The sequence below is a fragment of the Streptomyces sp. NPDC097619 genome, from assembly GCF_040302735.1.
Taxonomy (GTDB): Bacteria; Actinomycetota; Actinomycetes; order Streptomycetales; family Streptomycetaceae; genus Streptomyces.
The window spans coordinates 1-45480 of record NZ_JBEOSD010000056.1 but is presented as its reverse complement, the minus strand read 5'-3'; the positions used below and the strand labels follow the sequence as shown (position 1 = coordinate 45480).

Annotated in this window: 34 protein-coding genes; 12 read left to right on the top strand and 22 right to left on the bottom strand. The window is 74.1% G+C overall.

The window, feature by feature from the left end:
* Positions 1–71: 71 nt before the first annotated feature.
* The 3 genes from ABTZ17_RS17460 to ABTZ17_RS17450 all read right to left on the bottom strand — a co-directional run bounded on the left by ABTZ17_RS17460 (position 72) and on the right by ABTZ17_RS17450 (position 5842).
* Positions 72–932, bottom strand: coding sequence for an esterase/lipase family protein (locus ABTZ17_RS17460; protein WP_352196501.1), 861 nt, complete (start codon positions 930–932; stop codon positions 72–74).
* 243 nt (positions 933–1175) lie between these two features.
* Positions 1176–2138 (bottom strand): DNA polymerase Y family protein, encoded by a 963-nt coding sequence (locus tag ABTZ17_RS17455; RefSeq protein ID WP_352196504.1) that lies wholly within the window; start codon positions 2136–2138, stop codon positions 1176–1178.
* Between the two features lie 233 nt (positions 2139–2371).
* The gene (locus tag ABTZ17_RS17450; protein WP_352196500.1) at positions 2372–5842 is read right to left on the bottom strand and encodes a DNA polymerase III subunit alpha; all 3471 of its coding nucleotides are present in this window, start codon (positions 5840–5842) and stop codon (positions 2372–2374) included.
* Between the two features lie 476 nt (positions 5843–6318).
* On the opposite strand from ABTZ17_RS17450, the gene ABTZ17_RS17445 reads away from it, so the two are divergent.
* Together ABTZ17_RS17445 and ABTZ17_RS17440 are read left to right on the top strand one after the other, a co-directional pair.
* A complete protein-coding gene (locus ABTZ17_RS17445; RefSeq protein ID WP_352196499.1) occupies positions 6319–7494 on the top strand; it encodes an ABC-2 transporter permease in 1176 nt (391 codons plus the stop codon).
* Positions 7491–8153, top strand: a complete 663-nt coding sequence (locus ABTZ17_RS17440; RefSeq protein ID WP_352196498.1) for an acetate uptake transporter — start codon at positions 7491–7493, stop codon at positions 8151–8153. The genes ABTZ17_RS17445 and ABTZ17_RS17440 overlap by 4 nt, the downstream gene beginning before the upstream one ends.
* A 150-nt stretch (positions 8154–8303) precedes the next feature.
* Here the strand turns inward: ABTZ17_RS17440 and adhE are convergent, their stop codons facing one another.
* Complete coding sequence (gene adhE, locus ABTZ17_RS17435) at positions 8304–10940, bottom strand: bifunctional acetaldehyde-CoA/alcohol dehydrogenase (protein ID WP_352196497.1); 2637 nt, start codon at positions 10938–10940, stop codon at positions 8304–8306.
* 290 nt (positions 10941–11230) lie between these two features.
* Here adhE and ABTZ17_RS17430 point away from each other — a divergent pair, with 290 nt between their 5' ends.
* The gene (locus ABTZ17_RS17430) at positions 11231–12133 is read left to right on the top strand and encodes an alpha/beta fold hydrolase (RefSeq protein WP_352196496.1); all 903 of its coding nucleotides are present in this window, start codon (positions 11231–11233) and stop codon (positions 12131–12133) included.
* Positions 12134–12260: 127 nt separating this feature from the next.
* On the opposite strand, the gene fxsT is transcribed toward ABTZ17_RS17430, so the two are convergent.
* The 3 genes from fxsT to fxsBH form a co-directional block, all read right to left on the bottom strand.
* Entirely contained in the window at positions 12261–16202 is a 3942-nt protein-coding gene (gene fxsT / locus ABTZ17_RS17425) for an FxSxx-COOH system tetratricopeptide repeat protein (protein ID WP_352196495.1), read from the bottom strand.
* Positions 16186–17586 carry a TIR-like protein FxsC gene (locus ABTZ17_RS17420; protein ID WP_502994719.1) on the bottom strand — a complete coding sequence of 467 codons (1401 nt, stop codon included), beginning with the start codon at positions 17584–17586 and terminating at the stop codon, positions 16186–16188. Before ABTZ17_RS17420 ends, fxsT begins: the two co-directional genes overlap by 17 nt.
* Before the next feature lie 221 nt (positions 17587–17807).
* Positions 17808–20072, bottom strand: coding sequence for a radical SAM/SPASM protein FxsBH, inactivated beta-hydroxylase extension form (gene fxsBH, locus ABTZ17_RS17415; protein ID WP_352196494.1), 2265 nt, complete (start codon positions 20070–20072; stop codon positions 17808–17810).
* A 490-nt stretch (positions 20073–20562) separates the two neighbouring features.
* Between fxsBH and ABTZ17_RS17410 the strand changes: the two genes are divergently transcribed.
* The gene (locus tag ABTZ17_RS17410) at positions 20563–21519 is read left to right on the top strand and encodes a DUF4231 domain-containing protein (protein WP_352196493.1); all 957 of its coding nucleotides are present in this window, start codon (positions 20563–20565) and stop codon (positions 21517–21519) included.
* 39 nt (positions 21520–21558) lie between these two features.
* On the opposite strand, the gene ABTZ17_RS17405 is transcribed toward ABTZ17_RS17410, so the two are convergent.
* The 3 genes from ABTZ17_RS17405 to ABTZ17_RS17395 all read right to left on the bottom strand — a co-directional run bounded on the left by ABTZ17_RS17405 (position 21559) and on the right by ABTZ17_RS17395 (position 24904).
* Complete coding sequence (locus tag ABTZ17_RS17405) at positions 21559–22038, bottom strand: hypothetical protein (RefSeq protein WP_352196492.1); 480 nt, start codon at positions 22036–22038, stop codon at positions 21559–21561.
* Positions 22039–22157: 119 nt separating this feature from the next.
* Positions 22158–23042, bottom strand: a complete 885-nt coding sequence (locus ABTZ17_RS17400) for a S1 family peptidase (protein WP_502994718.1) — start codon at positions 23040–23042, stop codon at positions 22158–22160.
* Between the two features lie 557 nt (positions 23043–23599).
* A complete protein-coding gene (locus ABTZ17_RS17395) occupies positions 23600–24904 on the bottom strand; it encodes a DUF5685 family protein (protein WP_352196490.1) in 1305 nt (434 codons plus the stop codon).
* 279 nt (positions 24905–25183) lie between these two features.
* Between ABTZ17_RS17395 and ABTZ17_RS17390 the strand changes: the two genes are divergently transcribed.
* Positions 25184–25621 (top strand): cell division protein SepF, encoded by a 438-nt coding sequence (locus ABTZ17_RS17390; protein WP_352196489.1) that lies wholly within the window; start codon positions 25184–25186, stop codon positions 25619–25621.
* A gap of 64 nt (positions 25622–25685) precedes the next feature.
* On the opposite strand, the gene ABTZ17_RS17385 is transcribed toward ABTZ17_RS17390, so the two are convergent.
* Positions 25686–26882, bottom strand: a complete 1197-nt coding sequence (locus ABTZ17_RS17385; RefSeq protein WP_352196488.1) for an acyl-CoA dehydrogenase family protein — start codon at positions 26880–26882, stop codon at positions 25686–25688.
* Between the two features lie 67 nt (positions 26883–26949).
* Positions 26950–28683, bottom strand: a complete 1734-nt coding sequence (locus ABTZ17_RS17380; protein ID WP_352196487.1) for an MFS transporter — start codon at positions 28681–28683, stop codon at positions 26950–26952.
* A gap of 260 nt (positions 28684–28943) precedes the next feature.
* Between ABTZ17_RS17380 and ABTZ17_RS17375 the strand changes: the two genes are divergently transcribed.
* Both ABTZ17_RS17375 and ABTZ17_RS17370 read left to right on the top strand, forming a co-directional pair.
* The gene (locus ABTZ17_RS17375) at positions 28944–30065 is read left to right on the top strand and encodes a putative hexosyltransferase (RefSeq protein WP_502994717.1); all 1122 of its coding nucleotides are present in this window, start codon (positions 28944–28946) and stop codon (positions 30063–30065) included.
* Positions 30066–30291: 226 nt separating this feature from the next.
* Entirely contained in the window at positions 30292–31335 is a 1044-nt protein-coding gene (locus ABTZ17_RS17370; protein WP_352196485.1) for a phosphatase PAP2 family protein, read from the top strand.
* An 820-nt stretch (positions 31336–32155) separates the two neighbouring features.
* Here ABTZ17_RS17370 and ABTZ17_RS17365 read toward each other — a convergent pair.
* Complete coding sequence (locus tag ABTZ17_RS17365) at positions 32156–33145, bottom strand: helix-turn-helix transcriptional regulator (protein WP_352196484.1); 990 nt, start codon at positions 33143–33145, stop codon at positions 32156–32158.
* A gap of 286 nt (positions 33146–33431) precedes the next feature.
* Entirely contained in the window at positions 33432–34340 is a 909-nt protein-coding gene (locus ABTZ17_RS17360) for a LysM peptidoglycan-binding domain-containing protein (protein ID WP_352196483.1), read from the bottom strand.
* Positions 34341–34575: 235 nt separating this feature from the next.
* On the opposite strand from ABTZ17_RS17360, the gene ABTZ17_RS17355 reads away from it, so the two are divergent.
* A complete protein-coding gene (locus ABTZ17_RS17355; RefSeq protein WP_502994716.1) occupies positions 34576–35385 on the top strand; it encodes a DUF8842 C-terminal domain-containing protein in 810 nt (269 codons plus the stop codon).
* Positions 35386–35523: 138 nt separating this feature from the next.
* Entirely contained in the window at positions 35524–36189 is a 666-nt protein-coding gene (locus ABTZ17_RS36935; protein ID WP_502994715.1) for a hypothetical protein, read from the top strand.
* Between the two features lie 297 nt (positions 36190–36486).
* Here the strand turns inward: ABTZ17_RS36935 and der are convergent, their stop codons facing one another.
* The 5 genes from der to ABTZ17_RS17325 all read right to left on the bottom strand — a co-directional run bounded on the left by der (position 36487) and on the right by ABTZ17_RS17325 (position 41367).
* Positions 36487–37938, bottom strand: coding sequence for a ribosome biogenesis GTPase Der (gene der, locus ABTZ17_RS17345; protein WP_352196482.1), 1452 nt, complete (start codon positions 37936–37938; stop codon positions 36487–36489).
* Positions 37939–38009: 71 nt separating this feature from the next.
* Positions 38010–38708, bottom strand: a complete 699-nt coding sequence (locus tag ABTZ17_RS17340; RefSeq protein ID WP_352196481.1) for a lysophospholipid acyltransferase family protein — start codon at positions 38706–38708, stop codon at positions 38010–38012.
* Positions 38654–39349, bottom strand: a complete 696-nt coding sequence (gene cmk, locus ABTZ17_RS17335; protein WP_352196480.1) for a (d)CMP kinase — start codon at positions 39347–39349, stop codon at positions 38654–38656. The genes ABTZ17_RS17340 and cmk overlap by 55 nt, the downstream gene beginning before the upstream one ends.
* Before the next feature lie 220 nt (positions 39350–39569).
* Positions 39570–40658, bottom strand: coding sequence for a prephenate dehydrogenase (locus ABTZ17_RS17330; protein ID WP_352196479.1), 1089 nt, complete (start codon positions 40656–40658; stop codon positions 39570–39572).
* A 265-nt stretch (positions 40659–40923) separates the two neighbouring features.
* A complete protein-coding gene (locus tag ABTZ17_RS17325) occupies positions 40924–41367 on the bottom strand; it encodes a YidB family protein (RefSeq protein ID WP_352196478.1) in 444 nt (147 codons plus the stop codon).
* Positions 41368–41526: 159 nt separating this feature from the next.
* On the opposite strand from ABTZ17_RS17325, the gene ABTZ17_RS17320 reads away from it, so the two are divergent.
* The gene (locus ABTZ17_RS17320; RefSeq protein ID WP_352196477.1) at positions 41527–41874 is read left to right on the top strand and encodes a DUF952 domain-containing protein; all 348 of its coding nucleotides are present in this window, start codon (positions 41527–41529) and stop codon (positions 41872–41874) included.
* Between the two features lie 40 nt (positions 41875–41914).
* On the opposite strand, the gene ABTZ17_RS17315 is transcribed toward ABTZ17_RS17320, so the two are convergent.
* Positions 41915–42286: a hypothetical protein gene (locus ABTZ17_RS17315; RefSeq protein WP_352196476.1), complete on the bottom strand. Its 372-nt coding sequence runs from the start codon at positions 42284–42286 to the stop codon at positions 41915–41917.
* A gap of 13 nt (positions 42287–42299) precedes the next feature.
* On the opposite strand from ABTZ17_RS17315, the gene ABTZ17_RS17310 reads away from it, so the two are divergent.
* Entirely contained in the window at positions 42300–42518 is a 219-nt protein-coding gene (locus ABTZ17_RS17310; RefSeq protein ID WP_352196475.1) for a QcrA and Rieske domain-containing protein, read from the top strand.
* Between the two features lie 159 nt (positions 42519–42677).
* Positions 42678–43403, top strand: a complete 726-nt coding sequence (locus ABTZ17_RS17305) for a nucleotidyltransferase domain-containing protein (protein WP_352196474.1) — start codon at positions 42678–42680, stop codon at positions 43401–43403.
* Between the two features lie 130 nt (positions 43404–43533).
* On the opposite strand, the gene ABTZ17_RS17300 is transcribed toward ABTZ17_RS17305, so the two are convergent.
* Positions 43534–44625, bottom strand: coding sequence for an ADP-ribosylglycohydrolase family protein (locus ABTZ17_RS17300; protein ID WP_352196473.1), 1092 nt, complete (start codon positions 44623–44625; stop codon positions 43534–43536).
* Positions 44622–45344 (bottom strand): NUDIX hydrolase, encoded by a 723-nt coding sequence (locus tag ABTZ17_RS17295; RefSeq protein WP_352196472.1) that lies wholly within the window; start codon positions 45342–45344, stop codon positions 44622–44624. The genes ABTZ17_RS17300 and ABTZ17_RS17295 overlap by 4 nt, the downstream gene beginning before the upstream one ends.
* Between the last annotated feature and the right edge of the window lie 136 nt (positions 45345–45480).

Below are 45480 nucleotides of genomic sequence, written 5' to 3'. Positions count from 1 at the left end.
GACGGCGGCCGACGGGCCGGTCGACCGGCTCACGGGCCCGGTTCCCTTCGGGGGGACCGGGCCCGTCCCGTTCAGGGGGTGTCGAAGACCGAGGCGCAGGTGGTCCGTTCGGCGTTCGCCGGGTCGAGGGCGTTCTCGGCCGCGTGGAAGGCGATGCGGTCGGTGAGGCCGATGGCCACGTGCTCGGAGAGGTCCAGCGGGCAGAGGTCCTGGAGCAGGACGTTGCGGACGTTCGGCCCGGTCAGGTAGCCGCTGCGGTAGGGGGTGACGACCTCGTCGTACTGGGTGGCGATGACGGTGTAGGCCACCCCGGGGACGGTGTCGCCGCCCGCGTTGAGCCGGTTGAGGAAGTCGGAGCCGGCGATCTGGTCGGCGAGGCCGGGGGTGGCCGTGGTGAGGAGGTCCTGGGCGCCGGGGAAGTACGGGAGCAGCTTGGTGAGGCCGAGCAGGGTGGTGCCGTGGTTGTCGGGGGCGAGGCCGACGAGTGCGTTGACCTTGGCGGCGCCGCCGAGGAACTTCAGGTACCAGCGGGGCATCATGCCGCCCTGGGAGTGGCCGACCATGTCGACCTCGGCGGAGCCGGTGGCGGCGAGGACCCGGTCCACGAAGGTGCCGAGCTGCTGGGCGGACTTCTCGATGGGTCCGAGCCCGTTGAAGAAGGGCACGCCGGGGAGCTGGCCGTAGTCCAGGGAGTAGACGCAGTAGCCGCGGTTGACCAGGTAGGGGGCGAAGCCGAGCCAGTTGTCCACGGAGTTGCCGAAGGTGCCGTGGACGAGGACCACGGGGCGGGGGTGGGCGGCGGAGGGCTTGCAGGACCAGTTGTTCCAGCCGCGGCTGGGGGCGTCGGCGGCCTGGGCCGGTACCGGGACGAGGACGGCCGCGGCGAGGGCGAGGACGGCGAGGGGCCGGAGGAGTCGTCTCCAGGGCAGCATCGGATGGTCTCCTTGCGGGGGAAAGGAACGCGATGGGGGATTCGCCCGTGATCCGGATCACAAGGTGAGCTGCACCGCCAAATTACGGGCGAGTAGCATCCGGTGGGAAGTTACGCGTCGGTAAAAACTGGCGCGTCGTCATCTCCGGCGCGACGCCGGCACATGCGTGCGTCCGCCCGTACGTCGGTACGGTCGGGGGTCGCGCGCGCGGCGGACGGCCGGGCGGGGTGGTGCGGAGGGCGGTCAGGCCGCGAGGGTGCCCCGCAGGACGGCTCCGGGGCCGAACTTCGCCCGGACCAGGTCGGTCACCGCCTCGATGCGCCGGGCCCTGTCGTCCTCCGGGTCGAGGCTGAGCTGCCGGGCCGCGCGGGCGGCGGGGCCGATGCCCTCCGCGCGCAGCCCCAGGACCCGGACCCGGGCGCGCTGCAGGCCGAGGGATTCGTACACGGTCCGGGCGGTGGCGGTGAGGGCCACGGAGTGGGCGGTGGGTTCGGCGAGGGTGCGGGTGCGGGTGACGGTCGTCCGGTCGGCGCACCGGACGGTCAGGGTGAGGCTCCGGCAGACCTGCTCCCGGGAGCGGAGCCGGGCGCCGAGCTCCTCGGTGAGGGAGAGCAGGGCGCGCCGGTGCCGGTCGGGGTCGGTCTCGTCGTGGCCGAAGGGGCGTTCGGCGGCGAGGGAGCGGTCGGGGGCGCCGGGCAGGACCGGGGTGCGGTCGATGCCGTGGGCGCGTTCGTGGAGTTCGCGGCCGGCGCGGGCGCCGAGGATCCGTTGGAGGACGGGCAGGGGCGCGGCGGCGATCCGGTCCACGGTGTCCAGGCCGTACCCGGCGAGGGTGCGGGCGGTACGGGGGCCGACCCCGTCGAGGGCGGCGGCCGGTTTCCCGGCGAGGAACTCCCTGACGGCTGCGGGGTGTCCGGGGACGAGCAGGGTACGGCCGGGCTCCGCCCCGCGGGCGGCCAGCCGGGCCAGCAGGGGGTTGGGGGCGGCGCCGACGGCGCACTCCACCCCGTATCGGGCCAGGGCGCGGACCCGCAGGAGGGCGGCCAGTCGCACCGGGTCGCAGTCGAAGTAGCGCAGGGCGCCCCGGACGTCGGCGAGGGCGCCCTCCGGGGGCAGGGCCTGCACCACGGGGGTCAGTCCGGTGAGCAGGTCGAGGACCCCGTGGTGGGCGGCGGTGTCCAGGGGCGCGCCGTCGATCCGCCGCATCCGGACGCACAGCACGGAGGCGGCCGCCGCCCCGGCGTCGCGCACCACGTCGGGGCGGCCCGTGCCCAGGCGGCCCGTGTCGGGACGGCTCACGTCCGGGCGGCCCGTGTCGGGACGGCCCGCGTCCGGGCGCTTCGTGCCCGCGGCCGTCGCGCGCCCGGCCATCCCGCGCTCGCCGGTCATCCCGCGCTCGCCGGCGATCCCGTGTTCCCCGGTCGTCCCCTGTTCCCCTCTCATCCCGCGCTCCCCGGGCTGGCGTGCCAGAGGCGGCGTCCGCCGGTGGCGGGGTCCTCGCCGGCGGGGCGGAGGTCCGCCCAGGGGTTCATCTCGTATCCGGTGGGCATGCGGATCCGCCGCCCCTCCCCCGCTTCGGGGCCGGACCCGGGGTCCGCCACCGGGGCCGGTTCGGCCAGTCGGGCCGCGACCGCCTCCAGGCCTCCCGCGGCCCGCAGCCGGGTCAGTTCGGCCAGGTCCCAGGCGGCGGCGCCGACCACGGTCAGGCTCTGCGGTCCGCGCCGCTGCACCACTCCGCGGACCAGCAGCAGGAAGGAGTGGAACACGGTGTGGGCGCACGCCTCGTGGCTGTCGTCGAAGAAGGCGAGGTCGACGAGGCCGCTGCCGTCGTCGAGGGTGGTGAAGATGACCCGGCGACCGGAGCGGACCGGCGGGGTCTGGGTGGCCGCCTTGGCCCCGGCGACCAGGACGGTCTGCCCGTGGTCGGCGGTGCGCAGCTGTCGGGCCGGGAGGACGCCGAGTTCGGTGAGGAACTCCTGGTGGTCGTCCATGAGGTGCCGGGAGGTGTCCATGCCGAGGACGCCGAGTTCGGCGCTGAGCCGCTCGGCGTCGTCGAGCGGGGGCAGGCCGAGGGGGGCGGTGCCGTGGCCGCCGCCGAGGGGGAGCTGGTCGCCGTGGGCGGCGCGGCCGCGGCGGGACCGGTGGAGTTCGGTGAGATGGAGGAGGAGGTCGCGGCGGTTGGCGCCGAAGGGGTCCAGGGCGCCGACCCGGGCGAGGCGTTCGGCCACCGGGAGGCCGGGGCGGGCCCGGTCCCAGAAGTCGAGGAGGGAGGCGTAGGGCCGGCCTTCGGCGATGCGGGCGGCCTCGGCGGCGCTGATGCCGTGGACCTCGGAGAGGGCGAGGCGCAGTCCCCAGGTGGTCGGGGGGCCGGGCACCGGTTCGACGCGGTGGGTGACGGCGGACCGGTTCACGTCCAGCGGCAGCACCGGGACCCCGCGCCGTCGGGCGTCGGCGAGCAGCAGGCGCTTGGGGTACATGCCCGGGTCGTGGGTGAGCAGCCCGGCGTAGAAGGCGGCCGGGTGGTGGGTCTTGAGCCAGGCGGACTGGTAGGTGGGCACGGCGAAGGCCACGGCGTGGGCCTTGCAGAAGCCGTAGGAGCCGAAGGCTTCGACGATCTCCCAGGTGCGGGCGGTGACCTCGGGCGGGTAGCCGCGGGCGGCGGTGCGTTCCGTGAACCAGGCGTGGATGCGGCCCTGGGAGCCGGGGTCGGAGAGGCCGCGGCGGACCCGGTCGGCCTCGTCCCGGCCGCAGCCGGTCATGATGTCGAGGATCTCGATGATCTGCTCGTGGAAGACCACCACCCCGTAGGTCTCGCGGAGCGGTCCCTCCAGGTCGGGGTGGGGGTAGCGGACGGGGGCGCGGCCGTGCCGGGCCTCGACGAAGGGCCGCACCATGTCGGCGGCGACGGGGCCGGGGCGGAACAGGGAGATGTCCACGACCAGGTCGTGGAAGGTCTCCGGGCGCAGTCGGCCGATGAGGTCGCGCTGGCCGGGGGATTCGATCTGGAAGCAGCCGAGGGTCTCGGCGGAGCGGATGAGGCGGTAGGTGGCCTCGTCGCCCGGGGGGACCTGGGTGGGGTCGTCGAGGTCGAGGCGTCGCCCGGTGGCCCGTTCGACCTCGCTGACGGCGTGGGCCATCGCGGACTGCATGCGGACGCCGAGGACGTCGAGTTTGAGCAGGCCGAGGTCCTCCACGTCGTCCTTGTCGAACTGGGACATGGGCAGGCCCTCGCCGCTGGTGGGGACGACGGGGGTGCGGGCGAGGAGGGAGGCGTCGGAGAGGAGGACCCCGCAGGGGTGCATGGCGGTGCCCCGGGGCAGCGCGTCGAGGGCTTCGACCAACTCCCAGAGTCGGCCGTGCCGTTCGGCGCGGACCCCGCGCAGTTCGGGGAGTTCGGCGAGGGCGGCGCGGGCGTCGCGGGCCCGGATGTGCGGGAAGGACTTGGCGAGCCGGTCGATCTCGGCGGGGTCCAGGGAGAGGGCGGCGCCCACGTCGCGGATGGCGTGCCGGACCCGGTAGGTCTCGGGCATGGCCACGGTCGCGACGCGTTCGGGTCCGAAGCGGGCGAGGATCGCGCGGTAGACCTCCAGGCGGCGGGCGGACTCCACGTCGATGTCGATGTCGGGGAGCACGGCGCGGCGCCGGGAGAGGAACCGCTCCATCAGCAGGCCCTGTTCCACCGGGTCGGCGTGGGCGATGCCGAGGAGGTGGTTGACCAGGGAGCCGGCGCCGGAGCCGCGGGCGGCGACCCGGATGCCGAGTTCCTTGACGTCCCGGACCACCCGGTCGACCGTCAGGAAGTAGGAGGCGTAGCCGTGGTGGGCGATGATGCCCAGCTCGTGGTGCATCCGGTCCCAGTAGGCGGGCCGGTCGGCGTAGCCGCGCAGGACCATGCCGGCGGCGCAGCGGGAGGCCAGGGCGCGTTGGGCGGTGCGGCGGCCCGCTCCGGCGAGGGCCGGTTCGGGGAAGTGGACGGAGCCGATGCCGAGGTCGTCCTCGGCGTCGACCCGGCAGGACGCGGCGTCGTCCAGGGTGCGGGCGAGGAGGGCGCGGGCGTCCCGGGCGCGGCCGCCCGCGGCCTCGGCGACGCGGGTGGCCAGGGCGGTCATGGCGGCGGTGTCCTTGAGCCAGCGTTCCCCGCTGTCGTGGGGGCCGCGGGGGTCCACGGGGACCAGGCGGCGGGCGGCGTCGAGGACGTCGGCGACCGGTCCCTGGCCCGGGTCGGCGTAGCGGACGGCGTTGCTGAGGACGGCCGGTACGCCCTGTTCGGCGGCGAAGCCGAGGGTACGGGCGGCCAGCCGCAGGGAGCCGGGTCCGGTCCCGGTGAGGCCGTGGTGGACGACTTCCAGGCGGAGGGAGTCGGCGTACCGGTCCCGCCAGGGGGCGAGGAGCCGGGCGGCGCGGTCGGGACGCCCGGCGGCCAGGGCCCGGCCGACCTCGGAGTCGGGGCCGAGGAGGACGAGGAGGCCCTCGCCGTGGTTGTCCTCCCAGGGCAGCAGGGGGCGGGCGGCGGCCCCGGCGTGGGCGGCGGTGACCAGGCGGCACAGTTCGGCCCAGCCGGTGGCTCCGTCGCGGGCCAGGAAGCGGGCGCGGGGGGCGGACTCGTCCACGAAGGCGCCGCCCTTGACGGGGGTGCGGCGGCGTTCGGTGGCGGGGCGGGCGCCCGCGGCTCCGGGCGGGGCGGGCACCGGGGCGGGGGCGGTGGCGAGGCAGGTGCCGAACAGGGGGCGGACCCCGGCCGCCGCGCACGCCTTCGCGAAGCGGACGGCGCCGGCGAGGGTGTCGCGGTCGGTGAGGGCGAGGGCGTCCAGCTGCCGTTCGGCGGCGCGTTCGGCCAGCCGTTCGGGGTGGGAGGCGCCGTACCGCGCGGAGAAACCGGAAACGGTGTGCAGATGCGTGAAACCGGGCACCCACGCCTCCTGCTCTCCGCGGCCCTCCTGGGGCCTTCCTCCGGCTGACCACCTCCCCTCCTTCCACCATAGACCACTTTCGAACGTACGTACGACACACGTGTTCGAGCTTCTTCGCCGGCTTCCGGAGGGAGCCGCGGGGCGGGACGAGGGACGGGTCCGGGCCGGCGGAGTGAGGGCGGGAAGCGGGCGGGAAACGGTGGGAGCGGCCGGGAATCCGGGCGGTCGGCACGAGCACCGGGGTCTCGGCGGGCCGTAAGCGGAACGGGCGGCGGGGCGCGTCGGGCGGGTGCGCCGATCGGGCGGCGGGTGCATCGCGGGTACATCACGGCGGCGGGCGGGCCGTGGACGAGGAGCGGGAAGGCCGGGCCGGCGGTGGGCGGGGCTCCGGGGCCGCCCGTCCGCCGGCCGGTCGGGGATCATCCGTTCGGCCCTCCCCTGCTGCGGGAGCCGCCGCGCGCGCGGAGCGTGGGGGCATGACGCAGACGGACGCAGAGCCCTCCCGCGGTTTCCTCGCGGAGATCAAGGACGCCGTCACCACCCGGGCAGCGCTGCTGGTCATCGGGGTACTGGCGCTCCAGCTCGCCTTCATCACCTCCTACATCGGCGCCTTCCACCAACCGAAACCGCATGAGATCCCGCTGGCGGTGACCAGCCCGGTGGCCCAGCTCACCGAGCAGTCGGTGCGGCAGCTCGGACAGCTGCCCGGCGACCCCCTCGACCCGCGCGCCGTCGCGGACGAGGCCACCGCCCGGGACCAGATCCGCAACCGCGAGGTGGACGGGGCGTTGATCATCGACCCGCGCGGCACCACCGACCGGCTGCTGGTCGCGAGCGGAGCGGGCGCATCCCTGTCCCAGGCCGTGGCGGAGGTGGTGACCCTCGCCGAAGGGACCCAGAAGCGGACCGTGCGGATCGTGGACGTGGCCCCCGCCGACAAGGGCGACGCCCGCGGCCTGTCCTCCTTCTACCTCGTGGTCGGCTGGTGCGTGGGCGGCTACCTGTGCGCCGCGATCCTCGCCATCAGCGCCGGGGCCCGGCCCGCGAACTCCGCCCGCGCCGTCATCCGGCTCGGGGCCCTGCTGGGGTACGCGGTGGTGGCCGGGCTCCTCGGCGCGGTGATCGCCGGGCCGGTGCTGGGCGCCCTGCCCGGCAGCATCTGGGGCCTGTGGGGGCTCGGCTCGCTGATCGTCTTCGCGGTCGGGGCGATCACCCTGGCCTTCCAGGGGCTGGCCGGGGTCGTCGGCATCGGGCTGGCGATCCTGCTGGTGGTGGTGCTGGGCAACCCGAGCGCGGGCGGCGCGTACCCGTACCCGCTGCTGCCCGCCTTCTGGCGGGACATCGGACCGGCACTGCCGCCGGGAGCGGGCACCTACGCCGCCCGGTCCATCGCCTACTTCAAGGGCAATGACGCCGGTCCCGCGATGCTGGTCCTCGCCGCGTGGGCGGTGCTCGGGGCGGCGGTCACCCTGGCCTGCGCGGTGTTCCGCAAGGGCCGGCCGGGGGCGGCGGTGGGCAGCGGCCTCCCGGACGGCACCGACGGCCCGGGCACGGGCGGTACCGGCACAGGCGGTACCGGCACGGGCGGTACGGGCATCGGCGGCGCGGGTGGCACGGGCGGGGACGCCCCGGCCCCGAGCGGTGCCCGGTGAGCCCGTCCGACTTCCGGAACCGGCAGGGGCCGGTCGCGCAGGCGGTCTCCGTCAAGCGGATGGAGCCCAGCGCGCAGGCGCAGCTCGGCGCGCTGGGCCTGACCGGGTTCATCGTGGTGACGGTGATCGCCACGGGGATCGACGCCGGGATCTTCCCGGAGAAGCTCGGGCACTCGGTCCTGCCGCTGGTCGGGTTCTTCATCGGCGGGCTGGCCCAGCTGCTGGCCGGGTTGTTCCAGGCGCAGCGCGGCGACACCTGGCACGCCACGGTGTTCGGCGGCTTCGGGTTGTTCTGGATGGCGAAGGCGTGCCTGTTGCAGTGGGTGCTGCCGGCGACCGACCCGGCCCTGCGCGGCGACGTGAGCGGGCTGTTCACACTGCCGTGGGTGTTCGTGGTGTTCGTGCTGTGGCTGGGCAGCTGGCGGATCCACCTGGTGCTGCTGTCCACCTTCACGATGGTGCTGGTGGTGTTCGTGGCGATGACGGTGAGCGGGTTCACCGGGTCGGTGATCTGGGAGCGGATCACCGGCTGGAGCGGGCTGCTGGCCGCGCTGGGGGCCACGTACCTGCTGGCCGGGCAGGTCCTCGCGAGCACCTGGGGCCGTCCGGTGCTGCCGATGGGTCGCTTCCTGGCCCCGGACGCCGATCCGGAGACCTGAGGACGCGATGGAAAGGGCCCGCCCGGAACCATGGGGTTCCGGGCGGGCCCTCTGCCGTCGTGCCGGGGGGTGGCGGGGTGTGACGCTTGACGGTGCAATGTGACCGGTGGGGTTACAGCGTCACCTGTCGCGTTGCGGTGTGAGGCCTCACTACCCGGCGCTCTCTCCGCCCTCCTCCGCCGGGGCGCCCTCGCGGGTTCCGTAGTACGCCTGCCGCATCAGCTGCTGCATGTCGTCGATCATCGGCATCCGCGGGTTGGCGGGGGCGCACTGGTCGGCGTAGGCGTTCATGGCCTGCTGGGGCAGGGCCGCCAGGAACTCCCGCTCGTCCACGCCCTCCTCGGCGAAGGAGGCGGGGATCCCGCACTTGGCGCGCAGCTCCTCCACGGCCCGGGCGTAGGACTCGACGCCCTCCTCCGGGGTGGCGGCCGGCAGGCCCAGCATCCGGGCGATCTCCTGGAAGCGCTCCGGGGCCCGGTAGACCTCGGCCTTCGGCCACGGGGTGGCCTTGTGGGAGACGGTGCCGTTGTGCCGGATCACGTGGGGCAGCAGCAGGGCGTTGGTGCGGCCGTGGGCCACGTGGAAGGTGTTGCCGAGGGTGTGGGCCATGGCGTGGACCAGACCGAGGAAGGCGTTGGCGAAGGCCATGCCCGCGACCGTCGAGGCGTTGTGCATCTTCTCGCGGGCCTCGGGGTCGTTGGCCCCGTCGACGACGCATCGTTCCAGGTTCTCGAAGATCAGCTTGATGGCCTGGAGGCAGAGCCCGTCGGTGTAGTCGTTGGAGTAGGCGGAGACGTACGCCTCGGTGGCGTGGGTCAGGGCGTCGAAGCCGGAGTCGGCGGTGACCGTGGCGGGCAGCCGCATCGGGAGGACCGGGTCGACGATGGCGACGTTCGGGGTCAGGGCGTAGTCGGCGAGCGGGTACTTCTGGGCGGCGGCGGGGTCGGAGATCACCGCGAAGGGGGTGACCTCGGAGCCGGTGCCGGAGGTGGTCGGGATGGCGACCATCTTGGCCTTGTCGCCCAGGGCCGGGAACTTGTAGGCCCGCTTGCGGATGTCGAAGAACTTCTCCTTGGTGTCGGCGAACTCGACCTCGGGGCGCTCGTACATCAGCCACATGATCTTCGCGGCGTCCATCGGGGAGCCGCCGCCGAGGCCGATGATGGTGTCCGGTCCGAACTCCCGCATCATCGCGGCGCCGGCCCGTACGGTGGCCAGCTCCGGGTTGGGTTCGACGTTGTCGATGACCTGGATGCTGACGGCGCCCTCGCGGGCCCGGAGGATGTCGGTGACCTTCTGCACGAAGCCGAGGGCGACCATGGTCTTGTCGGTGACGATGGAGACCTTGGTGATCCCTTCCATCTCGCCGAGGTAGCGGATGGAGTTGCGCTCGAAGTAGATCTTCGGGGGGACCTTGAACCACTGCATGTTGTTGTTGCGCCGTCCGATCCGCTTGACGTTGATCAGGTTGACCGCGGTGACGTTGTTCGACACCGAGTTGTGGCCGTAGCTGCCGCAGCCGAGGGTGAGCGAGGGCAGGAAGGCGTTGTAGACGTCGCCGATGCCGCCGAAGGTGGAGGGCGAGTTGGCGATGACGCGGACGGCCTTGACCCGGCGCCCGAACTCCTCGACGAGCTCCTCGTCCTCGGCGTGGATGGCGGCGCTGTGGCCGAGCCCGTGGAACTCCACCATCCGCGCGGCCAGGTCGAGGCCGTGGGCGGTGTCGCGGGCCTTGAGGGCGGCCAGGATCGGGGAGAGCTTCTCGCGGGTGAGGGGCTCGCCCTCGCCGACCTCGTCGCATTCGGCGAGGAGGAGGGAGGTGCCCTCGGGGACGGTGAACCCGGCCTGTTCGGCGATCCACTGCGGCGACTTGCCGACGACCGCGGGGTTCAGCTTGGCCCCGGCGCAGTTCACGGCGTGGGCGGTGGTGCCGAAGACGAACTCCTCCAGCTTGGTCTTCTCGGCGGCGGTGACCACGTGGGCGCCCAGCCGGCGGAATTCGGCGATGCCGCGCTCGTAGACCTCGGCGTCGAGGATGACGGCCTGCTCGGAGGCGCAGATCATGCCGTTGTCGAAGGCCTTGGACAGGACGATGTCGTGGATCGCCCGGCCGAGCTTGGCGCTCTTGTGGACGTAGGCGGGGACGTTGCCGGCGCCGACGCCCAGGGCGGGCTTCCCGCACGAGTAGGCGGCCTTGACCATGGCGTTTCCGCCGGTGGCGAGGATGGTGGAGACGCCCGGGTGGTTCATCAGGGCGCCGGTGGCCTCCATGGAGGGCTGCTCGACCCACTGGACGCAGTCCTCGGGGGCGCCCGCGGCCACGGCGGCGTCCCGCACGATCCGGGCGGCCTCGGCCGAGCAGTGCTGGGCGGAGGGGTGGAAGGCGAAGATGATCGGGTTGCGGGTCTTCAGGGCGATCAGCGCCTTGAAGAGGGTGGTCGAGGTCGGGTTGGTGACCGGGGTCATGGCGCAGACCACGCCCACCGGCTCGGCGATCTCGGTGATGCCGTTCAGTTCGTCGCGGTGGATCACCCCGGCGGTCTTCAGGCCGCGCATCGAGTTGACCACGTGCTCGCAGGCGAAGAGGTTCTTGACGGCCTTGTCCTCGAAGAGGCCGCGGCCGGTCTCCTCGACGGCCAGGCGGGCGAGCTCGCCGTGGGCGCCCAGCGCGGCCAGGGACGCCTTCTTGACGATGTGGTCGACCTGCTCCTGGTCGAACGTCGCGAACCGGTCGAGCGCGGTGAGTGCTCCCCGCACCAGTCCGTCAACCATCTCGTTGGCCTCCATCGCAGGAACTCCTTCATCGCGACCCGTTTTCCTGATGTCTCAATTCCACACCCGAAAGCGGAAGCGGAGGCGCCGATAAAGCCCCTTCCCGGGGGGCCGAAAGTCCGTACCGACACCTTGCCGGGATCCTCGCACCCGTGCTGAACTGCGAGAACGACAGGGGACCAAAGACCCGTGTGCGCTTGTGAAAACTTTCACAAGAATTTCCCGGAGAGTGCGCCCTACCGCACCACCGGCCGCCCGAGGACAATCGCGATGACGGCCTCAACCGACCCGAGGGAGGGAGCCGCGTGCGCAGTCGGATCCGCACGGCGGACGGGCGGCACCTGATGACGGAAAGCCTCGGCGACCCCCGCGGCAAACCCGTGTTCCTGCTCCACGGCACCCCCGGCAGCAGACTCGGACCGGCCCCCCGCGGCATGGTCCTCTACCAGCGCCGGATGCGGCTGATCACCTACGACCGGCCCGGCTACGGCGGCTCCGACCGCCACCCCGGCCGCAGCGTGGCCGACGTCGCCGCCGACGTCGCCGCGATCGCCGACGCCCTCGGACTGGAGGAGTTCGCCGTGGTCGGCCGCTCCGGCGGCGCCCCGCACGCCCTCGCCTGCGCCGCCCTGCTGCCCGACCGGGTCACCCGCTGCGCCACCCTGGTCGGCCTGGCCCCCCGCGACGCCGACGGACTCGACTGGTTCGAGGGGATGACCAGCCACAACGTCCGCGAGTACACCGCGGCCACCGTGGACCCGGCCGACCTCGCCGCCCGCCTCATCCCCCGCTCCGACGCCATCCGCCGGGACCCCGGCCGGCTCCTGGAGGAACTGCGCCTGGAACTCACCGACAACGACCGGGTGATCGTCTCCGACGCGGGCCTGCGCCTCATGCTGGAGCGCAACTACCGCGAAGGACTGCGGCAGTCGGCCTACGGATGGCTCGACGACATCCACGCCTTCTCCACCCCCTGGGGATTCGACCCGGCCGACATCCGCTGCCCCGTCCTGCTCTGGCACGGGGAACAGGACGTCTTCTCCCCCGTCGGCCACTCCCGCTGGCTGGCCCGCCGGATCCCCGGCGCCACCGCCGACTTCGAACCCACCGCCGCCCACTTCGCGGCCTTCCGGGCCCTGCCCGAGGTCCTCACCTGGCTGATCCGCGGCCTCTACCCGCCCCGCGCCCCGGAACGCCGCTCCGCCTGAACCCCCGCCCCGCGTCCACGACCGACGGGGCGGCGGCCGACCGGAGGGGACGGGCCCCGAAGCCCGCCCCTCCCCCACCGCCCCCGCCGGTCCCCACCGGCCCCCCGCCGCACGCTCCCGCGCGCCCCTACACCGCCAGCGGCTCCAGGTCCCGGTGCACCCGGCGCTCGTCCCGGGCGTACCGGGTCAGCCCGTGGTCCTCGCCGAGCAACCGCTGGAGCTCGGCCACCGTGTCCGCGCGCAGCCGGGCCGCCTCCTCCTTGCGGCCCACCCGGTCCAGGCTCACGGCCATGTTCGCCGCCCCCGCCAGGGTCTCCGGATGGTGCGGGCCCAACACCTCCCGCAGCCGCGCCACCGCCCGCCGCTCCAGCTCCAGCGCCCCTTCCGGATCCCCGAGGTCGGCGTGGGCGTTGGCCAGGTTCAGGGCGGCGAACACGGTGTGGGGATGGTTCTCCCCGAGCACCTCCCGCATCACCCGCACCGTCTGCCGCAGGAGCGGTTCGGCGGTCTCCGGGGCCCCGCACCCCCAGTGGAACACCGCCAGGTTGTTGATCGCGGCCAGGGTGTACGGGTGCCGCTCCCCCGGCACCTTCATGTACTCGTCCACCACCTCCTGGGCGGTGTCCCGGGCCCCGAGCGGGTCCCCGGTGGCGAACAGGTCCGAGGCCAGGTTCAGGTCGCAGGCCAGCAGGTCCGGATTGACCGAGGTGTACTTGGCCCGGTAGCGGTTCCGGGTGGCCGTGGTCAGCCGCAGCGCGTCCTCCAGCTGCCCGGCCCGGCGCAACGACACGGCCAGGTTCTTCGCCGCCGACAGCGTGCCCGGGAAGGAACGCCCCAGGGTCCGCTTGTACGTCTCGTACGCCCGGCTCAGCAGCTGCACCGAGTCCTCGTAGCGCCCCACCTCGCGAAGGTCGCGGGCCAGGTTCTGGGCCGAGGACAGGGTGTACGGGTGCTCCGGCCCCAGCACCTCGGTGCGCCGGTCGAAGACCTCCTGGTCGATCTCGCGGGCCCGGGCGTACTGGCCCACCATGCGCAGGTTCAGCGCCAGGTTGTTGGCGGCGGCCAGGGTCCGCGGGTGCGCCTCGTGGAAGATCTGTCCGAAGCCCTCGTGCGCGGCGGTGGCCAGGTCCATGGCCTTGCCGTACTGGCCGAGGGCGCCCAGGTTCATGGCCAGGCCGCTGGTGGTCATGTAGGTGTGCGGGTGGGAGGGTCCCAGCGCGGCGATCTGCCGTTCCAGGGTGATCTCGTCCAGCTCCTTGGCCTCCACGTAGCGTCCGCGCGAGCGCAGGATGTTGGAGAGGTGGAAGCGCAGGTAGAGGTACTGGAGGTCGTTGTCGCCGAGGGTTTCCCGCCAGGCGTCGCGGAGTTCGGTGCCCAGTTGGTAGGCGGCCTTGAAGTCCCCGCGCTTCCACAGGTAGCGGACCCGGTCGATGAGGAGGCGTCGGGTCTCCGGTTCCCGGCAGAAGCGGGCCTCGGAGGGGGTGAGGTGCGGCCAGATGGTGTGGAACCGCGGCCAGGTCTCCGGATTGTCTATCGGTTCGTCGTCGTCGGGCCGGGCCCCGGCCAGCACCCGGTGGACCACGTGCCGGGCCTCGCGCTGTTCCTCCTCGGTGAGCTGGGCCCGGATGACGGCCTGGACCAGGCGGTGCACCTGGATGCTGTTGCTGACCTGGTCCACCTTGGCGAGGGCGAAGCGCCCGATCTCGCGGATGACACGGCCGAGGACCAGCTTCTCCTGGAGGGAGGGGTCGTAGGGCTTGAGGGCGTCGATCATCTCCTTGCTGTAGAGGAGGTTCGCGGAGATCGGTTCGGGGGCGAAGAAGGCGCAGAGCTGGAGCAGGCGGACGGCCGCGGGCGAGCGGGTCTGGAGGCGTTCGATGGAGACGTTCCAGGTGGCGGCGACCGGTTCGGGGTAGCCGGCGGGCTGGTTGAGGGCGAGGACGCGGGCCGCCTGCTGGGCGAGCTGTTCGAGGTAGGAGGCCACGGGGGTGGCGGTCTCGGCGATCCAGGCCCCGGCCTGTTCCACGGCGAGCGGGAGGTCCCCCACGGCGGTGGCCACCTGGTCGGCGTCCTCGGGGCCGAGTCCGGGGGCCCGTCGCCGGAGGTGTTCCACGGACTCCTCGCGGAGGAACACGTCCACGGGCAGGGCGTCCCCGTACTGGGACCAGCTCTGGTTCCGGGAGGTCACCAGGACGTGCCCGGGGCCGCCGGGCGGGAAGAACCGCTTCAGGGCCTCCGGGTCGTCGGCGTTGTCGAAGACGAGGAGCCAGCGGGCGGTGGGCACCCCGCGGCGCAGCAGGTCGATGGCCTCCTGGGAGGCGGCGGACATGTCCTCGCCGGTCTGCACGCCCAGGCGGACGGCGAGTTCGGCGAGTCCGGCGACCACGTCGTCGATCTGCTCGGAGGAGATCCACCAGACGAGGTCGTAGTCGGCCATGAAGCGGTGCGCGTACTCCAGGGCGACCTGGGTCTTGCCGACGCCGCCGAGTCCGAAGAGGGTCTGCGGCTGCGGCAGGACCACGGAGATGCCGCCGCCGAGCTGGTCGCGCATCCGTTCCAGGACGATGGAGCGGCCGGTGAAGCCGGGGTTGCGGGGCGGGGCGTTCCAGATCTTGGGGACGGTGCCGGGGAACCGGGGGCCGGGGGCGGTGGCCTCGGCGAGTTGGACGGGGCGTTCCACGGCGCGCAGCAGGGCGGCGGTGGCGTGGGCCTCGTCCAGGCGGAAGAGGTCGACGGGGTTGCGGTCGGTGTGGGGGGTGCCGAGGCGGACGTCGCCGACGCGGAGCGGGACGAGGTGGCGGCGGCCGCCGGTGGGGTCCTCGGCGGCGGCGCGTTCGAGGACGTCCACGGCGCGGGCGGACTTGAGGTAGGCGCCGGAGAGGAGGACGACGGTGCGGGCCGGGTTGTCGAGGTGGAGGCCAGCGCCGAGGGTGTCGCCGGAGACCGGTTCGGCGGCTGCGTCCCGGGGGACGACGCGGAATCCGGCGCGGGTGAGGACGGATTCGATCCAGTCGGCCCACATGCGGTTCTCGGCGACGTAGGAGAGGAACAGGTCGGCGGGCAGGGCGGGGCGGCGGCGGGTGAAGGCGTCGCGGATCCGCAGCCGGACCTCGTCGCCCATGGCGGGCATGGTGGTGACCTCGCCCTCGGAGACCACGGCGGTGAGCCGTTCGAAGGCGGAGAGCAGGGAGTTGGTGAGTCCGGCCTCGTCGCCGAAGGTGGCGAGGGTCTCCTCGTAGGCGTAGTAGGGGCGGTACGGGATCTCCACGGCGCCCCAGTAGGCGGTGGCCTCGTCGCCGGCGAGGCCGGTGGGGAAGCGGTCGAACTTGAGGCGGGCCAGGGCGCGTCCGGCGTCGGCCTTCTCCTTCTCGCCCTCGTCGATGCGCATGGGGACGGGGAAGATCCGGATGTCGCGGTCGCCGTAGCGGTCGCGGACCTGGCGGGCGACGGCGGCGGCCCCGTCGATGGACTGGTCGGAGAGGGTGAAGCAGTCCACGAGGACGTCGGGGAGGTGGAAGGTGCAGATGTCGGCGATGTCGCTGAGGCCGGTGCGGCTGTCGATGAGGACGTAGTCGTAGTGGGCCTTCATGTCGGCGCGTAACGCGTCGAAGAAGAGGCCGCCGCCGAGCCGGTCGTAGAAGTTGTCCCAGTCGAATGTGGAGACGGTGGCGGAGTACTCGCGGTTCTGGCGGCCGGCGGAGACGAAGTCGAGGGTGCCGCCCGCGGGGAACTCCCAGCCCAGGTTCTCGGGGGTGAGGGAGACGGCGTGCTGTTGGACGCGGGCGTAGTCGCGGTGCCAGTCGTCGGCGCGTTGCACGGGGCTGGTGGCGGCCCAGGCGTACTCGGTGATGAGGTCGATGACCCCGGTGGTGGCGCCGAGGACGGAGGGGTCGAGGAAGGGGTGGAAGAAGCGGTGCAGGCCGGGGGCCTCCAGGTCCCAGTCCACGGCGAGGACGCGTTTGCCGTTGGCGGCGAGGATCCAGGCGGTGTTGGCCAGGGCCATGGTGCGGCCGGTGCCGCCCTTGTAGGAGTAGAAGGTGACGACGCGTCCGTCACGACTGGTGGTCATCCGTGTCCTCCGCATCGGGGCCGTGGTCACCGAACTCGTCGTACTCGGGGAGCGCGTGTTCGCGGTGGGGCTTGTCGAACCGTGGTGCGGGGGGCGGGTGGCCGGCGGGCGGTGGGGGCGGGGGCGGGCCGCCGGTCATGCCCATGGGGCCGACGAGCCGGGGGCGGTCGGTGTGTCCGCCGCCGGTCGGGGGGTACACCTGGGCGTGTCTGAGGAACTGCTGGGCGGCGGCCTCGACGACCTTGGGCAGGATCTGTCCGAGGGTCTCCATGTTGTTGACGCCGTTCGCGGCGGCCCGGCACGCGGCCCGGCCCTGGCTCATCTTGACCGGCATGGTGTCTTCCAGCCGTTGGGTCAACTCCGTCTCCTTCGCGCGGCTCTGGTGGTCCATGCGGTTCCAGGGCACGACGACGCTGACCCAGGGGCGGGGGTCCTGGTCGAAGCCGGCCAGTCGCTGCCTGCGCTGTTCGTCCGCCATGGCCCAGCGGTCGACGAGCAGGATCTCGGGCCGGGTGGGGGGTTGTTTGCTGTCGAAGTGGCCGACCTCGTCGTCGAAGGAGGCCATGAAGGTGCGGTAGTTGAGGTTGCGGACGAGTTCCTCCGCGACGTGCGCCACCGGCCGGCGGGAGTCGGGGTGGTAGGGGTTCCAGTCCAGGGCGGAGTCCCCGTAGTACTCGTGGCTGCGGCCCTCGGGGAGTTCGTGGCGGGTGGCGGCGGCGACGGTGATCTGGAGGGTGCGGGCGGCGAGTCCGCCGCCCGCCCGACGGCCGGGTCCGAAGGCGCTGGGGACCACCCGGTAGTCCACCGGGCGGCTGGATTCCAGGCGGACGGACTCGGCGACGCGGACGATGCGGCGGGCCAGTTCGTACACGGCGCGCTCGTACTGTTCGGCGTAGGAGCGGAGTTTGATCAGCCCGTAGAGGCCGTCGGTGACGTAGCGGTCGCCGAAGGTGTTGTGGTTGAACTGGAGGCGTTCGGCCGGTCCGGGCAGCTGCTCGGGCGGGACGGGGACCCACAGGGCGGGCACGATGGCCTCGGCGGGCCGGTTGTGCAGGGCGCCGTGCCGGATGGCGCGCTGGGCGAAGGCGTACCACTCCTTTCCGCACATCTCGCTCGCGAAATAGCGGGGCGAGAAGAGCGGGACGAAGACGAGGCAGGAGGCGAGGGCGGAGCCGAGTCGTTCGGACCAGCCTTCGCCGGAGCGTATCTCGCGGTCCATGAATCCCGCGGGGGATCCCGCGGGAAGGTCCGTGAGGGCCATGACGTGCCCGCAGAGATCACGGAAGAGCCTCTCCACCCACATGTCGGGATCGGGTCCTCCCGGCCCGTACCTGGGTGTATGCGCATAACTGAGAAAGAAGTACGGCTGCACTGGTGAAGGCACACGACCCCCGTCCCGTGACTACTGCTCCCATCGGATGGGGCGAAGGAACATCATTGCGGAGCCCCTTCGCCACATCCCCCCAACCGTCAGTCATTCAACGCCCATTTTCGGTCATCCGGGCGGGGGCGCGTACCCGTTACGGACGGGAATTTTCCCACCCATTGCCGAATTCCTTGATCAGGTCCCGATCAGGCCCCGATCAGGTCCCGATCGGATGCCGATCAGATCCCGGCGGTCTTGAGTTCCCACCGCAAGTCCGTCACCAGAGCCTTTCCGGTGAGGGTGAGTTCCGCACATCCGGAAAGGCGGTCCAGGCTCCGTTGGAGGTCCGCGACCCCGGCTCCCCCGGCCGCTCCCGCGTCGGTCGCGCCGCGGGCCCGCCGCCACGCCTCGGCCGCCGTCTCCGCGTGGACGTCGGCGAGCAGCACGGACACTGGCACGGGCCGCCCCTCCCGCCACGGTGAGGGGTGCAGCCATTCCCCGTCGAGGGCGTACAGGTCCGTCACCTCGGTCAGGGCCCGCAGTCGGGCCCGTCGTACCCCGGTGAGGAGGGCGGGGGCGGTGTCCTCGGGCGGGGCGTCGCGGGGCAGTCCGAGGGCGCCGGGTCCGTGGCGTCGGGGTGCGGCCGGGCCGGGGGCGGCGGGGCCGTCGGCGAGCGGGGTGAGGGTGGTGAGCCAGGCGGCGGTGTGGCGGGCCTGTTCGGGGAGGGTGGCGGAGAGCAGGCTCCAGGCGGCGGTGAGGCGGTCCTGCCAGGCGGCGGCCTCGGTCCGGCCGAGGCGGAGTCGGGCCGGTCGGGGGAAGCAGTGGCGGTCGGGGTCGAGGTCGTCGAGGAGGACGCGGGGGCCTTCGGGGCCGGGCCCGGTCCAGGTCCGCAGGGGCTGCCAGCCGGGGGCGGGGCGGCCGGGGCGGAGGTGACGCCGGCCGGTGCCGGATCCGGTGGTGAAGCCCTCGCCGACCGCGCGGAGTTCGGCGTCGCCGGAGCCGGTGCGGAGGGTGCCGAGGGTGGGCAGGTGCACGGGGCCGGGCGAGGGGGGCAGCGGGGCGGGGTGCGGGAGCCGGCCGCGGACCACGGCGGCGGCGGCGAGGGCCGTCAGCCGGCGGGCGGCGCGGGGGCCGGCGGGGCGGCCGGCGCGCAGCGCGTCCAGGGCGGCGAGGAGCCAGGTCCGGGTGTACGGGTGGGCGAGGACGGGGTCGAGGGCCGCGGGGCCGTGTCCGTCGGTCTCGATCGCGCCGAGCAGTTCCCAGGCCCGCTGCCAGGCGGGGCCGCCGCGTCCGGCGAGTTCCTCGTGGAGGCGGGCCAGCAGGATGCGGGTGAGTTCGTGGTGGGAGGCGGTCAGCGCGGCGGGGTCCGTGAGCTGCGGGGCGGTGGCCTCGGCGGCGGTGCGTCCGGCGACTCCGTCGACGAGTTCCTTGAGGTCGGCGCAGTAGACGGAGGGGTTGGCGAAGCCGTTGTCGGCGCGGTAGCGGTGGGTGTAGAGGCCGCCGCCGCAGGAGCGGACCACGGGGCAGGCCCGGCAGGTGGGGGCGACGGCGGCGAGGCCGAGCTGGCGGGCCCGGATGCCGGGGTGGGCGGCGACCTCGTCGAAGGAGTGCCGGAAGACGTCGAATCCGGTGGCGGGGGCGCCGTCGTAGGCGCTCTTGAGGGAGTCGGCCTGTTCGAGGCTGCCGTCGGTCTCGACGACGATCAGATCGGTGGGGGCGAGGCCGAGGGATTCGGTGAGGCTGGGGCCGCCGGCGAGGGTGCTGTCGAGGGAGTCGAAGAGCCGGACGGGCACGGGGCGGCCGCGCCGTCGCCAGTGGTCGTGGGCGCGCAGCAGCCAGCGGGCGTACCCGTCGGGGGTGCCGTCGGGCCGCTCGGGGGGTGTCTCCCAGGTGGCGTGCGGGAGGAGCAGGTCCACGCGGGGCGGTTCGAGGGCGATGAGGGCGTCGAGGACGGCGACGGGGTCGTTGCGCACGTCGACGGTGCACAGGAGGCCCTGGTAGAGGCGGCGGTAGCGGTCCTCGCGGAGCAGGGCCACGGCCTTGAGGACCAGGGGGTGGCTGGTGCGGCCGTCGGCGAAGCGGCGGTGCCGGTCGTTGGCGGCGCGGTCGCCGTCGAGGGAGATCCCGACGCGTACGTCGTACTCGGCGAAGAGGTCGAGGAAGCGGGGGGACAGTCGCAGGCCGTTGGTGTGGAGGCGCAGGTCCAGGGCGGCCGTGCCGCGCAGGGCCCGGGTGAATTCCTCGCAGGCCCGGCGGAGCCGTTCGACTCCGGCGAGCAGGGGCTCCCCTCCGTGGAGGATGACGGTGACGGAGGGGAGCGCGTGGTCCCGCGCGTGGGCGGCGAGACGGTCGGCGGTCCGTTCGAGGACTTCGTCGGAAATCGATTTCGGACGGTTGCGCCAACTCTGATCGGCGTGTTCGTAGACGTAGCAATGATCACAGGCGAGATCACATCTGCTGTGGACTTTCAGGACGATCTCGCGAAATGCGATCAGGCCGCTCATTGCGCCAGTCTAGGGCCCTGTTCCGGGGCTAGAGAGCCGAGTTGAAGATCGGTTCCTGTACGGTGCGGCCGTTTTCCGACGGGAGGACCCGACTGAGGGCGACGGCCGCGGAACCCGCGCGGGTGTCGATCTCGGACAGGGGAACACGCCGGTTCTGCGCGGCGCCGGTCGGGAGTGCAGTGGTCTTCACGGCCGTCCTTAAGGAATGGGCATGGAAATGACAAGAGCTACGCGCTAGTGTCGGTGTGGACTTTACTCTTCTGGCCACTCTTGGCAACTGAGACATGACCCTCCTGACACCAGGTCAAGCGTTCTGGTTCCGGCTCGGATCGAACCGGCGGATCGAACGCTCGGACCGAGCCGTCGGATCGAGCGGTCGGCGGTCGGCACCCGGTCGGGTGGCCTTCCGCGCGGGTGGGGGCGGGACCGGCGGTGGGGCGCCGGATACAAGCGGACGGGGCCAGAACAGCAGACGATGGGGGCCGCTGTGATGGATTCGGCAGGATCGCTCGACAGCACGACGTTCCGGAACGAGGACCTTCCCGCGCTGTTCCACCACGCCGACGCGGCGGCGATCTCCCGACAGCGCGAGTCCACGCAGGCCACGCGGGGGCAGTTGTTCCTGTTGGTGGCCGCGGCCGCACTGGCGGCCCTGCCGTCGGTGCCGGTGGGGCCGCTCCGGTTGTTCGGGGCACTGAGCGCGATCGCGTACGCCGGGGTGCTGCTCATCGGGGTGCGGGCCACGCGCCGGCGGGCCCGGCCGCAGTGGCAGCTGAACCGTTCCGCGGCGGAGTTCATCAAGTCCCTCGCGTGGCGGTACGCGGTGCACGGGGCCCCGTTCGGTTCGGACCGGGGGGATCCGGAGGGCCTGTACCTGTCCCGGTTGGAGGCGGGGCTCGCGGAGTTGGGGAAGATGGGCTGGTCGGATCCGCGCGAGGGCGGGGACGTGCCGGGTGCGGAGCCGACCGGCATCGGGCCGGAGGTGCGGCGGGGCGGTGAGATCACCCCGGCGATGCGGCGGTTGCGGGAGCGCCCGTACGGGGTCCGCCGGGAGACGTACGTCCGGGACCGGCTGATCGAGCAGCGCAACTGGTACCGGCGGCGGACGGAGGTCTCGCGGCGGGCCACCGCGGTGTGGTCGTGGACCATCGTGTTGCTGACGGTGCTGGCGCTGTTCTTCTCGCTGCTGCGGGCGTTGGGTTCGGGGCCGGGCGCGGGGCTCTCGGGGTTGCTGAGCGCGGCGGCCGCGGCGGGCATCGCCTGGAACGAGATGCGCCGGCACCATCCGCTGATCGAGGCGCACAGTCTGATCGAGCAGGATCTCGCGGCGATGATGGTGGTGATGCAGACGACGGTCACCGAGGAGGGGTGGCCTTCGGCGGTGTACGAGACCGAGCGGTACGTCTCCCCGCAGCACACGGACTGGCTCGCCCGGCACAGCAGTTGACGGTGCCTCACGTGTGGCGCGGGGGTGGTGCGGGTGGGTTCAGTCCCGGTCGACGCCTTCGCGCCAGATGACGGTGACGGGTTTGCCGAGGCCGCGGGCGTAGGCCACGATGTCGCCGGTGCCACCGAGGCCGCGGGCCGGGCGGCCGTCCCAGACGGCGATCAGTCGGTCGCAGCTGTCGGCGATGAAGGTGCCGGCCGCGTAGTACGCCTCGTCGGTGGAGTGCGGGAAGCCGAGCCGGACCTCTTGTCCGGCCCGTGACTTGAGGCGCCGGTAGCGGGCCAGGGATTCGGGGGCGGCGAAGTCGCGCTCGTAGTCCTCGCTGGGGATGACCACGGTGAGGTCGGCCCCGCATTCCAGGGCGATGCCCGCGAAGAGCTGGTCGGCGCCGTCGGCGAGGCTGGAGAGGGCCTCCATCGGGCCGGGGTGTCCGCAGAGCAGGTCCCGCAGGCCCTCCCGCACGTGTCCGAGGAGTTCGGCGGGGATGCTGCGGTGGCCGGTGATCCCGATCCGTTTCATCTGGGCACGCTCCCCCCGTCGCCGCCGGAGCCGGACGCCCCCGGCCATCCTCCCAGAAGGCGGGGGAACGTCCAGGGGCGTGCGGGGGCTCGTGGTGCGGGGCGGCCGGGGGCCGGGGGTCAGTAGATGCTGACCCCGTAGGCGTTGAGGGCCTCGATCACCGGTTGGAAGAAGGTGGTGCCGCCGGAGGAGCAGTTGCCGCTGCCGCCGGAGGTCAGGCCCACCGCGCGGGTGCCGGAGTACAGGGAGCCGCCGCTGTCGCCGGGTTCGGCGCAGACGTTGGTGCGGATCATCCCGTAGACCACGTCGCCGCCGCCGTAGTTCACGGTGGCGTTGAGGCCGGTGACGGTGCCGCTGTGGGTGCCGGTGGTCGAGCCGCGACGGGTCACGGACATGCCCACGGTGGCGTTGGCGGCGCTGCTGATCTCCTGGTTGCCGACGGTGCCCGGGCGGGGCACGGAGGCGTTGTCGTAGCGCACCAGCCCGTAGTCGTTCACGGGGAAGCTGGAGCCGACGGTGGGTCCGATGGCGGTGGTCCGGGAGGAGTTCGTGTACCAGGTCCCGGCGCCGTCGGTGCAGTGTCCGGCGGTGAGGAAGTAGTACGTGTTGCCGCTGCGGACGTTGAAGCCGACGGAACAGCGCCAGCTGCTCGCGTACACGGCGTCGCCGCCCGACAGGAGCCGGGTGAGCTTGCCGGGGACGCGCTCGACGCGCAGGGCTCCGGCGTCGGCTCCGGCCTCGCGGCGGATCCGGTTCAGGTCGGCGGTGGCGACGGTGGAGTCGGCCGCCACGACGAGGGTGCCGGTGGCGGGATCGGTGTGCCAGGCGGTGCCGGCCACGTCGGCGCGGAGCACGGCGGCTCCGGCCGCGGCGAGACGGGTGGCGGTGTAGCCCTCGCGGTCGCTTCCGGTGGCGTTCGCCGTGGGGGCGGCGAGGGCCGCGACGGCGGCGAGTCCGGCTGCGATGGCGGTGAGCCGGGTGGGGGTGATGCGCTTGAGCCTCACTTCTCGTCCTCCCTGAGGGGTTCGGGGGCCCATGGTGGGGGTGCGCTGGACGGGAGTGTCCTGGCGTCGGTTTTGACCCGCAAGGGCGTCTTTCGGCCGTCACTCGCCCGCGGGTGCGGGCAGCGGACGGGTGTTCCCGGGGGTGGGGGAGGCGGATATGAAGGGGCCCGTGAGGGCGGGGGGAGGCGGCGCGGGGCGGTGGGAAACCGGGGCGCCGGCGGCGCGGGACGCGGGGCCGGCGGGTCCGGGACGGGTCCGGTCGTGAAGGGTGGCGCCCGCCTCGGGCGTCGGGGCCGGCGCCCCTCCCCCGAGGTGCTCGCCGGGCCGCCCCGGAACGGCCGGAACTCGACCTTCCGGGTCGGCGGCGGGTCGGCGGACGGTGGTCGGGGGGAGTGGCGCGCGAGGCGCGGGACCGCGCTCCGGCCGTCGGGCGGTCGGGGCGTGCCGGTGCCGGCGGGCGGTGCGGGCGCCGGTGCCGGGGGTGGTCATGCCGTCAGTTTCCCCACGGGACCGCCGGGTGGGCACCCGGCGGTACTCCGTACGGAGCCGATGGTCCCTCAGTCGCAGGGACAGCAGCAGCAGTCGCAGTTGCAGTCGCCGCAGCCGTCGAGGCAGTCGCAGTCCCGGCAGATCCCCTCGCGCTTCTTGCGGGACCAGGCGCCCTCGTACTCCTTGGCGCAGCAGACCTGGCAGGTGCAGCAGAGGCCGACGGCCACCGCGCAGCCCTCCCAGAAGCCGCGTCGGGGCGGACGTCCGGAGCCGCCGTGTCCGGAGCCGCCGCCGAAGCCGCCGGGCCCGCCGGCGCCGGGCGGCGGGGGGACCGCACCGTATCCGGCGGCGCCGCCCCCGTGGGGGCCGTTCCCGTAGGGGTTGCCCGGGTGCCCGCCGCCGCCGTACGGGTCCGCCCCGTAGGGGCCGCCGCCCTGGGGGCCGCCCGCGTACGGGTTGCCGCCGTGGGCGGCGCGGAGGGTGCCGGGGCCGGTGCCGTGGCCGGTGTGTCCGCAGGCGGTGGTGCCGAAGGCGCGGTCCACGGAGGCCCGCAGCTCGTGGACGAGGAGGCGGTGGGCGAGGCCGCCGTCGGCGAACTCGGCGTCGTGGAGGGCGAGCCGGATGCCGTGCAGGGCGTCCTCGCAGAGCCGGCGGGCCTCGGCGTGCGGGGTGGCGGTGGCGGTGAGCGGGTTCCAGGCGCCGGCGGCGGCGTCCGCCTCGTGGTCCTCGACGGCGTCGAGGAGGTGGGCGAGGCGTCCGAACAGGCGACCCGCCTCCCCCAGCGCGGCCGCGTTGCCGGGCCGTCCGGCCAGGACCGCGGTATGGGCGAAGGCGGCCGCGGTGGCGGTCTCGGTGGGCTCGGTGACGGTGAGGAGCGGGGTGCCCGGTCCGGCGAGGGCCTCGATGCCGGGCTGGCGGTCCACGGCCTCGACGAGCACGGAGGTGTCGAAGCCGAGGGCGGAGCCGGTCCGGGCGCCGGCCCGGTCCCAGCCCCGGGCCACGGTCCGGGCGGCCGCGGCGAGCGGGGCCCGGGCCAACAGGCCGTCCCGATCGGCGATGTGATCGCGCATCTTGGCGGAGGCCAGCACCAGGGAGACGGCGGCGGCGAGCCGGGCGCCCTCGCCCCGGGCCACGTCGGCGGTGCGCATCCCGCGCAGCGGGCAGGGCCCGGCGGTGCGGCGGGTGGCGGGGCCGGAGCCGGTCTGAGCCTCCGTCAGGACCGAGACCAGCAGCCCGTCGTAGTTGGTGACCACCCGGGCCAGCTGTCCGTGGTCGGCCCGAAGTGCCAGGCAGAGCCCGCAGAGATGGGCCGTCCACTCGGCCTTGTAGCGCTCGCCGAGCCGGTGCGTGCAGGGTCTGACGATCCCGAACATTGGTGTTCCCCCCGTGTCGTACGCGTGTGGCCGGAATCGTATCCCCAGCCCGTTCCGTCACCCGTACGCACGCCGCCTCACCCGGATGGCGCGACGGGTCGTATTTTCACTCAGACAGCAGTCGTAGGCGCCTGCTCCCTTACCGGGGCCTGAGCCGTTCTGCACCAGAACCGTCACGAAACCCCTGCGCGGCGCCTATCCACTTGGCGGACTGTCAGCATCATGGACGACCATAGGGAGTGCGGAACCAAGAACAGACCGCGGTGAAAGGAGGCGTCCATGGGTTCGGTGCGCAAGGCCAGTGCCTGGCTGGGTCTCGTCGAGGACAGCGACGACGAACGGTACTACGACGACGAGTACGCGGAGGCTCCGAACGGTTCCCAGGACGCCTGGGTGACCGACCCGCGGGTCCGGGTCGCCTCCGACTCCGCCGTCGGCCAGGGCCGCCGGATCGCCACGGTCACCCCGGACGGCTTCCGGGACGCCCGCGGCATCGGCGAGCTGTTCCGGGACGGCGTCCCGGTCATCGTCAACCTCTCCTCCATGGAGTCCGGCGACGCCAAGCGCGTGGTCGACTTCGCGGCCGGTCTGACCTTCGGCCTCCGCGGCTCGATCGAGCGGGTGGCGGCCAAGGTCTTCCTGCTGACCCCGGCCGACACCCAGGTCGTCAGCGGCGAGGGCGGCCGCGCCGCCGACGGCTTCTTCAACCAGAGCTGAGCGGGGCCCTCACCGGCGGCAGCCCGGGGCGACGTCCGCGACGGGTCCCGCCGGACCGCACGGACTACCGGAAGGCGTCGAGGCCGGTGAGCGCCTTGCCCAGCACCAACTGGTGCATCTCCACGGTGCCCTCGTAGGTGAGCACCGACTCCAGGTTCGTCGCGTGCCGCATCACCGGGTACTCCAGCGAGATCCCGTTCGCCCCGAGGACGGTGCGCGCGGTGCGGCAGATCCCGATGGCCTCGCGCACGTTGTTGAGCTTGCCGAAACTGATCTGCTCGGGCCGCAGCCGCCCGGCGTCCATCCGCCGCCCGAGGTGGTGGGCGAGCAGGATCCCCTTGTGCAGCTCCAGGGCCATGTCGGCGAGCTTGGCCTGGGTCAGCTGGAAGCCGCCGATCGGCTTCCCGAACTGCTCGCGGGTGCGCGCGTAGTCCAGCGCCGACTCGAAGCTGGCGCGGGCCGCCCCCATCGAGCCCCACACGATCCCGTACCGGGCGTGCCCCAGGCAGGTCAGGGGCCCCTTGAGGCCGGTGACCCCGGGCAGCACCGCGTCGGCGGGCAGCCGGACCCCGTCCATCACCAGCTCGCTGGTGACCGAGGCGCGCAGCGACCACTTGTGCTTGATCTCGGGCGCCGAGAACCCGGGGGTGTCGGTGGGCACGGCGAACCCGCGCACGCCCTCCTCCGTCTGCGCCCAGACCACGGCCACCGAGGCCACCGAGCCGTTGGTGATCCACATCTTGCGGCCCGTCAGGATCCAGTCGGAGCCGTCCCGCTTGGCGTGGGTGCGCATGGCGGCCGGGTCGGAGCCCACGTCGGGTTCGGTCAGGCCGAAGCAGCCGATCAGCTCGCCCGCGGCCATGCCGGGCAGCCAGCGCCGCTTCTGCTCCTCGGAGCCGTACTTCCAGAGGGCGTACATGGCGAGGGAGCCCTGGACGGAGACCAGGGAGCGGATCCCGGAGTCGGCGGCCTCCAGTTCCAGGCAGGCCAGGCCGTACTGGACGGCGCTCGCGCCCGCGCAGCCGTAGCCCTCCAGGGTCATGCCGAGGGCGCCGAGGGAGCCGAGCTCGCGGGCCAGTTCGCGGATCTGCGGGAGCTCCCCGCTCTCGTACCAGTCCGCGACGTGCGGCAGGACGCGGTCGGCGGCCCAGGAGCGGACGGTGTCGCGGACCGCGAGCTCCTCGGGGTCGAGGAGGTCGTCGATGCCGAGGGGGTCGGCGGGGTCGAAGGCCGACGGCTTCGGTGCGGACGGAGCGGACACGGCGGGGCCTCCCGGCGGGCACGAAACTAGCAGTGTGAGTTTCCTGGTGTGCGGCCGACGTTACGGCTCAGGGTGCCGTGCGTCCAGAGCGTGCCGGTTCGCCCCGGTCGTGCCGGGTCGGGCCGGGGACGCGGGCGCGGGCGGCGGCCGGGCGGGCGTGACGGGTCTGGGCGGGCAGGACCGTGACGGTGCGGCGTCCGCAGGCGGCGCGGGGGGTGTCGGCCGTCTCGCCCGGGGCGGGCGCGGGGTCCGCGGCGCGGGGCAGGCGGAGCGCGGCGAGCGCGCCGAGCAGCAGCAGGGCGGCGCTGACGTACAGGGTGAGGTGGAGGCCCTGGACGAAGGCGTGGCGGGCGGCGCGGTAGAGGGAGGCGCCCGCGGGGCCGCCGAGTCCGGCGGCGATCTGGTAGGCCTCGCCGAGGGAGTGGCCGGCGGCGGCGCTGTCGGCGGGGGCGACGCCGGGGACCTCGCGGAGGGCGGGCGCGTAGGCGGCGTTCATGACGCTGCCGAGGAGGGCGATGCCCATGCCCGCGCCGAGCTGGTAGGAGGTCTCGCCGATGGCGGCGGCGCCGCCGGCCTGTTGGGCGGGGGCCTCGCTGAGCATGGACTCGTAGGCGCCGAAGAGGGTGGTCTGGAGGCCGAAGCCGAGGAGCACGAAGCCGACGCCGAGGAGCCAGGGGCGGTCGTGCTGGCCCATGAGGGTCAGCAGGAGCACGGCGAGAGCGGTGAGGGTGAAGCCCAGGGAGACCATCAGCCGAGGGCCGATGCGGTGCAGGACCGCGGAGCCGGCGACTCCGGCGGCCATGGCGGCGAAGGTGAGGGGCAGCAGCCGCAGTCCGGTCTCCAGGGGGCCGAGGCCGAGGACGAGCTGGAGGTACTGGACGGCGATGAGCTCCAGGCCGACGAGGGCGAGCATGGCCAGCACGATGCAGCCGACGGAGGTGGAGAAGGTGGCGCGGGAGAACATCCGCATGTCGATGAGCGGGTGCGTGCGGCGTTTCTGTCGGCGGACGAACAGCACCAGCAGGAGGGCGCCGAGGGCGAGCGGGAGCAGGGCCGCCGGGTCGAGGAAGGTCTGCGCGGCGCCGGCCCGCTTGACTCCGAGGACCGCGCCGAGGACGCCGCCCGCGGCCATGAGGGCGCCGAGCACGTCCCAGGGTCCGTCGGCGGCGCCCCGGGATTCGGGGAGCAGCCAGCGGGCGGCGGGCAGCAGCAGTGCCATCAGCGGGATGTTGATGAGGAAGACGGATCCCCACCAGAAGTGTTCGACGAGGAAGCCGCCGAGGACGGGGCCGGTGGCGGCGCCGATGGCGGCGACGGCGGTCCAGATGCCGATGGCCACGGCGCGTTCTCGGCGGTCGGGGAAGACCTGCCGGATCACGGACAGGGTGGCGGGCATGATCATCGCGCCGCCGACGCCGAGCAGGACCCGGGCGGCGATGAGCACCTGGGCGTCCTGGGCGAGGGCGGCCACGGCGGAGGCCACGCCGAAGAGGGCGTAGCCGAGGAGCAGGATGCGGCGGCGGCCGACGCGGTCGCCGAGGGTACCGAAGAGGATGAGGAGGGAGGCGCAGACCAGCGGGTAGGCGTCGACGATCCACAGCAGCTCGATGGAGCCGGGGCGCAGGTCCTCGGAGACGGAGGGCACGGCCACGTGCAGGATGGTCGCGTCGAGGGCGACGAGGAGCAGGCTGACGCAGAGGACGACGAGGACGGTCCAGCGGTTGCCGCCGTCGGCGGCCGCGGTCAGGCGCTGCCAGGGGGAAGGGGTCCGGCGGGCGCCGGCCGTCTCGGTCCCTGACATGTACGTACCTCCCGGTGATCCCTCGCACTCGGCGGACCAGCTTCGTCGGTTCTGCCACGCCACGGTTCGGGCGGGGTGTCCCACGGGGTCCGGCACCGGCACGCGAGGAACCGTCAGCGTACGCGAGTTCGCTTCCGGTGCGCGTGGCCAAGCTCTCACCCCGCGGGCCGCCGGAGTGTGGCGTACGCCACCCGCCTGCCGCGCGTGCCGGGCCGGTGACCTGTGGTGACCGCGGGTCCGGTCCGGCGCCACCGATAATCATGCCCGTGAAAGATCTTGCAGTTCGTCGGGCCGCGCCCGCGCTCGCCGTGTTCGCCGCGATCCGGTTGCTGGGGCTGATGGTGCTGGGCGCGTGGAGCGCGGTGGAGGGCAGCAGTCCGCACACGCTCCTGTCGGCCCGCTGGGATTCGCTCTGGTACACCCGGGTCGCGGAGCTGGGGTACGGCTACGAGGTGGTGCTGCCCGACGGTGCCGTCCATTCGAACCTGGCCTTCTTCCCGCTGCTGCCGTGGCTGGAGCGGGCGGTGTCGGCGCCGACCGGTCTGTCGTACGCGGATTCCGGGCTGTTGGTGTCCGGGGTGGCCTCGTTGGCGGCGGCCTGGGGCGTCTTCGCGGTGGCGGACCGGCTGTACGGGCCACGGGCGGGGCTGCTGGCGGCGGCGCTGTGGGGGGCGCTGCCGGTGGGGATCGTGCAGTCGATGGCGTACAGCGAGTCCCTGTTCACCGCGTTGGCGGCGTGGTCGCTGTACTGCGTGCTGAGCGGGCGCTGGGTGCCGGCCGGGCTCCTGGCGGCGGCGGCCGGGCTGACCCGCCCGGTGGGGGCCGCGGTGGTGGCGGCGGTGTGGGTGGCGGTGCTGCTGCGGCTGCGGGCGGGCGAGCGTTCCGGGCGGATGGTCGCGGGGGCGGTGCTGGCGCCGCTGGGCGCGGCGGGCTACGTGCTGTGGGTGGGGGCCCGGACCGGGGGCGGCCTGTTCGGGTACCTGGACGTGCAGGCGGGTTGGGGGAACGGTTTCGACGGCGGGTCGGCCTTCGCGCGGTTCGTGGGGGGCCGGCTGGCGGCGGGCGGGGCGTCGACGGCGGCGGGCCTCGGGCTGGTCCTCGGGGTGGCGCTGGTGCTGTGGCTGTACGTGCTGGGGGTGCGGCGGCGGCAGCCCGTTCCGCTGCTGGTGTACTGCGGGATCGTGGTCGCGCTGGCGTTGTGCGCCTCGGGGTACTTCGGTTCGAAGCCGAGGCTGCTGCTGCCGGCCTTCCCGCTGCTGCTGCCGCCGGCGGTGGCGCTGGCCAGGTGGCGGACCGGGCGGGCCGCGGCGGTGGTGGGGGTGTTGGCCGTGGGGGCGGCGGTGTACGGGGCGTTCTGGTTGAACGGATCCGGCCCCCCGTAATACGGAGCGTTCAATTCCGAATACCGCGCTCAAAACGATTCCGCACTCGGGATAAAGGCCGGACGGACCGGGTCCGCAATTCCGTCGGATCTGCGCGCGAGAGGCAGGAAGACTCGCGGATTCCCAGGAATAAAGGCCCCCGTGAGACCAAGTCCACATCACATGGTCATCACAAACCCCGCGATTCGTCGGGGTCGCACGCGCACGCGCGGTAACGTCGATTGACGTGCGTACCGATCTAATCTTCACCCGTCTGGAGCGGGTCTTCGCCCGCCTGGACCGGGAAGCCGAACGCCCGGCTCATCTGCAGGTACCGCGGATGAGCCGGCACCGTGTCGTGCTCTTCTCCGCCACCCTCGCCTTCTACCTGGCGATCATCGTGGCGGTGCTGACCACGTCCTGGCTGGTCCGCCTGGACTGGCAGGTGATGTTCTGGCGCCCGTACGAGCAGTGGCCCGAGCTGCACGCCTTCCTGGACTACCTGGTCGTCCTCGGTCAGCGCGGCCCCACGGCCGTGATGGTCGCGGCCTGGCTGGGCTGGCGGTCCTGGCGGCAGCACACCCTGCGCCCGCTGATCACCCTCGGCGTGGCCCTGCTGCTCCTGAACGTGACCGTGGGCGCCGTCAAGCTCGGCCTCGGCCGGCTCGGCCCGCACTACGCCACCACGATCGGCTCGGCCGAGCTGTTCGCGGGCGGGGATATATTCCCCTCCGGCCACACCGCCAACGCCGTCGTGACCTGGGGCATCCTGGCGTACCTGGCCTCCACCGTGCGCACCCGCCGCAACCTGTCCGTGCTCTCGGCGGTCGTGGCCCTGAGCGTCGGCGCCACCACCGTCTACCTGGGCACCCACTGGGTCAGCGACGTCCTGCTGGGCTGGGCGGCCGGCCTGCTGATCCTGCTGGCCCTGCCCTGGTTCGAGCCGCTGATCGCCCGCGTGGAGGCGTTCGTCTTCGAGCTCCGCGAGCTGGTGCGGGCCCGTCGCGCCGGCGCCGGAGCCCCCGCCCTGGCCCCGGTACGCCCCTTCGCCACCCGCGCCAAGGTGTTCGTGGAAAGGGTCGCGGCCGGCCCCGAGGAGGAGGCCCTGCACGCCGCGGGCCTGGCCACGGGCCGCGGCCCCGCCCGCACGCCCGGCCACCTCGCCGCCCGCCCGCACCTGATCCGCTCCGAGCGCACCCCGCTCACCCCGGCGGGCAGCCGCCGCCCGGCCCACGCCCACACGGAACGCCCCGGCCGCAGCGCCGCGGCCCGCCCGGTCACGGGCAGCTGACCCGGAGCGCGGGACGGTACGCACCCCCGCCCGCGCCCCACGACACCGCACGCCACTCGCGCCGCGACCCGACCTCCGGGCCGCGGCGCGAGTGCGTGGGGGGGCGGAGGGAGGAGGCGGGCGGCGGGGGTCAGGTGTCAGGCGTGCGGGCGGGGAGGTACGGGGTCCTCCGCGACGCGGCCCGAGGGGCGGGCGACACGCACGGGGCTTGGGGGGCACGGGGCACACCTCACGGGGCGCGGAACGCGACACGGGAGGTGCGCCCCGGCCCCGGACGGCCCTCCGGGCGCGGGCGGCGGGAGCCGACACCGGCCCGCCGACGGGAGCTCCCCCCGGTCCGCCGCCGCCCCGGAAGACCGCTCCCCCACCGACTCTCCCCCGCCCGCCACGCCCGGCCTGGTCACGCTTGGGTCACGGAACGTCGACAACCCTTCGACCGTCGCCATTCCGTACGGACACGGATGCCTCGCCCTTCCGGATCGCCTCCGGGGCTTATTCACGGACCGCCATTCCCGCCCTAGGGGAATTCCCTGACGCACCCCTGGAATTGCCGGGTAATTGCATCGCCCCGTCCACCCCGGGGAACTGACGGACCATGAGAATCGCACCATTCCTTCACAGCATCCCCCGACCGCACCCCACCCCTCCGGCGACGCCGACGCCCCCTCCCCAAGGGGCGCCCCGCACGCGCGATCGCAAGGCCGAACATCCGTTCACCGAAGGTGCGAACGCACCGCCGAGTTTCACCGGGAGCGGGGCCGGACACCCGCGCGTTCGACCCCACCACTCACCGGAATCCGAACCACTGGCATGGTCATGTTCAGATTTCGGATTCCGTTTCCCGCCGGGAGCGCTCGACCGCCCGCCCCAACAGGTCCCGGGCCGCCGCGATCCGCTCGGTCAGCTCCGGCGGCTCCACCACCTCGAACTCCTCCCAGAGCAGCATCAGGTGGATGACGAGCACGTCCATGCTGACCGCCCCGGTGCGCAGCAGACAGGAGTGCTCGTCCAACGGCTCCAGGACCCCGTCCGCGGGCCCCACGGTGCGGGCGGCCTCCTCCGCGGACACGGCGAGGCGGACCACGGCCCGGGCGGCGTAGGCGTGCTGGGAGATGCCCCGGGACACGTAACCGGCGAGGTCCTCGGCGGGCGGGGTGCGCGGGGCGAACCGCGGCCCGTGCGGGGGCCGGGGCTCGATCCGGTCGGCCCGGAAGGTCCGCCAGTCCGCCCGCTCCACGTCCCAGGCCACCAGGTACCAGCGGTGCTCGGTGCACACCAGGCGATGGGGTTCCACCGTCCGGCGGGTGGCCCGGCCCTCGTGGTCCCGGTAGTCGAAGCGGAGCCGCTCGGCGTCCCGACAGACGGCCGCCAGCTCGGTGAGCACGCCCGGGTCCACCGTGCTCTGCCGACGGCCCCTCAACAGCGGCACCGTGAAGGCGTTCAGAGCCGCGACCCGCCTCCGCAGCCGCCCCGGGAGGACCTGCTCCAACTTGGCGAGCGCCCGCACCGACGCCTCACCGATGCCCTCGACGCCCTGCCCGGCCGCCGTCCGCAGCCCCACCGCGACCGCCACCGCCTCGTCGTCGTCGAGCAGCAACGGCGGCAGCTCCGCCCCCGCCCCCAACTGGTAGCCGCCCCCGGTCCCGGGACTGGCGTTGACCGGATACCCCAACTCCCGCAACCGGTCCACGTCCCGCCGGACCGTGCGGGGGGTCACCCCCAGCCGTTCGGCCAACTCGGCGCCCGTCCACTCCCGACGGGCCTGGAGAAAGGACAGCAGACGCAGCAGACGCGCGGAGGTGTCGAGCATGCCGCAGAGTCTGCCGGCGCCCACCCGACCACAGGGAGCCCGGCCCTGCCCGGATGAGCGGACGGTCGTCAACGATCCCCGGGAACGGACACGACGAACGACGAACGACGAGGACCACGGAGAGGAGGAGCACGAAGAGGCGATGCCGAGCCCCCGGACGGCGGGACAGCGCAGCGATCAGCCGGTCGCCGGTCAGGGCGCACGGGGCCGGGCGGACGCAGGAGGGGCGCCCAGGGCGGCGGTGCGCCGAGGCACCGAGACACAGAGGCGCCGGGCACACCCGGGGTCAGGCGGAGGATGGCCCCACGACGGGTGCGGCGGAGGCGGCGGCCGGGGCAGCGGGCGACGGACCACCGGGGGCCGGTGGCGACGGCGACTGCGACGGCGGGGAGGAGGAGGGGGGCGGGGTGCCGGTGGGAGCCGGTGCGGGCACGGGCGTGGGCGCGGGCGCGGGGGTGGAAGGGGAGGGCGGAGGGGGCGGGGAGGAGGGAGGGGGCGGGGGGACGGCGGCGTCCTTGGGCAGGGCCAGCATGGCGCCGAGGGCCAGGACACCCGGGGACGGGCCGATCAGTTCGGCGTTGAGGCGGTAGAGGGCCTGCCAGCCACCCTTGATGCGGTAGGTGCGGGCCAGTGCCGTCAGGGTGTCCCCGGCCCGGACCACGTGGGCCCGACCGGAGAGCCCGTACCGCCGTGAGCAGGTCGGCCAGGCCGACCAGCCCTGACCGGCGAGGACGTCCTCGGCCACCCGGATCTGCTGCTCACGGGTCGCGAGGTGGGCCCGCGCGGCGAACCGGAGGCCGCCGAACCGCTCCCAGGTCGGCTGCCAGAACTGGAGCCCGCCGTAGAAGCCGTTGCCCGTGTCCACCTGCCAGCGGCGCCCGGACTCGCAGTCGGCCACGCAGTCCCAGGGCCACTGCCCGCCGGGGCCGCAGTCCCGGCCACGGCCGCGGGGGCCGGTGTCCGGCATCCCGTGGCGTGCCGCGCCCGGGCTCCCGGGCGCGGCACCGGGGAGGGCCGCGGGTGCGGGGGGAGGCGCGAGGGAGGCGGGAGCAGGAAGGGGGAGGGAGGAGAGGGGAAGGGCGGGGGCGGGGGGCGGGGAGGCGGCGGCCGGGGTGGCGTTCCCCGGGGCGGCGACCAGGACGGCCGTCAGGGCGGCGGCGAGCGTCGCGGACGGCCGTAGCCGGAACTGAGCCATCGGGCCACGTTAGGGGCCGTCCCGGGCCGCGCTCTCGGGGGCGCGCGAGGTCGGTACGCGCCCCACCCGTGCGGGCGACACCGCTTGGCCCGGACGGCCCGGGGCGGGTGTCGCGCGGGTCCGCGGCAAACCCGCGGCAAACCGTGCGTGACCCCGGCCGCGGATCCCCCGTTGAGCCCCGCAGAGCCGGGAACCCCTCGGCCGCGTACACCCGCCTAGTCCGAGGAGTCACCCCGTGCCGCGCATGCTCGACGTCAGCCCTGACGTACGCGCCGAGATCGGCGACGAAGAAGCCGAGCTGCTGCTCTCCGGCGAGACCGCGCCCGGCAGCTACGACTGCACCTCCTGCCGCACCCCGGGCGACTCCGAGCGGGAGGCGACCAGCACGGTGCTGTTCGTCGGCGACGAGACCGCCGTGCTCGCCTTCGCCCACGCCACCTGCATCCCCTCCCAGGTGGTGGCGGTCTCCGAGGACCAGCTGCAGGGTGCCGTGGCCAGCATCACCGGTGAGGTGCCCGCGCCCGCCGCGCCGCCCGCCCCCGCCCCCGACGCCCCGCAGGCGGTGCCGGGCGGGCAGGCCGTCCTGGGGATCACCAGCGGGCTCGTGTTGATCGAGGGGGACCTGCACCCGGCGCTGGTCGTGGAGCCGACCGCCCCCATCGCCCGTCCGGGCAGCGACGGCCCCGGCGACGACTTCCTGCCGCTGCTGATCGAGCAGGGCTTCATCCCGGTCAGCCAGCTGGACTCCGTGCCGTCCGGGCTGTCCGGGTGGTCCGTGCTGCTCGCCGTGGGCCAGCTCCACGCGATCCTCCAGCCGGGTCCGACCGGTGGCAAGCCGGTGGCCTGGTGGCAGGCCCACCAGGCGCTGCCCGTCACCGACGGCTGGCGGGCCGCCGTGAACCGCACCCAGCGGGTGCTGGTGTTCGCGGCCCCCGCCGGTTCCATCGGCCAGCAGCCGCGCGAGGACCTGCTGCGCGACGCCCTGGACAAGGCCGCCGCCAACGGGCTGCTGGTCGCCGGGGCGATGCCCCTCGCCGGTACCTGACCGGACCGGCCGGCCCCGTCCGGCCGCTCCGGCCCGGCATGCGCCGGGGGTGATCGGGAGCTCTCCCGGCCGCCCCCGGCGCTCTGCGTTTCCGCCGCCGCCCCCGCATCCGTCGGGGGCGGCGTTCGTTGCAGGTACGTGCACGCATACGACGCTCCGCGCCCGCAGCCGCTCCCCCCGCACTTCACCGGCTCCTTCCAGAGCCCGCACCCGCCGGTCCGGCCGGTCTGGGAACGTGAGGTGCCGGAGGCGTCGCCCACGCCGATCTTCGACGCCCTGTACGGGGAGTACCTGCGGTCCTTCCGGGCCCTGCCCGGGGACCGGTCCGGCGAGGAGGACCTGGGGTTCACGGCCTTCGGCCACGGCGGCCCGGCGGACGGTGGCCGCGGCGGCGCGTACGGGACCGCCGTGGCCCCCTACACGGGCGGTGGCTACGGCGGCGGTCCGCAGGCGGGGTCCTTCGCCGGTGGCGGCTACGGCGGGGCCTCGGGCGGTCTGCCCGCCGTGGCGGGGGCCGGGGGCGCCCCCGGTGGCTGGAACTCCGCGGGGTGGCAGACCGGCGTGTGGCAGCCCACCGGGAACTGGGGGACGGCACCGGTGCCGGAACCATGGGCGCCCGTCCCCGAGCCGCGTCCGGCGTACGCGGGCCATCCCGGGCAGTTGGGCCCGGTGGGGCCGGCCGGGACCGGTGGGCCGGTACCGGGCGGCCCGGGGTACGCGGCGGCGGCCTACACGGGCGGGCGGCCGTACCCGGGGAATCAGCTTCCCGCGGCGCTTCCGCCGGCCCCGCGCCGAGGGTACTGACGGACGGGTCGGCGGGCGGGTCGACGGGTAGGCGGACGGGCGGCAGGCGTCACCGGGCGAGCGGGCGGGGCGGGTCGACGGCACGGCAGTTGGTGGGACCTGTGACGTGGCAATCCGACAGGTGACATTGCAGCCTCACGCGTGACACCGCAGCCTCACGCGTGACACCACAGTGTCACGTACGCACAGAGCGGGGCGGGCCGGGCGCTCGTCTCGCGCCCGGCCCGCCCCGCTCTCCACACTCCCCCGCTACCGCGTCACCGCGTCATGCGGGTACCGCGTCACAGGGGCACCGCGTCACTTCTTCTTGCTGCGCTTCTCGCGGACGCGCACCGAGATGTGGATGGGGGTGCCCTCGAAGCCGAACTCCTCGCGGAGGCGGCGTTCGACGAAGCGGCGGTAGCCGTGCTCCAGGAAGCCCGAGGCGAACAGCACGAACCGCGGGGGCTTGGTGCCCGCCTGGGTGCCGAACAGGATGCGGGGCTGCTTGCCGCCGCGGATCGGGTGCGGGTGCGCGGCGACGATCTCGCCGAGGAAGGCGTTGAGGCGGCCGGTGGGGACCCGGGTCTCCCAGCCCTCCAGCGCGGTCTCGATGGCCGGGACCAGCTTCTCCATGTGGCGGCCGGTCTTCGCGGAGACGTTGACGCGCGGGGCCCAGGCCACCTGCTGCATCTCGGTCTCGATCTCGCGCTCCAGGTAGTAGCGGCGCTCCTCGTCGAGCTCGTCCCACTTGTTGTAGGCGATGACGATGGCGCGGCCGGCCTCGACGGCCATGGTGATGATGCGCTGGTCCTGGACGCTGATGTTCTCGGTGGTGTCGATCAGGATGACCGCCACCTCCGCCTTCTCCACGGCGGCCGCGGTGCGCAGGGAGGCGTAGTAGTCGGCGCCGCTCTGCAGGTGGACCTTCTTGCGGATGCCGGCGGTGTCGACGAACTTCCAGGTGACGCCGCCGAGCTCGATGAGTTCGTCGACGGGGTCGCGGGTGGTGCCGGCGAGCTCGTTGACGACGACGCGCTCTTCGCGGGCCACCTTGTTGAGCAGGGAGGACTTGCCGACGTTGGGGCGGCCGATGAGGGCGATGCGGCGGGGGCCGCCGGGGGCGTTGCCGCCGAAGGTCTGGGCGGGGGCCTCGGGGAGGGCGTCGAGGACGCGGTCGAGGAGGTCGCCGGTGCCGCGGCCGTGGAGGGCGGAGACGGGGTGGGGCTCGCCCAGGCCGAGGGACCAGAGCATGGCGGCGTCGGCTTCGCCGGACTGGCCGTCGACCTTGTTGGCGGCGAGGACCACGGGCTTGCCGGCGCGGCGGAGGAGGCGGACGACGGCCTCGTCGGTGTCGGTGGCGCCGACGGTGGCGTCGACGACGAAGACGACGGCGTCGGCGGCCTCGATGGCGTATTCGGCCTGGGTGGCGACGGAGGCGTCGATGCCGAGGACGTCCTGCTCCCAGCCGCCGGTGTCGACGACCTTGAAGCGGCGGCCGGCCCATTCGGCTTCGTAGGTGACGCGGTCGCGGGTGACGCCGGGCTTGTCCTCGACGACGGCTTCGCGGCGGCCGATGATGCGGTTGACCAGGGTCGACTTGCCGACGTTGGGGCGGCCGACGATGGCGAGGACGGGCAGCGGGCCGTGTCCGGCCTCGCCGAGGGCGTCCTCGACGTCCTCCAGGTCGAAGCCCTCTTCCGCGGCGAGCTCCATGAACTCCGCGTACTCGGCGTCGCCGAGTGCTCCGTGGTCGTGCTGGTCGTTCATGAAGTCCGTTCCTCGTCGTTCGTGGTGGTCGGTGGCACCCGCGGGCGGGCCCACTACTCGTTCAGTCTGGCCTAGCGGCCGGTGAGCCGCTTGGCGTGGTCCAGGTGGGCGGTGAGCCGCTTCTGGATGCGTACGGTGGCCTCGTCGAGGGCCGTGCGGGTGCGTCGGCCGGTGCCGTCGCCCGCGGTGAAGGGGTCGCCGAAGACGACGTCGACGCGTCCCTTGAGGGGCGGCAGGGCCTTGACGACGCGGCCGCGGCGGTCGGTGCTGCCGAGCACGGCCACCGGGACGACGGGGGCTCCGGAGCGGACCGCGAAGTAGGCGAGTCCGGCACGGAGGGCGGCGAAGTCGCCTTCGCCGCGGGTGCCCTCGGGGAAGATGCCGAGGGCCCCGCCGTCCTCCAGGACGGCGAGGGCGCGGGTGACGGCGGTGCGGTCGGTGCCGGAGCGGTCGACCTTGACCTGTCCGATGCCCTCCAGGAAGGGGCCGAGCGGTCCGATGAACGCTTCCTGCTTGATCAGGAAGTGGACGGGTCGGGGCGCGGTGCCCATGAGCATGGGGCCGTCGATGTTGTGGGAGTGGTTGACGGCGAGGATGACCGGTCCGGTGGCCGGTACCTTCCAGGAGCCGAGCACCCGGGGGCGCCAGAGGCCGTACATCAGGCCGATGCCGATGCGCCGTCCGACCGCCGCCCCCTGGAGGGAGGGCGCTGTGCTCACGCGGCGGCCTGCTTCTCCGCCCGCCGCTCCTCGACGAGGGTGACCACGCATTCGATGACCTGGTCGAGGGTGAGGTCGGTGGTGTCGACCTCGACGGCGTCGTCGGCCTTGGCGAGGGGGGAGGTCTTGCGGCCGGAGTCGGCGGCGTCGCGCTTGATCAGGGCTTCCTTGGTGGCGGCCAGGTCGGCGGCCTCCTTGCCCTTGAGTTCGCCGCTGCGGCGGGCCGCGCGGGCCTCGGCGGAGGCGGTGAGGAAGATCTTGAGGTCGGCGTCGGGGAGGACGGTGGTGCCGATGTCGCGGCCCTCGACGACGATGCCGCCCTCGGCTCCGGCGGCGATGGACCGCTGGAGTTCGGTGATGAGGGTGCGGACCTCGGGGACGGCGCTGACGGCGCTGACCTTGGAGGTGACGTCCTGGGTGCGGATGGGGCCGGAGGCGTCGAGGCCGTCCACGGTGATGGTGGGGGCGGACGGGTCGGTACCGGAGACGATCACGGGCTTGGCCGCGGCCAGGGCGATGGCCTGGGGGTCCTGGGTGTCCACCCCGTTGGTGAGCATCCACCAGGTGATCGCCCGGTACTGGGCTCCGGTGTCCAGGTAGCGCAGGCCGAGCTTGGCGGCGACGGCCTTGGAGGTGCTGGACTTCCCGGTGCCGGAGGGGCCGTCGATGGCGACGATCACGGCGGTTTCCACGGTGGTGGGCCCTTCTGCTGAGCGCGGCGTTTACGGGCGCGCGAAGAAACGCCCCTCTTCTAGGTTACCGAGTCCGGGCGGGCCGCCCGACCGGTGGCCCGTGGGGGCCGCGGTCGGGGGCCCGTGGAGGCCGCGGTGGGGGCCGTTGGGGGCCGGTAGGGGCCCGTGGGGGCCGGGGTGGGGGCCCGTGGGGGCCCCGGTCGGGGGTCCGGCGGGTGGTTCAGGACTGGCGGAGGGACCAGCCGCGGTCGCGGAGCTCGGCGGTGAGGGCCGGGACGGCGCGCGGTTCGACCATGAGCTGGACGAGGCCCGCCTGCTGGCCGGTGGCGTGTTCGATGCGGACGTCCTCGACGTTGACTCCGGCGCGGCCGGCGTCGGCGAAGATCCGGGCGAGTTCACCGGGCTTGTCGCTGATGAACACGGCGACGGTCTCGTAGACGGCGGGGGCGGCGCCGTGCTTGCCGGGGACGCGGACGCGGCCGGCGTTGCCTCGCTTGAGGACGTCCTCCAGTCCGTGGGCGCCTCCCCGGCGCTTGTCCTCGTCGGCGGACTGGAGGGAGCGGAGGGCGCGGACGGTCTCGTCGAGGTCGGCGGCGATGCCGGAGAGGACGTCGGCGACGGGCCCGGGGTTGGCGGAGAGGATCTCCACCCACATGCGGGGGTCGGAGGCGGCGATCCGGGTGACGTCGCGGATGCCCTGGCCGCAGAGGCGGACGGCGGTCTCGTCGGCTTCCTCCAGGCGGGCGGCGACCATGGAGGAGACCAGCTGGGGGGTGTGGGAGACGAGGGCGACGGCCCGGTCGTGGGCGTCGGCGTCCATGACGACGGGGACGGCGCGGCAGAGGGCGACGAGTTCCAGGGCGAGGTTGAGGACCTCGGTGTCGGTGTCGCGGGTGGGGGTGAGGACCCAGGGGCGGCCCTCGAAGAGGTCGGCGGTGGCGGCGAGGGGGCCGGAGCGTTCCTTGCCGGACATGGGGTGGGTGCCGATGTAGGCGCCGAGGTCGACGCCGAGGGCTTCGAGTTCGCGGCGGGGTCCGCCCTTGACGCTGGCGACGTCGAGGTAGCCGCGGGCGAGGCCGCGGGTGATGGCGTCGGCGAGGGTGGCGGCGGTGTGGGCGGGGGGTACGGCGATCACGGCGAGGTCGACGGGGCCCTGGGGGGCTTCGTCGGTGCCGGCTCCGAGGGCGGCGGCGGTTCGGGCCTGGGAGGGGTCGTGGTCGGCGAGGTGGACGGTGATCCCGCGTCCGGCGAGGGCGAGCGCCGCGGAGGTGCCGATCAGTCCGGTTCCGATGACGACGGCGGTTCTCACTGGGGCGCTCCTTGGTGGGGCGCGCGCGGCGGCGCGGGCGCCCGGGTGACGGTCCTCTCCGGCGGTCCGCCGGGGTGATCAGCCTAGGGCCTGTGGGGCGGGTCGGGGCGCGGCGGGTCGGTGGGCGGACGGCGCGGTGCGGGGCGGGTGGCGGTGGGTGAGGGAGGGGCGGGGCGGATGAGGGGGCGGGGCGTGCGCGGGCCCGGTGTCCGTCCTGGGTCGGGCACCGGGCCTGCGGGGTGCGCCGGGTCGGCGGCGCTCGGGGTCAGAGGTTCTGTTGGCGGATGATGTCCTCCAGGGAGCCGGAGGGCAGGGCGCCTTGCGGGGAGAGCTTGTCGACGGCCTGCGGGAGGGTCTGGGCGATCTCGGCGGCGGCCTGGTCGGGGGTGACCCCGGCCTGTTCGGCGGCCTTCTGGAGGGCGTCGTCGGGGAGGGCTTCCTTGATCTGGTCGGCGGTGACGGGCTGGTTCTCCCCGGTGCCGACCCAGGACTGGGCCTGGTCGACGAGACCGGACTTGGTCAGCATGTCGAGGAGGCCGCCGAGAGGGTTGTTGCCGGCCGCTCCGCCGCCGGCGGCCTGGGCGCCGCCCCCGCCCATGAGGGCGCCGAGCAGGGCGCCGAGGATGTTCCCGCCGCCTCCGCCGCCGCTGCCGCCCTGGCCGCCGCCGAGGAGGCCGCCGAGGAGGGAGCCGAGGTCGTTACCCGCCATGGTGGTGCCCTTTCGCAGGAAGGACCGGGCGCGGTCGGGGGTGGGGAAGGCCGGCGCCCGGCTGAAGACACCGACAATCTCCCCCGAACCCTCCCGTACCGCCACCTGGGGGAGGCTGTCGGTGGTCGGTGGAGGGCGGGCCGGGGGTAGAACGGGGGCATGATCTTCCATCTCGTTCCGCTGGCCGATTGGTCGGCCGCTCCTTCCGGGCTCCCGTTCGCCCCGTCCTCGCTGGCCGCCGAGGGCTTCGTGCACTGTTCGGCCGACCGGGCCACCGTGTTGGGGATCGCCGGGTCGCACTACCGGGAGGTGCCGGGGGTCCTGCTGGTCCTGGAGCTCGACGAGGCGGCGCTGACCTCGGAGGTCCGGCGGGCGGGCGGGCCCGGGGATCCGTACCCGCACGTGTACGGGCCCTTGGACCGGGAGGCCGTGGTGGCGGTGTGGGAGGTGGTCCGCGGGCCCGGTGGCGCGGCGCGGGAACTGGTGTCCCGGCCGTCGGGTCGCTGACGCGGCCGGGCCGCCTGCTTCTCATGGGGCCCGGGGCGCGTCAGGATGCTGCCGCGAACCACGACCGGCCCGAGGCTGAGGAGAACGCCATGCGGAACACCACCGACACGGACACGGACACGGACACGGGCGGGACGACAGGAACGGCGGGACTCACGAGGCCGGCGGGCGCGGCGCGGCGGACGGTGTTGGCGGCCGGGGCGGCGGCGGTGGCCGGTGGCGCGCTGGCGGCCTGTGGGGGCGGGGGCTCGGCCGCGCCGGAGTCGGCGGCTCCGTCGACCGCGGGTTCCTCGGCGGGCTCCTCGGGGGCGCCCTCCTCCCCCGCGGCGGGGAGTTCCGCTCCGGCGGCTCCCGGCGGGGAGGCGCTGGTGGCGACGGCGGAGGTGCCGGTGGGCGGCGGCACGGTGCTCAAGGATCAGAAGATCGTGGTGACGCAGCCGGTGGCCGGCGAGTTCAAGGCGTTCTCGGCGGTGTGCACGCACAGCGGGTGCACGGTGTCGAAGGTCGCGAACGGCACCATCGACTGCCCCTGTCACGGCAGCCGCTTCGCGGTGGCGGACGCGGCCGTGGTCGCCGGGCCGGCCCCGCGCCCGCTGCCGGAGAAGCGGATCACGGTGACGGGCGGCGAGGTCCGCCTCGCTTAGGAAGGCCCCGGCCCGGCTCAGTCACGGTTCCGGCTCGGCTCAAGGCCCGGTGGCGGCCCCGCTCGGGCGCTCCGCCGCGCCGGGCCTTGGCCGCCGGGCACCGGGGGTCGCGCGGTAAATGCCGGTGGTCTCCCCGGGCCGGCCGCGTAGGGTCCCCGCATGGAACGGGAGCCGAGGTCCGGGGCGCAGGCGTTGGTGCGCGACCACACCGTCTACGCGTGCGTGATGGGGTCGCGTGCCTTCGGGCTGGCCACGGAGGACAGTGACACCGACCGGCGCGGGGTGTACCTGGCGCCGACCGCCCTCTACTGGCGGTTCGAGAAGCCGCCGGAGCACGTGGAGGGGCCGCTGCCGGAGCAGTTCTCGTGGGAGCTGGAGCGGTTCTGCGCGCTGGCGCTGCAGGCCAATCCGAACATCCTGGAGTGCCTGCACTCCCCGCTGGTGGAGCGGGTCACCCCGGTGGGGGCGGAACTGCTGGAGTTGCGGGGCGCGTTCCTGTCGCTGCGGGCGCACACCACCTTCGTCCGGTACGCGCAGGGGCAGCGGCGGAAGTTGGAGGCGGACGTCCGCAACCACGGGGCGCCGCGCTGGAAGCACGCCATGCACCTGTTGCGGCTGCTGGGCAGTTGCCGGGACCTGTTGCGCACCGGGGTGTTGGAGATCGGGGTGGGTGCGGAGCGGGAGGGGTTGTTGGCGGTGCGCCGGGGCGAGGTGGGCTGGCCGGAGGTGGACGCGCGGATGCGGCGGCTGGTCGAGGAGGCGGAGGCGGCCGTGTCCGGTTCACCGCTGCCCGCGGAGCCGGACACGGGGCGGGTGGAGGAGTTCCTGGTGCGGGCCCGGCGGGAGTCCGCGGCCTCCTGGGACCCGCCCGCCACGGCGGGCTGACCGGACGCCGGCCCGGCGCCGAGCAACGTCGAGCGACATCGGAGGCGGTCGGGGTGAGAAGCCCGTAGCCCGCAGCGCGCGGCGGTCGTGTCACCGGGCCCGGGTGCCGCTCGGGGTGGCGGGCAGGGGATCAGGCGTCCCAGAGGGCTCCGAAGGCCATGAGTTCGGTGCGGTGTTCGAGGTGGGCGGTCCAGGTGTCGGGCCAGGCGTCGGCGCCGAGGTGGGCTCCTGCGAAGGCGCCCGCGAGGCAGGCGATGGAGTCGGAGTCGCCGGAGGTGCAGGCGGCGCGACGCAGGGCGAGGAGCGGTTCTTCGGGGAAGAGCAGGAAGCAGTGGAGGGCGGTGGCGAGGGCCTCTTCGGCGATCCAGCCCTCTCCGGTGGCGAGGCAGGGGTCGAGTTCGGGGGCGGGGTCGCGGAGGGCGGCGGTGAGGCGGTCGAGGGCGGCGAGGCAGTCGTCCCAGCCGCGGGCGATGAATTCCTCGGGTCCGGTGTCGGAGGGGGTGCGGGTCCACAGGTCGCCGAGCCAGCGCTCGTGGTAGGTGCGGCGCTGCCGGAGGGCGTAGGAGCGGAGGCGGCCGACGAGGCCGGTGACCTCGGTGCCCTCGGCGAGGAGGCGGACGGCGTGGGCGGTGAGGTCGGAGGCGGCGAGGGCGGTGGGGTGGCCGTGGGTGAGGGCGGATTGGAGTTGGGCTGCGCCGGCCTGTTCCTCGGGGGTCAGGCCGGGGGCGAGGCCGAGGGGGGCGACGCGCATGTTGGCGCCGCAGCCCTTGGAGCCGGTCTGGCTCGCCTCCTGCCAGGGGCGGCCGGAGTCGAGGAGGGCGCAGGCGGTCATGCAGGTGCGGCCGGGGGCGCGGTTGTTGTCCGGGGAGTGGTACCAGTCGACGAACTCCTCGCGGACGGCTCGGGCGAGTCGGACGGGACCGATGGGGGCGCGGCCCCGGGCGGTGCGGAGTCCGCGGGCGAGGGCCAGGGTCATCTGGGTGTCGTCGGTGATCCAGGCGGGGCGGGGGAGGTCCATCCCGCGCCAGGGTCCGCATGTGGCGAGGATCGAGGGGACGTCGTCGAACTCGGTGGGGAGGCCGAGGGCGTCCCCGAGGGCGAGGCCGAGGAGGGCGCCGGTGGCGGGCCGTTTGCGGGGGCGGGGCGGTGCGGCGGGGGTCCGGCCGTCGGTCCCGCGAACGACAGGGGCGGGTGTGGCGGTGGCGGCGGGCTGGTGGTTCACGGGCGTCCTTCCGGTCGGAGCAGCGGCGGGTGGAGGGCGGTGGCGGGTCCGGCGCGGTAGAGGGCGGCGGGTTTGCCGCGGCCTCCGGTGAGGCGGGCCGCGCCGGGGACGGCCTCGACGAAGCCGGGGGTGGCGAGGACCTTCCGGCGGAAGTTGGGCCGGTCGAGGGTGCGGTCCCAGACGGTCTCGTAGACGGCCTGGAGCTCGCCGAGGGTGAATTCGGGTGGGCAGAAGGCGGTGGCGAGGCAGCTGTACTCGAGGCGGGCGCCGACGCGGTCGCGGGCGTCGGTGAGGATCGCGGCGTGGTCGAAGGCGAGGGGGGCGGCGGTGCCGACGGGGGTCCAGCGGGCCCGGTCGGCGTCGCCGCCGCCGGTGTCGACGGGCTCGGGGAGGTCCGGTACGAGCGCGGTGAAGGCCACGGAGACCACGCGCATGCGGGGGTCGCGGTCGGGCGCGCTGTAGGTGCGGAGCTGTTCGAGGCGGAGTCCGGCGACGAGGTCGTCGGGGAGTCCGGTCTCCTCGGCGAGTTCGCGGCGGGCGGCGTCCTCGGCGGATTCGCGGGGCAGCAGGAAGCCGCCGGGGAGGGCCCAGTCCCCCGCGTACGGTTCCTGGCCGCGGCGGATCAGGAGGACGTGCAGGGCGCCGGCGCGGACGGTGAACACGGCGAGGTCCACGGTGACGGCGAACGGTTCGAAGGCCCGGCTGTCGTAGCCGTCCATGACCCACCCCCTTCTTTATAGTCGTAATGACTATAAAGAAGGGGGTGGGTGGGGGCAAGCGCTCCGGGCGCGCGAAGGGGCCGTCGACAGCCTCCCGTGGCGGGCTCGAAGGAGGCTGGGAGCGGTCTGGTGCGGG

What these genes read in the sequence shown, in the direction of transcription:
- fxsBH (WP_352196494.1), bottom strand. Translation starts at nt 20,072, where the DNA reads ATGAGCGGCCTGATCGCATTTCGCGAGATCGTCCTGAAAGTCCACAGC.
- ABTZ17_RS17375 (WP_502994717.1), top strand. Translation starts at nt 28,944, where the DNA reads ATGCCCGTGAAAGATCTTGCAGTTCGTCGGGCCGCGCCCGCGCTCGCC.
- ABTZ17_RS17325 (WP_352196478.1), bottom strand. Translation starts at nt 41,367, where the DNA reads ATGGCGGGTAACGACCTCGGCTCCCTCCTCGGCGGCCTCCTCGGCGGC.
- ABTZ17_RS17460 (WP_352196501.1), bottom strand. Translation starts at nt 932, where the DNA reads ATGCTGCCCTGGAGACGACTCCTCCGGCCCCTCGCCGTCCTCGCCCTC.
- ABTZ17_RS17455 (WP_352196504.1), bottom strand. Translation starts at nt 2,138, where the DNA reads ATGCGGCGGATCGACGGCGCGCCCCTGGACACCGCCGCCCACCACGGG.
- ABTZ17_RS17365 (WP_352196484.1), bottom strand. Translation starts at nt 33,145, where the DNA reads ATGCTCGACACCTCCGCGCGTCTGCTGCGTCTGCTGTCCTTTCTCCAG.
- ABTZ17_RS17390 (WP_352196489.1), top strand. Translation starts at nt 25,184, where the DNA reads ATGGGTTCGGTGCGCAAGGCCAGTGCCTGGCTGGGTCTCGTCGAGGAC.
- ABTZ17_RS17295 (WP_352196472.1), bottom strand. Translation starts at nt 45,344, where the DNA reads ATGGACGGCTACGACAGCCGGGCCTTCGAACCGTTCGCCGTCACCGTG.
- fxsT (WP_352196495.1), bottom strand. Translation starts at nt 16,202, where the DNA reads ATGACCACCAGTCGTGACGGACGCGTCGTCACCTTCTACTCCTACAAG.
- der (WP_352196482.1), bottom strand. Translation starts at nt 37,938, where the DNA reads ATGAACGACCAGCACGACCACGGAGCACTCGGCGACGCCGAGTACGCG.
- ABTZ17_RS17360 (WP_352196483.1), bottom strand. Translation starts at nt 34,340, where the DNA reads ATGGCTCAGTTCCGGCTACGGCCGTCCGCGACGCTCGCCGCCGCCCTG.
- ABTZ17_RS17410 (WP_352196493.1), top strand. Translation starts at nt 20,563, where the DNA reads ATGGATTCGGCAGGATCGCTCGACAGCACGACGTTCCGGAACGAGGAC.
- ABTZ17_RS17445 (WP_352196499.1), top strand. Translation starts at nt 6,319, where the DNA reads ATGACGCAGACGGACGCAGAGCCCTCCCGCGGTTTCCTCGCGGAGATC.
- ABTZ17_RS17405 (WP_352196492.1), bottom strand. Translation starts at nt 22,038, where the DNA reads ATGAAACGGATCGGGATCACCGGCCACCGCAGCATCCCCGCCGAACTC.
- ABTZ17_RS17395 (WP_352196490.1), bottom strand. Translation starts at nt 24,904, where the DNA reads ATGTTCGGGATCGTCAGACCCTGCACGCACCGGCTCGGCGAGCGCTAC.
- ABTZ17_RS17340 (WP_352196481.1), bottom strand. Translation starts at nt 38,708, where the DNA reads ATGCGTGGTCACCCTCGTCGAGGAGCGGCGGGCGGAGAAGCAGGCCGC.
- ABTZ17_RS17380 (WP_352196487.1), bottom strand. Translation starts at nt 28,683, where the DNA reads ATGTCAGGGACCGAGACGGCCGGCGCCCGCCGGACCCCTTCCCCCTGG.
- ABTZ17_RS17305 (WP_352196474.1), top strand. Translation starts at nt 42,678, where the DNA reads ATGGAACGGGAGCCGAGGTCCGGGGCGCAGGCGTTGGTGCGCGACCAC.
- ABTZ17_RS17320 (WP_352196477.1), top strand. Translation starts at nt 41,527, where the DNA reads ATGATCTTCCATCTCGTTCCGCTGGCCGATTGGTCGGCCGCTCCTTCC.
- adhE (WP_352196497.1), bottom strand. Translation starts at nt 10,940, where the DNA reads ATGGAGGCCAACGAGATGGTTGACGGACTGGTGCGGGGAGCACTCACC.